At 71.0% G+C, this 52,393-nt stretch carries 63 protein-coding genes (2 of these 63 only partly in view); 19 read left to right on the forward strand and 44 right to left on the reverse strand.

Features of this window, described 5'->3' with window-relative positions; all coding sequences use genetic code 11:
- A protein-coding gene (locus ABLE88_RS08340) for a YqgE/AlgH family protein (protein ID WP_348830977.1) crosses the window boundary here: on the forward strand, positions 1-306 show its 3' portion. Its footprint begins 312 nt before the window's first position; the window shows 306 of its 618 coding nt (coding positions 313-618); its start codon lies off the left edge, out of view; the stop codon is at positions 304-306.
- Positions 307-332: 26 nt separating this feature from the next.
- On the opposite strand, the gene ABLE88_RS08345 is transcribed toward ABLE88_RS08340, so the two are convergent.
- Positions 333-3,239, reverse strand: coding sequence for an EAL domain-containing protein (locus ABLE88_RS08345; RefSeq protein ID WP_348830978.1), 2,907 nt, complete (start codon positions 3,237-3,239; stop codon positions 333-335).
- 587 nt (positions 3,240-3,826) lie between these two features.
- Between ABLE88_RS08345 and ABLE88_RS08350 the strand changes: the two genes are divergently transcribed.
- Both ABLE88_RS08350 and ABLE88_RS08355 read left to right on the forward strand, forming a co-directional pair.
- Positions 3,827-4,009: a DUF1192 domain-containing protein gene (locus ABLE88_RS08350; RefSeq protein ID WP_348830979.1), complete on the forward strand. Its 183-nt coding sequence runs from the start codon at positions 3,827-3,829 to the stop codon at positions 4,007-4,009.
- A 624-nt stretch (positions 4,010-4,633) separates the two neighbouring features.
- Positions 4,634-5,131, forward strand: a complete 498-nt coding sequence (locus tag ABLE88_RS08355) for a hypothetical protein (RefSeq protein WP_348830980.1) — start codon at positions 4,634-4,636, stop codon at positions 5,129-5,131.
- A gap of 116 nt (positions 5,132-5,247) precedes the next feature.
- Here ABLE88_RS08355 and rpmE read toward each other — a convergent pair whose 3' ends face one another.
- Positions 5,248-5,472: a 50S ribosomal protein L31 gene (rpmE, locus tag ABLE88_RS08360; protein ID WP_348830981.1), complete on the reverse strand. Its 225-nt coding sequence runs from the start codon at positions 5,470-5,472 to the stop codon at positions 5,248-5,250.
- Between the two features lie 92 nt (positions 5,473-5,564).
- On the opposite strand from rpmE, the gene ABLE88_RS08365 reads away from it, so the two are divergent.
- The gene (locus ABLE88_RS08365) at positions 5,565-7,373 is read left to right on the forward strand and encodes an ABC transporter transmembrane domain-containing protein (protein ID WP_510182863.1); all 1,809 of its coding nucleotides are present in this window, start codon (positions 5,565-5,567) and stop codon (positions 7,371-7,373) included.
- Positions 7,374-7,449: 76 nt separating this feature from the next.
- Here ABLE88_RS08365 and ABLE88_RS08370 read toward each other — a convergent pair whose 3' ends face one another.
- From ABLE88_RS08370 to ABLE88_RS08380, 3 genes are read right to left on the reverse strand one after another with little or no spacing between them, the layout of a single operon-like run.
- Positions 7,450-7,908 (reverse strand): GNAT family N-acetyltransferase, encoded by a 459-nt coding sequence (locus ABLE88_RS08370; RefSeq protein WP_348830982.1) that lies wholly within the window; start codon positions 7,906-7,908, stop codon positions 7,450-7,452.
- Between the two features lie 18 nt (positions 7,909-7,926).
- Positions 7,927-8,949, reverse strand: coding sequence for a peptidoglycan -binding protein (locus ABLE88_RS08375; protein ID WP_348830983.1), 1,023 nt, complete (start codon positions 8,947-8,949; stop codon positions 7,927-7,929).
- Between the two features lie 4 nt (positions 8,950-8,953).
- Positions 8,954-10,093 (reverse strand): flagellar motor protein MotA, encoded by a 1,140-nt coding sequence (locus tag ABLE88_RS08380; RefSeq protein WP_348830984.1) that lies wholly within the window; start codon positions 10,091-10,093, stop codon positions 8,954-8,956.
- Between the two features lie 1,001 nt (positions 10,094-11,094).
- Here ABLE88_RS08380 and ABLE88_RS08385 point away from each other — a divergent pair.
- The 6 genes from ABLE88_RS08385 (at position 11,095) to trxA (ending at position 23,168) form a co-directional block, all read left to right on the forward strand.
- Entirely contained in the window at positions 11,095-13,647 is a 2,553-nt protein-coding gene (locus ABLE88_RS08385; protein WP_348830985.1) for a PAS domain-containing sensor histidine kinase, read from the forward strand.
- On the forward strand, positions 13,644-15,242 hold the full coding sequence (tsaE, locus tag ABLE88_RS08390; RefSeq protein ID WP_348830986.1) for a tRNA (adenosine(37)-N6)-threonylcarbamoyltransferase complex ATPase subunit type 1 TsaE: 1,599 nt from the start codon (positions 13,644-13,646) through the stop codon (positions 15,240-15,242). Before ABLE88_RS08385 ends, tsaE begins: the two co-directional genes overlap by 4 nt.
- A 49-nt stretch (positions 15,243-15,291) precedes the next feature.
- Positions 15,292-15,993: a nucleotidyltransferase family protein gene (locus ABLE88_RS08395; RefSeq protein WP_348831120.1), complete on the forward strand. Its 702-nt coding sequence runs from the start codon at positions 15,292-15,294 to the stop codon at positions 15,991-15,993.
- Between the two features lie 198 nt (positions 15,994-16,191).
- Complete coding sequence (gene addB, locus ABLE88_RS08400) at positions 16,192-19,239, forward strand: double-strand break repair protein AddB (protein WP_348830987.1); 3,048 nt, start codon at positions 16,192-16,194, stop codon at positions 19,237-19,239.
- On the forward strand, positions 19,236-22,772 hold the full coding sequence (gene addA / locus ABLE88_RS08405) for a double-strand break repair helicase AddA (RefSeq protein WP_348830989.1): 3,537 nt from the start codon (positions 19,236-19,238) through the stop codon (positions 22,770-22,772). Before addB ends, addA begins: the two co-directional genes overlap by 4 nt.
- Before the next feature lie 75 nt (positions 22,773-22,847).
- A complete protein-coding gene (gene trxA, locus ABLE88_RS08410) occupies positions 22,848-23,168 on the forward strand; it encodes a thioredoxin (RefSeq protein ID WP_348830990.1) in 321 nt (106 codons plus the stop codon).
- Here the strand turns inward: trxA and ABLE88_RS08415 are convergent.
- From ABLE88_RS08415 to def, 4 genes are all read right to left on the reverse strand, one after another.
- Positions 23,152-23,520 (reverse strand): hypothetical protein, encoded by a 369-nt coding sequence (locus ABLE88_RS08415; RefSeq protein ID WP_348830991.1) that lies wholly within the window; start codon positions 23,518-23,520, stop codon positions 23,152-23,154. The genes trxA and ABLE88_RS08415 overlap by 17 nt on opposite strands.
- A gap of 121 nt (positions 23,521-23,641) precedes the next feature.
- Positions 23,642-24,403 carry a tRNA pseudouridine(38-40) synthase TruA gene (gene truA / locus ABLE88_RS08420; protein WP_348830992.1) on the reverse strand — a complete coding sequence of 254 codons (762 nt, stop codon included), beginning with the start codon at positions 24,401-24,403 and terminating at the stop codon, positions 23,642-23,644.
- Positions 24,404-24,433: 30 nt separating this feature from the next.
- Positions 24,434-25,357 (reverse strand): methionyl-tRNA formyltransferase, encoded by a 924-nt coding sequence (gene fmt, locus ABLE88_RS08425; RefSeq protein ID WP_348830993.1) that lies wholly within the window; start codon positions 25,355-25,357, stop codon positions 24,434-24,436.
- A 41-nt stretch (positions 25,358-25,398) separates the two neighbouring features.
- Positions 25,399-25,917 (reverse strand): peptide deformylase, encoded by a 519-nt coding sequence (def, locus tag ABLE88_RS08430; RefSeq protein ID WP_348830994.1) that lies wholly within the window; start codon positions 25,915-25,917, stop codon positions 25,399-25,401.
- An 81-nt stretch (positions 25,918-25,998) separates the two neighbouring features.
- Between def and ABLE88_RS08435 the strand changes: the two genes are divergently transcribed.
- Complete coding sequence (locus tag ABLE88_RS08435; protein ID WP_348830995.1) at positions 25,999-27,186, forward strand: DNA recombination protein RmuC; 1,188 nt, start codon at positions 25,999-26,001, stop codon at positions 27,184-27,186.
- 115 nt (positions 27,187-27,301) lie between these two features.
- Here ABLE88_RS08435 and ABLE88_RS08440 read toward each other — a convergent pair whose 3' ends face one another.
- Together ABLE88_RS08440 and ABLE88_RS08445 are read right to left on the reverse strand one after the other, a co-directional pair.
- On the reverse strand, positions 27,302-27,541 hold the full coding sequence (locus ABLE88_RS08440; protein WP_348830996.1) for a hypothetical protein: 240 nt from the start codon (positions 27,539-27,541) through the stop codon (positions 27,302-27,304).
- Between the two features lie 54 nt (positions 27,542-27,595).
- Positions 27,596-27,835, reverse strand: a complete 240-nt coding sequence (locus ABLE88_RS08445; RefSeq protein ID WP_348830997.1) for a hypothetical protein — start codon at positions 27,833-27,835, stop codon at positions 27,596-27,598.
- Positions 27,836-28,087: 252 nt separating this feature from the next.
- Between ABLE88_RS08445 and ABLE88_RS08450 the strand changes: the two genes are divergently transcribed.
- Positions 28,088-28,561 (forward strand): hypothetical protein, encoded by a 474-nt coding sequence (locus ABLE88_RS08450; protein WP_348830998.1) that lies wholly within the window; start codon positions 28,088-28,090, stop codon positions 28,559-28,561.
- Between the two features lie 15 nt (positions 28,562-28,576).
- Here the strand turns inward: ABLE88_RS08450 and ABLE88_RS08455 are convergent, their stop codons facing one another.
- The 5 genes from ABLE88_RS08455 to ABLE88_RS08475 form a co-directional block, all read right to left on the reverse strand.
- Entirely contained in the window at positions 28,577-28,909 is a 333-nt protein-coding gene (locus tag ABLE88_RS08455; protein WP_348830999.1) for a hypothetical protein, read from the reverse strand.
- Positions 28,910-29,065: 156 nt separating this feature from the next.
- A complete protein-coding gene (locus tag ABLE88_RS08460) occupies positions 29,066-29,761 on the reverse strand; it encodes a dienelactone hydrolase family protein (protein ID WP_348831000.1) in 696 nt (231 codons plus the stop codon).
- Positions 29,762-29,914: 153 nt separating this feature from the next.
- A complete protein-coding gene (locus ABLE88_RS08465; protein ID WP_348831001.1) occupies positions 29,915-30,256 on the reverse strand; it encodes an iron-sulfur cluster assembly protein in 342 nt (113 codons plus the stop codon).
- A 243-nt stretch (positions 30,257-30,499) separates the two neighbouring features.
- Entirely contained in the window at positions 30,500-31,009 is a 510-nt protein-coding gene (locus ABLE88_RS08470) for a hypothetical protein (protein ID WP_348831002.1), read from the reverse strand.
- Positions 31,006-31,872, reverse strand: coding sequence for a xanthine dehydrogenase (locus ABLE88_RS08475; RefSeq protein ID WP_348831003.1), 867 nt, complete (start codon positions 31,870-31,872; stop codon positions 31,006-31,008). Before ABLE88_RS08475 ends, ABLE88_RS08470 begins: the two co-directional genes overlap by 4 nt.
- A 294-nt stretch (positions 31,873-32,166) precedes the next feature.
- On the opposite strand from ABLE88_RS08475, the gene ABLE88_RS08480 reads away from it, so the two are divergent.
- Together ABLE88_RS08480 and grxD are read left to right on the forward strand one after the other, a co-directional pair.
- Positions 32,167-32,400, forward strand: coding sequence for a BolA/IbaG family iron-sulfur metabolism protein (locus tag ABLE88_RS08480; RefSeq protein ID WP_348831004.1), 234 nt, complete (start codon positions 32,167-32,169; stop codon positions 32,398-32,400).
- A 58-nt stretch (positions 32,401-32,458) separates the two neighbouring features.
- The gene (grxD, locus tag ABLE88_RS08485) at positions 32,459-32,791 is read left to right on the forward strand and encodes a Grx4 family monothiol glutaredoxin (protein ID WP_348831005.1); all 333 of its coding nucleotides are present in this window, start codon (positions 32,459-32,461) and stop codon (positions 32,789-32,791) included.
- Between the two features lie 53 nt (positions 32,792-32,844).
- Here the strand turns inward: grxD and ABLE88_RS08490 are convergent, their stop codons facing one another.
- Genes ABLE88_RS08490 through ABLE88_RS08505 form a run of 4 tightly spaced genes read right to left on the reverse strand, consistent with a single transcriptional unit; the run spans position 32,845 to position 34,282 of the window.
- The gene (locus ABLE88_RS08490) at positions 32,845-33,276 is read right to left on the reverse strand and encodes a group II truncated hemoglobin (RefSeq protein ID WP_348831006.1); all 432 of its coding nucleotides are present in this window, start codon (positions 33,274-33,276) and stop codon (positions 32,845-32,847) included.
- Between the two features lie 31 nt (positions 33,277-33,307).
- Positions 33,308-33,475: a hypothetical protein gene (locus tag ABLE88_RS08495; protein WP_348831007.1), complete on the reverse strand. Its 168-nt coding sequence runs from the start codon at positions 33,473-33,475 to the stop codon at positions 33,308-33,310.
- Positions 33,476-33,485: 10 nt separating this feature from the next.
- Positions 33,486-33,821: a DUF6156 family protein gene (locus ABLE88_RS08500; RefSeq protein WP_348831008.1), complete on the reverse strand. Its 336-nt coding sequence runs from the start codon at positions 33,819-33,821 to the stop codon at positions 33,486-33,488.
- 14 nt (positions 33,822-33,835) lie between these two features.
- Complete coding sequence (locus tag ABLE88_RS08505; RefSeq protein WP_348831009.1) at positions 33,836-34,282, reverse strand: Rieske (2Fe-2S) protein; 447 nt, start codon at positions 34,280-34,282, stop codon at positions 33,836-33,838.
- 191 nt (positions 34,283-34,473) lie between these two features.
- Between ABLE88_RS08505 and ABLE88_RS08510 the strand changes: the two genes are divergently transcribed.
- A complete protein-coding gene (locus tag ABLE88_RS08510; protein WP_348831121.1) occupies positions 34,474-35,133 on the forward strand; it encodes a glutathione S-transferase family protein in 660 nt (219 codons plus the stop codon).
- Positions 35,134-35,142: 9 nt separating this feature from the next.
- Here ABLE88_RS08510 and ABLE88_RS08515 read toward each other — a convergent pair whose 3' ends face one another.
- From ABLE88_RS08515 to ABLE88_RS08595, 17 genes are all read right to left on the reverse strand, one after another.
- A complete protein-coding gene (locus ABLE88_RS08515; protein WP_348831010.1) occupies positions 35,143-35,382 on the reverse strand; it encodes a hypothetical protein in 240 nt (79 codons plus the stop codon).
- Positions 35,383-35,441: 59 nt separating this feature from the next.
- On the reverse strand, positions 35,442-35,753 hold the full coding sequence (locus tag ABLE88_RS08520; RefSeq protein ID WP_348831011.1) for a ferredoxin: 312 nt from the start codon (positions 35,751-35,753) through the stop codon (positions 35,442-35,444).
- 73 nt (positions 35,754-35,826) lie between these two features.
- Positions 35,827-37,020 (reverse strand): DegT/DnrJ/EryC1/StrS family aminotransferase, encoded by a 1,194-nt coding sequence (locus ABLE88_RS08525; RefSeq protein WP_348831012.1) that lies wholly within the window; start codon positions 37,018-37,020, stop codon positions 35,827-35,829.
- Positions 37,017-37,286 carry a DUF6129 family protein gene (locus ABLE88_RS08530; RefSeq protein ID WP_348831013.1) on the reverse strand — a complete coding sequence of 90 codons (270 nt, stop codon included), beginning with the start codon at positions 37,284-37,286 and terminating at the stop codon, positions 37,017-37,019. The genes ABLE88_RS08525 and ABLE88_RS08530 overlap by 4 nt, the downstream gene beginning before the upstream one ends.
- A 37-nt stretch (positions 37,287-37,323) precedes the next feature.
- On the reverse strand, positions 37,324-37,680 hold the full coding sequence (locus tag ABLE88_RS08535) for a DUF3024 domain-containing protein (RefSeq protein WP_348831014.1): 357 nt from the start codon (positions 37,678-37,680) through the stop codon (positions 37,324-37,326).
- A 12-nt stretch (positions 37,681-37,692) separates the two neighbouring features.
- Positions 37,693-37,932: a nitrogen fixation protein NifZ gene (locus ABLE88_RS08540; RefSeq protein WP_348831122.1), complete on the reverse strand. Its 240-nt coding sequence runs from the start codon at positions 37,930-37,932 to the stop codon at positions 37,693-37,695.
- Complete coding sequence (locus tag ABLE88_RS08545; RefSeq protein ID WP_348831015.1) at positions 37,932-38,258, reverse strand: nitrogen fixation protein NifZ; 327 nt, start codon at positions 38,256-38,258, stop codon at positions 37,932-37,934. The genes ABLE88_RS08540 and ABLE88_RS08545 overlap by 1 nt, the downstream gene beginning before the upstream one ends.
- A complete protein-coding gene (locus ABLE88_RS08550) occupies positions 38,255-39,037 on the reverse strand; it encodes a 4Fe4S-binding leucine-rich repeat protein (RefSeq protein WP_348831016.1) in 783 nt (260 codons plus the stop codon). The genes ABLE88_RS08545 and ABLE88_RS08550 overlap by 4 nt, the downstream gene beginning before the upstream one ends.
- Positions 39,030-39,566, reverse strand: coding sequence for a tetratricopeptide repeat protein (locus tag ABLE88_RS08555; RefSeq protein WP_348831017.1), 537 nt, complete (start codon positions 39,564-39,566; stop codon positions 39,030-39,032). The genes ABLE88_RS08550 and ABLE88_RS08555 overlap by 8 nt, the downstream gene beginning before the upstream one ends.
- Before the next feature lie 13 nt (positions 39,567-39,579).
- Positions 39,580-39,912: a HesB/IscA family protein gene (locus ABLE88_RS08560; protein ID WP_348831018.1), complete on the reverse strand. Its 333-nt coding sequence runs from the start codon at positions 39,910-39,912 to the stop codon at positions 39,580-39,582.
- Between the two features lie 10 nt (positions 39,913-39,922).
- Positions 39,923-40,147, reverse strand: a complete 225-nt coding sequence (locus ABLE88_RS08565; RefSeq protein WP_348831019.1) for a 4Fe-4S binding protein — start codon at positions 40,145-40,147, stop codon at positions 39,923-39,925.
- Positions 40,148-40,170: 23 nt separating this feature from the next.
- The gene (gene nifB, locus ABLE88_RS08570; protein ID WP_348831020.1) at positions 40,171-41,733 is read right to left on the reverse strand and encodes a nitrogenase cofactor biosynthesis protein NifB; all 1,563 of its coding nucleotides are present in this window, start codon (positions 41,731-41,733) and stop codon (positions 40,171-40,173) included.
- A gap of 310 nt (positions 41,734-42,043) precedes the next feature.
- Positions 42,044-42,910 (reverse strand): SIR2 family NAD-dependent protein deacylase, encoded by an 867-nt coding sequence (locus ABLE88_RS08575; RefSeq protein WP_348831021.1) that lies wholly within the window; start codon positions 42,908-42,910, stop codon positions 42,044-42,046.
- 1 nt (position 42,911) lies between these two features.
- A complete protein-coding gene (gene nifT / locus ABLE88_RS08580; protein WP_348831022.1) occupies positions 42,912-43,130 on the reverse strand; it encodes a putative nitrogen fixation protein NifT in 219 nt (72 codons plus the stop codon).
- 69 nt (positions 43,131-43,199) lie between these two features.
- Positions 43,200-44,396: a cysteine desulfurase NifS gene (gene nifS, locus ABLE88_RS08585; protein ID WP_348831023.1), complete on the reverse strand. Its 1,197-nt coding sequence runs from the start codon at positions 44,394-44,396 to the stop codon at positions 43,200-43,202.
- A 38-nt stretch (positions 44,397-44,434) separates the two neighbouring features.
- Entirely contained in the window at positions 44,435-44,734 is a 300-nt protein-coding gene (locus tag ABLE88_RS08590; protein WP_348831024.1) for a NifU family protein, read from the reverse strand.
- A 41-nt stretch (positions 44,735-44,775) separates the two neighbouring features.
- Positions 44,776-45,096, reverse strand: a complete 321-nt coding sequence (locus ABLE88_RS08595; protein ID WP_348831025.1) for an iron-sulfur cluster assembly accessory protein — start codon at positions 45,094-45,096, stop codon at positions 44,776-44,778.
- Between the two features lie 418 nt (positions 45,097-45,514).
- Here ABLE88_RS08595 and ABLE88_RS08600 point away from each other — a divergent pair, with 418 nt between their 5' ends.
- Complete coding sequence (locus ABLE88_RS08600) at positions 45,515-46,105, forward strand: hypothetical protein (protein WP_348831026.1); 591 nt, start codon at positions 45,515-45,517, stop codon at positions 46,103-46,105.
- A 132-nt stretch (positions 46,106-46,237) separates the two neighbouring features.
- Here the strand turns inward: ABLE88_RS08600 and ABLE88_RS08605 are convergent, their stop codons facing one another.
- Together ABLE88_RS08605 and ABLE88_RS08610 are read right to left on the reverse strand one after the other, a co-directional pair.
- Positions 46,238-46,651, reverse strand: a complete 414-nt coding sequence (locus ABLE88_RS08605; RefSeq protein ID WP_348831027.1) for a Rieske (2Fe-2S) protein — start codon at positions 46,649-46,651, stop codon at positions 46,238-46,240.
- Positions 46,652-46,662: 11 nt separating this feature from the next.
- The gene (locus tag ABLE88_RS08610; protein WP_348831028.1) at positions 46,663-48,282 is read right to left on the reverse strand and encodes a flavin monoamine oxidase family protein; all 1,620 of its coding nucleotides are present in this window, start codon (positions 48,280-48,282) and stop codon (positions 46,663-46,665) included.
- Between the two features lie 212 nt (positions 48,283-48,494).
- Between ABLE88_RS08610 and ABLE88_RS08615 the strand changes: the two genes are divergently transcribed.
- The 3 genes from ABLE88_RS08615 (at position 48,495) to ABLE88_RS08625 (ending at position 50,233) form a co-directional block, all read left to right on the forward strand.
- A complete protein-coding gene (locus tag ABLE88_RS08615; RefSeq protein ID WP_348831029.1) occupies positions 48,495-48,953 on the forward strand; it encodes a hypothetical protein in 459 nt (152 codons plus the stop codon).
- An 89-nt stretch (positions 48,954-49,042) separates the two neighbouring features.
- Positions 49,043-49,891, forward strand: coding sequence for a sulfurtransferase (locus tag ABLE88_RS08620; protein ID WP_348831030.1), 849 nt, complete (start codon positions 49,043-49,045; stop codon positions 49,889-49,891).
- A gap of 27 nt (positions 49,892-49,918) precedes the next feature.
- Entirely contained in the window at positions 49,919-50,233 is a 315-nt protein-coding gene (locus tag ABLE88_RS08625; protein ID WP_348831031.1) for a hypothetical protein, read from the forward strand.
- Positions 50,234-50,279: 46 nt separating this feature from the next.
- On the opposite strand, the gene ABLE88_RS08630 is transcribed toward ABLE88_RS08625, so the two are convergent.
- From ABLE88_RS08630 to nifX, 5 genes are all read right to left on the reverse strand, one after another.
- Positions 50,280-50,927, reverse strand: a complete 648-nt coding sequence (locus tag ABLE88_RS08630; RefSeq protein WP_348831032.1) for a nitrogen fixation protein NifQ — start codon at positions 50,925-50,927, stop codon at positions 50,280-50,282.
- A 10-nt stretch (positions 50,928-50,937) separates the two neighbouring features.
- Positions 50,938-51,234, reverse strand: a complete 297-nt coding sequence (gene fdxB, locus ABLE88_RS08635; RefSeq protein ID WP_348831033.1) for a ferredoxin III, nif-specific — start codon at positions 51,232-51,234, stop codon at positions 50,938-50,940.
- 125 nt (positions 51,235-51,359) lie between these two features.
- Positions 51,360-51,560: a CCE_0567 family metalloprotein gene (locus ABLE88_RS08640; protein ID WP_348831034.1), complete on the reverse strand. Its 201-nt coding sequence runs from the start codon at positions 51,558-51,560 to the stop codon at positions 51,360-51,362.
- A gap of 41 nt (positions 51,561-51,601) precedes the next feature.
- A complete protein-coding gene (locus ABLE88_RS08645) occupies positions 51,602-52,093 on the reverse strand; it encodes a NifX-associated nitrogen fixation protein (RefSeq protein WP_348831035.1) in 492 nt (163 codons plus the stop codon).
- A gap of 10 nt (positions 52,094-52,103) precedes the next feature.
- Positions 52,104-52,393 carry the 3' portion of a nitrogen fixation protein NifX gene (gene nifX, locus ABLE88_RS08650; protein WP_348831036.1) on the reverse strand. 109 nt of this gene lie beyond the right edge of the window, so 290 of the gene's 399 nt are visible here — the last part of the coding sequence; the start codon falls outside the window, past its right edge; its stop codon occupies positions 52,104-52,106.

Consider the following 52,393-nt stretch of genomic DNA (forward strand, 5'->3'; position numbering starts at 1 on the left):
TCGGCGGACTATTTCATCGAGAATTCCACATTGCCGATCGACGACGACATCTGCCTGACGGCGACGCTCGACATCCTCAAGGCGATCGCCGGCGGCCGGGGGCCGAAGAGCGCGGTGCTGGCGCTCGGCTATGCCGGCTGGGCGCCGGGCCAGCTGGAGATGGAGATCCAGGCCAATGGCTGGCTGCATTGCGCCGCCGATTTCGACCTGGTGTTCGGCGGCAGCACGCAATCGAAATACGACCTCGCCTTGCGCAAGCTCGGCATCGATCCCGGCATGCTCTCCTCCGAGGCCGGCCACGCCTGAGCGCAGCGGCCGCGCGCGCCCCGCCCCTACTCCGCCGCGGCGCGCCGCTTCTTGGCCTCCACCGGCGCCGGCTCGATCAAGGCGCGGCATTCCTCGGCCGTGAAGGGCTCGCCGAACACCAGGCCCTGGGCGTATTCGCAGCCGAGCTGCGTCATCTCCTCCGCCTCCTGCTCGCGCTCGAGGCCCGAGGCGATCACGTCCATGCCGAGGTCGTGGGCGAGGTCCACCAGCGACCCGAGGATCACCGGCCGGGCCGCGCGCGCCGGCCCCTTGGCGCTGTCGCGCACGAAGCTCTGGTCGATCTTGATGGCGTCCACCGGGAAGCGCTGGAGATAGGGCAGGCAGGAATAGCCGGCGCCGAAGTCGGACAGGCACAGGCCGGCCCCGAGCTCGCGCATGCGCGCCAGCACCACCGCGGCATATTCCGGATTTTCCATCACCAGGCTCTCGGCCACCTCGAGCTTCAGCGAGCCCGCCGCCACCACGTTGCGGGCGAGCACGCTCTTCAGGTCCTGGATCAGATCGTGGCGCAGCAGCTGGCGCGAGGAGACGTTGACGTGCATGAACAATGGCGGGTCGACGCGCAGCATGCGCTGCCACTGGCCGAGCTGGCGCGTCGCCCGGTCGAGCACGAACAGGCCGAGGTCGAGCACCAGGCCGGTCTCCTCCGCGAGGCGCCAGAATTCCGAGGCGGCGAGCTCGCCGAGCCGCGGATGGTTCCAGCGGATGAAGGCCTCGAAGCCGCCGATCGCCCGGTCCTCGAGCCGCACCACGGGCTGGTAGCGCACCGCGATCTCATTGTTGCCGAGCGCCTGCCTGAGCTCGGCCTCCAGCACCACGCGGTCGATCTTCTGCTGGCGCATGGCCGGGCGGAACACCTCGATGCGGTCGCCGCCGATGCGCTTGGCATAGTACATGGCGAGCTCGGCGTCCTTGAGCACCTCGTCGCGCTTGCCCACGTCCGGGCCCGAGAGCACGAGGCCGACGGAGGCGGTCACGAACACCTCCTTGTCGGCGAAGGTGATGGGGGCGCGCAGCGAGCGGCGCAGCGTGTCGGCGAAGGTGGTGATGCGCTCGGGGTCGCGCTCGGACATCAAGATCAGGCCGAACTGGTCGCCGGCCATGCGGGCGAGCGTGTCCTGCGGCTTCATCAGCCGCATCAGGCGGCGCGCCACGGTGAGCAGGATGGAATCGGCCATCGCCATGCCGACCTTGACGTTGATCTCCTTGAACCGGTCGAGGTCGATCACCATCACCGTGGGCTTCACCTTCTCGTCCAGCCTGGCGAAGGTGAGCGCCTGCTCCAGCCGGTCGAGGAACAGTTCGCCATTGGGCAGGCCGGTGAGATTGTCGCGCACCGCGTCGTGCAGCAGGCGCTCGGCGGCGATGCGCTCGCCGGTGACGTCGGTCAGCGTGCCGATGCAGCGCACCACCTCGCCGTCCGCGCCCACCACCGGGCGGGCCTTGAGGTTGAAGGTGAGATAATGGCCGTCAATGGCCCGGAGGCGGAAGTCCTGGTCGATGCGCCCGCGCCGCTGGTCGATGATGCCGTCGAGCGTCGCGCGGAAGCGGTCGCGGTCGGCGGGGTGGAGCACCTCGAGCCAGCCGGCCGCCTCGGTCTCCAGCGAATGGCGCTTGAGACCGAGCGCCTCCTCGGCCTCCGGCGAGGTGTAGATGCGGTCCGTGTCCACGTCCCAGTCCCACACCATGAGGCCCGATCCGGCGAGCGCCAGCGCCCGGCGCTCCAATTCCGAGGCCGAGCCCTGCACCCCGCCGATGCCGGCGAAGGCGTGCTGCATCACCGTGAAGCCGATCAGCATGACGATCAGCACCAGGCCGCCCGAGAGCGCCGCCGCGGCGAGGTCGTTGGTGACGAGGCCGGCCACGGTGAGGCCCGCCATCAGCACCCACACCACCAGCAAGGACCAGGTGGGAATGATCAGCACCGCGCGGTCGTAGCCGTGCTGGGAGAGCCAGATCACCACGGCGAGTCCCGCCACCGCCACCGCCAGCAGCGACAGGCGGGCGATGCCGGCGGCCACCGGCGCGTCGAGGATGGCGAGCACCACCAGCGCCGCGAGGAAGGTGAGCCAGCCCGCTGCCACGTGCACGTAGCGCACGTGCCAGCGGTTGAGGTTGAGATAGGCGAACAGGAACACCAGCAAGGTGGCGGTCAGGATCGCCTCGCCCGCCGCGCGCCAGAACTGCTCGGCGATGGGCGACAGGCCGAACACCTTGGACCAGAAGGCGAAATCGAGGCCGATATAGCCCAGCACCGCCCAGGCGAGCGCGGCGGCCGCCGGGAACATCACCGAGCCCTTCACCACGAACAGGATGGTGAGGAACAAAGCCAGGAGGCCGGCGATGCCGATGACGATGCCGTGATAGAGCGTGAAGGCGTTGACCCGGTCCTTATAGGCGTCGGGCTTCCACATATAGAGCTGCGGCAGGTTCGGTCCGCCGAGCTCGGCGATGAAGGTGACCGTGGAGCCGGGGTCGAGCGTCACCAGGAACACGTCGGCGTCCGGCGAGGCCTGCCGCTCCGGCTTGAAGCCCTGGCTTGGGGTCAAGGACACCAGCCGGCGGTTGCCGAGGTCGGGCCAGAACAGGCCCGAGCCCACCATGCGGTAATAGGGCGCGACGATCAGCCGGTCGACCTGCTCGTCGGTGTTGTTGGAGAGCGCGAAGGCGATCCAGTCCACATGATTGCGCCCATCGGCGCTGCGCACCTCGATGCGGCGCACCACCCCCTCCGCGTCGGGCGCGGTGGACAGCTGGATGCGGTCGCTGTCGGTGGTCTGGCGCTGGACCGCGGGCAGGAGGTCGATGACGTTCGCGTCGAGGCGAACGGCAACGGCATCCACGGCCCGGGCGTCGCCGGGCGCGGCGAAAAGGGCGGCAATGGCGAGTATGACGACGAGGAAAACCTGCAAATCCGGGCCTCCGCACCCGCCGTCCGGACGGGCCGGACCAGTCCTGAAGCGCATGGCCTGCCGCCTTTGGGGCGCTCGGACACGGCGACTTCCACCTTTTGCGCGGCCATCCGCCGTAACGGGCCTGGGCCCGGTCGAGGGATGGAGACGCGGCCGGAGGCGCGAGGATGCGCCCTTTCGGCCGGCCGAAGCGTGTGCTCTATCCACGCCGTTGGACCGAAGCAAGGCAACCGGCCGCTGCAGGCCCGGTCCGCCTTGTCCGATGACGCGCACCGCCCTCCCGTGAGGCAAGGAGCGGCAGGCGCCCGGAGCCCGCCCCATCCCCTAAGACGGGTTCGATCCAAATGGACCCGGCTCCGGACCGGCACCTTAAGCGGGACGGACGGCGGCGGAAATCCCTTTTTCGCCTTTCCCATGGGCAGTGCCGCGCCGTGGCCGCCAGATGGGCAGTGTTCGATCACGAAATCGTGAGTGGGGTCGGCCCGGCCGGTGGCCCTGGGGCTGCCCAAGCCTGCGAAGGCAGTTCCTTAGCCAGAGCCGGCACGGCACAATGCGGCGTCGCGCGCGCCCAGCCGAAGGAGGCGTCCATGGAGGAAGACCGTCCCGTCCCGCCCCCCGAGCCCCTGGCGGGCGCCGATCTCTCCCGCCTGTCGGTGGCGGAGATCGAGGTGCGGATCGGCATGCTCAAGGCCGAGATCGTCCGCCTCGAGGAGGCGCTGGCCAGGAAGAGGGCCTCGCTCGACGCCGCGAACGCGGCCTTCAGGCTCTGAGCGCCCGTTTGGAAATTGCCGCAGGCCGGCGCGCGCCTGCGCCAGCTCTTTTCGGCGTCATGGCCGGGCCTGTCCCGGAAATCGGCTGTTGCCGACTTCCGGCCCTGAGAACGGAACTCGCAAACATGCGGGTTCCGGCCATCCACGCAAATCGACCGGGAAAAGCCTTCCGACGGAAGCCCAAGCGGTTCGGCGGGGATGCCCGGCACAAGGCCGGCCATGACGCGGGAACGCGGCGCCGCCAACGCCAGAATTTCCAGGCCGGTTCAAAGGGTCGGCGCGACGCGCCCGGCGGCAGCGTGGTACGGCAGCCCGGCAGGGGGGGCGGGGTTTTTATCCCCAAGCCGTTAATCTCCCGTTAATTTTCGCGTCCCATAATCGCTTTGTCCGATGACGTGATTCTCCCGGACATCTGGCAACTCTCCCTGTCAGACTGAGAGCCGCCGCAAGGCGGCTCTTCTTTGCGGCGAAGGCCCGCTTTGCGCGGCCGATCCCCGACCCGGCCTCGCCACCCCCGCAATCCCCGCTATTTCCCCGCTTGGCGCCTTTACCGGCGCCACACCAAGGCGCATCTGTGCCCATGCCGCCCGCGCGAGAGCGGGCGAAACGGATCGGCGACGGGTGATGGGACGCTTCAGGCAGCCGGAGGACGCGGACCTTGTGGCGCGGCTCGTCGCGGACGTGCTGGACGCCGCGGCGTGCGCGCGGCACCTGCTTTCGGCGCCATGCGACGCCATCGGGCCAGGCAAAGACGGCGCCCGCGCGCCCGACGCCGCAGCCCGCGCCGCGCTCGCGCGCTTCATCGAGGAGACCGCGCTCGCCGCTGTGCTGCTGCGGGCGGCCCGCGAGGGCGACCTCGATCCGGAAGCGGCGCGGCGCGAGACGGAACGCCTCGGCCCCTGCCCCGATCTGGCCGGCCCTTGGCCGACGCCACTCCTGGCGCAGGCCGAACGCCTCGCCGGCCTTCGGCGCGCGCTCGCGGCCCAAGCCGCCGCAGATGCCGCCGCAGATTCCGCCGACCTTGCCGGCGCGCACGCCGGCAGGCCGGACCAACGCATGAAGCCGCGGCGGCGGCCTTGCGGCCGCCCGCGGCTCCGACTGGTCGAGAGCGAGGGGCTTTGAAGCGGGATCGCGCGCCGATCGAGCCGTGCGACCGGCGCATCCGCCTTGCGGGCGTCAGCGGGAACGGGCGGCCTGCGACTTGCGCGCGCAGGGCGCGCGCGCCGCTGCCGCAGCGATCACTTCTTGAGCAGCGCGCCGAACTTGTTCTTGAAGCGCGAGACGCGGCCGCCGCGATCCATGATCTGCTGGCTGCCACCGGTCCAGGCCGGGTGGGTGCGCGGGTCGATGTCGAGCTGGAGGGTGTCACCCGCCTTGCCGTAGGTCGAGCGGGTCGTGTACTCCGTGCCGTCCGTCATCACCACCTTGATGAAGTGATAGTCGGGATGGATGTCGCTCTTCATGGGTTCAATCCTTTTCGCCGCGCCGTGCCCCTTCACAGGGCGCCGCGACGCTCAATTTCGGTTCCTGCCGGAAGTGGCGGGTCTATAGCCGAGTGCATCCATTGACACAAGACGGGCTCACGACCGATCTTTCCGCCGCCCCCACCCCCAAGGCGCGGCGCGACCTGAAGCCGCTCGCCGGGCTCTGGCCCTATCTGTCGCGCTGCCGCGGCCGCCTCGGCGCGGCGCTCGCCGCGATCCTGGTGGCGACGCTCGCCACGCTGGCGCTGCCGGTGGCGGTGCGGCGCATGATCGATTTCGGCTTCGCCGCCGACCATCAGGGGCTGATCGACCGCTATTTCGCGGTGCTGGTGGCGGTGGTGGCGGTGCTCGCCGCCGCCTCGGCCGCCCGCTATTACCTCGTCACGACGCTGGGCGAGCGGGTGGTCGCGGACCTGCGCACCGCGGTGTTCGCGCGCCTCGTGACGCTGGATGGCGCCTTCTACGACCAGTCGCGCGCGGGCGAATTGACCTCGCGCCTGTCCGCCGACACCACGCAGATCAAGTCCGCGGTCGGCGCCTCGGCCTCCACCGCCTTGCGCAACCTGCTGCTGTGCCTCGGCGCGGTGGTGATGATGACGGTCACCAGCCCGCGCCTGTCCGGCCTGGTGCTGGTGGCGATCCCGGTCATCGTGCTGCCTCTGGTGGCCTCGGGGCGCAAGGTGCGCCGGCTCTCGCGCCAGTCCCAGGACACGCTCGCCGACGCCGCCGCCTATGCCTCCGAGGCGGTGGGCGCCATGCGGGCGCTGCAATCCGCCTGCGCCGAGGACACCGCGCGCGCCCGCTTCGACGGCGCCGTGGAGCGTGCCTTCGACGCCGCCCGCGACGCGTCGCGGGCCCGGGCGCTGCTCACCGCGGTCGCCATCTTCCTGATCTCCGCCAGCATCGTCGCGGTGCTGTGGGCGGGCGCCCAGTCGGTGCTGTCCGGCACCATGACCTCGGGCGAGCTGTCCCAGTTCGTGCTCTATGCGGTGCTCGCCGCCGCCTCGCTCGGCAACCTGTCGGAGACCTGGGGCGAGGTCTCGGCCGCCGCCGGCGCCGCCGAGCGCATCGGCGAGCTGCTCAAGGCCGAGCCGCAGGTGAAGGCCCCGGCGCGCCCGCACGCGCTGCCGGCGCGCGTTACCGGCGCCATCCGCTTCGACGAGGTGAGCTTTGCCTACCCCACCCGGCCCGATGCGCGGGCGCTCCATGGCGTGTCGTTCGAGATCCGTCCGGGCGAGCGGGTGGCGCTGGTCGGCCCCTCGGGCGGCGGCAAGAGCACGGTGTTCCAGCTGCTGGAGCGTTTCTACGATCCCCAGGGCGGGCGCATCCTGCTCGGCGAGGACGACATCCGCGCCTGCGACCCGCGCGCGGTGCGCCGCCAGATGGCGCTGGTGCCGCAGGAGGCGGTGATCTTCGCCGACACGGTGCGCGCCAACATCCGCCTCGGCCGGCCCGAGGCCACCGACGCCGAGGTGGAGGCGGCCGGCCGCGCGGCGCTGGTGGACGAGTTCGCGCAGAAGCTGCCGCGCGGCTGGGATACGCAGGTGGGCGAGCGCGGCGTCACGCTCTCCGGTGGCCAGCGCCAGCGCATCGTCATCGCCCGCGCGATCCTGCGGCAGGCGCCGATCCTGCTGCTCGACGAGGCGACGAGCGCGCTCGACGCGGAGAGCGAGAAGTTCGTGCAGACCGCGCTCGAGCATTCCATGGCCGGGCGCACCAGCCTGGTCATCGCCCACCGGCTCGCCACCGTCTTGTCCGCCGACCGCATCCTGGTGATGGAGGACGGGCGCATCGCCGACGAGGGCACCCATGCCGAGCTGGTGGCCAAAGGCGGGCTCTATGCCCGCCTCGCCACGCTCCAGTTCGACCAGGGCAATTGAGGCCGGCTCAGCCCGGCCGCCATGCCATGCGGCACGCGGCCGGCCACGGCCGCCACTCCATGCGGCACGCGGCCGCTTACGGCCGCCACTCCATGCGGAAGGTGCGCCGGCCGGAGCGCGGGTTCTCGCCCTCGGCGACGATGGCAAGGCCGATCTTCTGGTAGAAGCGCACGGCGCGCGGATTGTCCTGGTTCACGTCGAGCGCGATGAGGCTAGGGGAAATCGCCCGCGCCGCATCCATCAGCGCCTCGGCGGCGCCCCGGCCCCAGGCGTTTGGCCCCACCACCAATTGGTCGAGATAGCCGGTCTCGGGGTGGATCACGACGAAGCCGGCGAGCGCGCCCGTCGCCGCCTCCCGCGCGAGGCGGGTGCGCGCCCCGCCTGCGGCGAGCGCGGCGAGGTGCTCCACGATCCACGGCCGGCGCGCCTCGAAGTCGATCTGCGGCATGGCCTTGGCCCAGCTCGCCACCCACAGGTCGATCATCTGCGGCAAATCGTGCGGGCCGGCGTCGGCGATGGCGTAGGGCATCTTCATCCGCGATTCAGGGATAGCTCACCGCTCGGTCAGCTTCAGCTCGATGCGGCGGTTGCGGGCGCGGGCCTCGTCGGAGGTTCCGGTGTCGAGCGGCTGGAACTCGCCGAAGCCGGCGGCGATCAGGTGGCGCGGGCTGACGCCGCGGCCGATCAGATACTGCACCACCGCGATGGCGCGCGCCGCCGAGAGCTCCCAGTTGGAGGGGAATTGCGCGGTGGCGATCGGCCGGTTGTCGGTGTGCCCGTCGATGCGCAGCGCCCAGTCGATGTCGGGCGGGATGTTCTTCTCGAGCTCCAGGATGGCCGAGGCGAGCTTGTCGAGCTGGGGCAGCGCCTCGGGCTTGGGCACCGCCGAGCCGGGATCGAAGAACACCTCGGACTGGAACACGAAGCGGTCGCCCACCACGCGGATGTCCGGCCGGTTGCCGAGGATGTCGCGCAGGCGGCCGAAGAATTCCGAGCGGAACCGGGTCAGCTCCTGCACCCTCTGGGCGAGCGCCACGTTGAGGCGCCGGCCGAGGTCGGCGATGCGCGCCTGGCTCTCCTGGTCGCGCTTCTCGGAGGCGCCGAGCGCCTCCTCGAGCGCCGCCATCTGCCGGCGCAGGGCGCTGATCTGCTGGTTGAGCAGCGCGATCTGGTCGGCGGCGCGGGCGGCGGCGTCGAGCCCGGCGTCGCGCTCGCGGCGCAGCGCCTGCTCGCGGCCGGCATCGGGCGCGGCCGGCGCGCTCGCCTGCGCCCGCTGCAGCGCGTCGCGCTCGGCCTGGGTCGATTCCAGGCCCGCGCGCAAGGCCGACAATTCGCCCTCGAGGTTCTGCCCGCTCGCCCGCTCCAGCGACAACAGCTCGGTCAGCTGGCGGATCTGCGCCTGCAGGCGCTGCATCACATTGTCCTTGCCCGACATCTCCTGGGTCAGGAAGAACTGGGTGAGCATGAACACCGACAGCAGGAACACGAACACCAGCAGCAAGGTGGACAGCGCGTCCACGAAGCCGGGCCAGTAGTCGATGGCGCGCTCGCGCGCGCCGCGCCGTCCGAGGGCCATGGCGTCAATTCCTCCGCCGCGCTTCGGCCGAAGCCTCGTCGATGCGCTGGACCAGGCGGCGCAATTCATCCTGCTGGCCGCCCTGGGATTCGATCATCTGCTTCAGCAGCGCCTGCTCGGCGCGCATGTGGGTGACGAGGCCCTGGAGGCTCTCGGCGAGCTGCGCCATGGCGGTGGTCACCCGCTGCGAGCCGGCCTCGGTCATGGTCTTCTCCAGCCGGCCCATGGCGGCGATCAGCGGGTCGAGGTCGATGGGCGCGGGCGGCGGCAGCAGCGCGAAGGGCGGCGGCGACGGCGGGCTCTGGGCCGCCCGCTCCGAAGCCGCGCGCTCCGCCGCCGCGCGTTCGGCGGCGCCACGCTCGGCGGCGCGCTCGGGCAGCCGCTCCGGCGCGCGTCCGCCCTCGCGGAGCGCGGCGGGCGCCTGGTCGAGATCGCGCACGGTGGTGGAGAGCCAGTCCTCGAGATCGGTGTAGAAGCGGTTCTGCGCCTGGCCCGCCTGCAGATCCAGGAAGCCCAGCACCAGCGAGCCCGACAGGCCGAACAGCGAGGACGAGAACGCGATCCCCATGCCGCCGAGCGGCGCGGCAAGGCCGGTCTTCATGTCCTCGAACACCGAGCCGGCATCGGGACCGACCTGGAGCGCGCCGATCACCGTGCCGATGGAGGAGACGGTCTCCAGCAGGCCCCAGAAGGTGCCGAGCAAACCGAGGAACACCAACAGGCCGGTCAGATAGCGCCCGAGCTCGCGGCTCTCGTCGAGCCGGATGCCGATGGAATCGAGGATCGAGCGCATGGTGACCTGGGAGATGCTCATGCGGCCGATGCGGTCGCCCAACAGCGCCGCCATGGGCGCGAGCAGCGCCGGCGGGCGCGAGACCGCAAGGCCGGGGTCGGCGAGGCGGAACGAGTTCACCCAGTCGACCTCGGGAAACAGCCGCGCCACCTGCCGGATGGCGTGCACGACGCCCACGGCGAGCACCCCGAAGATCACCCCGTTGAGCCCGGGATTGTTCATGAAGGCATCGATGATCTGGCGGTGGAGAACCGCTGCCAGCGCCGCGCACAAGAGCAGGAAGACGATGATCCGCACGAGGAAGATGCGGGGCGACGACACCTTCAGGAATGGATCCACCACGCGCGCCATGGGCCGTCCCCGCTTTCCCTGGAGTGCGATCCTCACCAAATCGAGCCGAGCTGCCCGGTGATTCGCGGTTCTGAACTGAAGTCGGCGCCGACTATGGCACAGCGTGCCCCAAATGGAACCGCGCGGGGCGACAGGACCATGACGATGAGGCCTGCCGAGGGCGGTGCCGAGGGCATGGCCTGCTGCGCTGGCTTTTCCCCTGGACCCCGGCGCGGCGCTCCGGCGGCGCCGGCGCTTGGCGGGGGAACGGGCGGCTCCGGCGTCGTCGGGCCCGGAAGGACAGGCGCCGCCCGCGTGCCCCGGCCGAGTGGAACGGCGCGCAGCGCCGTGGACGGAGAGCCGGGGCCTAGCGCAAGGGTTCGCCGCAGGCGGCATCGCTTTCCCTTTGCGCAACCCGCGCCATTGGGAGCCCCTCCCCCTTGTGGGGAGGGGCAGGGGTGGGGGTGCCGGACCCGCTTGCCAAGAGGGGGGGCGTTGCCATTTGCCCTATGCCGCCGAGATGGCCGACGGGGCGTCTCTCATCCTCTGCCAATACCCCTGCCCTCCTTACACCCCCACCCCCTCACCCCTCCCCACAAGGGGGAGGGGAGTACTCCGCGAGGAGGGCACCGCCCGCGTGCCCCGGCCGACGGGATCGGCGGGCAGCGCCGTGGACGGAGAGCCGGGGCCCAGCGCAAGGACCCACGCCGCAGGCGGCCTCTCCGCCGCCTGCGGCGGCTTGCGTGCGGCCGGGAGCGAGGGTCGGGGCGGGTGCAGAGGGATTGCCCGCTGCGCGGGAGTCCTGCGCTGGACCGCGGCGCGGCGCTCCAGCTGTGCTGTCGCTTGGCCGGGGAACCAAAGCGCCGGCGGCGCGGTCGCCGGGCCGGGGAACGGCGGCGCCATCCGCAGCCGCCCACTTCAATGCCGGCGGGGGCTCCGGTACAGTCGGACGATGATTCGCGAACGGTAACGCGCGCGGCGCCACGGCGCGCCCCGCCGTTGAGGAAAGGACACCGGGTCTGATGGCGGCGCGCGTCCGGCAACGTCGCATCCGGAATGCCGGCTCGGGCGCCGAGCCGTCCGGCCGTGCCGCCGCTCGATCCGCACGCGCGCCGGCCGCGCTGCCGGGTCCAAAGCCGGCCGGTGCCACCGCCGCCCGCCTGCGGGCGAAGCGCCTCGCCGGCCCGGCCCTCGCCGCCTTCGTGTCCGCCCCCGCGCTCGCGCTCCTGGCCGCCGGCCCGGCCGAGGCCGCGCCCCAAGGCCTGCCGCCGGATCTCCTCTCCTTGTGGGTGCCGCTGTTCGCGGCGGGCGCGCTCACGCTCGCCGGCCTCGGCGCCATGCGCCTGCACCGGCGCGCGCGGCGCGCCGAGGCGCTGGCGCGCGCGGACGGCCAGGCCGCGGCGCGCGCCCGCGCCCAGCTGCGCACCCTGAAGGCCCTGCTGGTGCGGGACGCGCCCCATGCACTGGCCTGGTCGGCGCCGGACGAGGCGCCCGAGCCCATCGGGCTGCCGGAGGCGTCCTTCTCGCCCCTGCTCGGCGCCGCGGCGGCGGAGCAGGCGCAGGCCGCGCTCGTCGCGCTGCGCGCGAGCGCCGGCGAGGCGCACGTCGCGCGGTCGCTCACCGGCGCCGACGGGCGCCACTTCGCGCTCGAAGGCCATGCCCTCGGCGGCGCCGGCATCGTGCTGCTGCGCGCGCTGGCGCAGGCGGACGCCGCGCCGCACGACCAGGGGCTGAAGGCGCTGCTCGACGCGCTGCCGGCGCCGGTCTGGCAGCGCCGCGCCGACGGCGCCCTCGCTTATGCCAATGCCGCTTTTCTGCGGGTGGTGGGCGCCGCCTCCCTCGACCAGGCCCGCACCGGCGGGCTCGATCTGCTCGACGCCAAGGCGCGCGCCGCCGCCGGCGATCCCGCCCGGCAGGCCGGCCCGTTTCGCGGCCGCCTGAAGGCGGTGGCCGAAGGCCGGCGCTGCCAGTTCGACGTGGTGGAGGTCGCCGGCCCGTTCGGCTCCGCCGGCTGCGCCATCGACGTGACCGAGGCCGAGAGCGCCCGCGCCGAGACCGCGCGCACCGTCGCCGCCCACCGCCGCACGCTGGACCAGCTCACCACCGCGGTCGCCATCTTCGGCGCCGACGCGCGGCTCGTGTTCCACAACGCCGCCTATGAACGGCTGTTCGACCTGCCCCCCGCCTTCCTCGACCAGCACCCTTCGGACGGCGAGATCCTGGAGGATCTCAGGGTGCGCCGGAAGCTGCCCGAGCAGGCCAATTTCGGCGCCTGGCGCACGGCGCTGAAGGAAGCCTACCGCGCCATCGAGCCGGTGAACGACTTCTGGCATCTGCCCGGCGGGCAGATGCTGCGCGTCGTCATCACCCCCAATGCCGAGGGCGGCGTCACCTATCTGTTCGACGACCTTTCCGAGCACATGGCGCTGGAGAGCCGCTACAACAGCCTGATCCGGATCCAGGGCGAAACCCTGGACGGTCTCGCCGAGGCGGTGGCGGTGTTCGGCTCGGACGGGCGGCTCGACCTCTACAACGAGGCCTTCCTCGCGCTCTGGTCGCTCGACGCGCAGGCGCTGGGCGAGAAGCCCCACATCGACGCCGTGGCCGCCATGTGCCGGCCGCTGCACGGGGAGAGCTCGGCCTTCTCGCGCATCCGCGGCGTGGTCACCGCCATCGAGCGGCGCGAGCCGCAGGAGTTCCGCATCGAGCGCCCCGACGCGCGGGTGCTGGACGGCACCGCCCAGCCGCTGCCCGACGGCGGCACCATGGTGACCTTCCGGGACGTGACCGACAGCGCCCAGATCGAGCGCGCCCGCGCCGAGCGCGAGCGCGCGCTGGTGGAGCGCAACGAGGCGCTGGAGGCGGCGGACAAGCTGAAGAACGCCTTCGTCGGCCACGTCTCCTACCATCTGCGCACCCCGCTCAACACGCTGGTGGGCTATGCCGACATGCTGCGCGAGGGCATCGCCGGTCCGCTCAGCGCGCGCCAGCGCGAGTATCTCGACCACATGCGCCAGTCCTCCGACGCGCTGCGCGCGCTGATCGACGATCTGATCGACCTCGCCGCCATCGATGCCGGGGCCATGGAGCTCGATCTGTCGGAGGTGGACGTGGCCGAGGCGCTCGCCGGCGCCGCCGACGCGGCGCGGGACCTGGTGGAGGCGGCGAAGGTGCGCCTCGAGGTGACGGTGGCGCCCGGCGCCGGCAGCTTCATCGCCGATCCGCGGCGGGTGCGGCAGATCCTGTTCAACCTGCTCGCCAACGCGATCTCGGTCTCGCCCGAGGGCGCGCGCGTCACCCTCTCCGCCGAGCGGCGGCCGGACGGCCTCGCGCTCGCCGTGCGCGACGAGGGGCCGGGCGTGCCGCCCGAGGTGGCGCAGAGCCTGTTCGAGCGCTTCGAGAGCCGCAGCGCCGGCCCGCGCCACCGCGGCGTAGGCCTCGGTCTGTCCATCGTGCGCTCGTTCGTGGAGCTGCACGGCGGCACCGTGAGCGTGAAGGCGGCGGGAGGGCGCGGCAGCCTCGCCACCTGCCTGTTCCCCGCCACCGGCGCCGCCCGGCACGAGGCGGCGGAATGAGCCATCTGTTCCAGCGCGTCCCCGGCCGGCCCAACGCGTTCGCGGTCGACCTGCCCGACCTGCCCGCCGTCACCCGGCTGGGCCAGATCCTCGCCGCCTGGTTCGGCGCGCGGGACACCATCACGCTCTCCGGCGACCTCGGCGCCGGCAAGACCGAGATGGCGCGCGCCATCGTGCGCGCCTATGCCGGCGAGCGCTACATGGAGGTGCCGAGCCCGACCTTTCCGATCGTGCTCGGCTACGATGTGCCGCGCGGGCGCGTGGTCCATGCCGACCTCTACCGCATCGTCTCGCAGGAGGAGCTGGACGAGATCGGCTGGGACGAGATGGGCGACGACGCCTTCCTGCTGGTGGAATGGGCCGACCGCGCCGCCGGCCGGCTCGCCCCGGACCATCTCGACATCGCGCTCGGCCCGGCCCCCGACCTCGGCCCGGAGGCGCGGCGGGCGCTGCTCACCGGCTACGGCGCGGTCGGCGCCCGCCTCCAGCGCCTCGCCCTGGCCGAGGATCTAATCGCGGCCAGCGGCTTCGGCGACGCCGAGCGGCGCTTCCTGCAGGGCGACGCCTCGGCGCGCTCCTACACCCGGCTGATCCTGCCCGGGCGCAGCGCCATCCTCATGAACGCCCCACCCCAGCCGGACGGTCCGCCGGTGGCGCGCGGCCTGCCCTACAGCCGGCTGGTGCACCTCGCCGAGGACATCCGGCCGTTCGTCGCCATGGACCGGGCGCTGATCGCCCAGGGCCTGTCGGCGCCGCTGATCGAGGCCGCGGACCTCGATGCCGGCCTGCTGGTGATCGAGGATCTCGGCAATGTCGGCGTGGCGGAGGGCAATCCGCCCGCCCCGGTCAGGGAACGCTACGAGCTCGCGGTCGAGCTGCTGGCCGAGCTGCACGGGCGCGTGCTGCCGGGCCTGCTGCCGGTGGTGCCGCGCGTCGACCACGCGCTGGCGCGCTACGACAAGGACGCCTTCCTGGCCGAGCTCGATCTGATGCTCGACTGGTATCTGCCGGCCCGCGAGCGGCCGGTGGACGCGGTGGTGCGCGAGGAATACCGCCTGCTCTGGCGCGGCGCGCTGGTGCCGGTGCTGGCCGAGCCGAAAACCTGGGTGCTGCGCGACTTCCACTCGCCCAATCTGATCTGGCTCGAAGCGCGCGAGGGCCTGCGGAAGGTGGGGCTGATCGACTTCCAGGACGCGGTGCTGGGCCCGGCCGCCTACGATCTCGTCTCGCTCACCCAGGACGCGCGCGTCGACGTGCCCGAGGCGCTGGAGCTGCACCTCGTCAGCCACTACGTGAAGGCGCGCCGCGCCCAGGACCCGGCCTTCGACACCCGCGCCTTCGCCCGCTCCTACGCCACCATGGGCGCGCAGCGGGCGAGCAAGATCCTCGGCATCTTCACGAGGCTTGATCGGCGCGACGGGAAGCCCCATTACCTGAAGCACCTGCCGCGGATCCGGCGCCATCTGGCGCGCAGCCTCGGCCATCCGGACCTGCGGGCGCTGAAGACCTGGTACGAGGCCGTGCTGCCGCCCAAGGACCTCGTCCAGGACCTCGTCCAGGACCCCGCAAGGGACGCCGCAAGAGACAGTGCCTGAGACCCGACCCAGTGAGGGACCTTCCCCCGTGACGCGCATCGATACCGCCATGGTGCTCGCCGCCGGCCTCGGCACGCGGATGCGCCCTTTGACCGACACCGTGCCGAAGCCGCTCCTGAAGGTGGACGGGCGCACGTTGCTCGACCGCGTGCTGGACCGCGTCGCCGAGGCCGGCATCGGCACCGCCATCGTCAACGTGCACCACCATGCCGACCTCATGGAGGCGCACCTCGCGCGCCGCCAGGGGTCGCCGCGCATCCTCGTCTCGGACGAGCGCGACCTGCTGCTGGAGACCGGCGGCGGGGTGGTGCGGGCGCTGCCGCGCCTCGGCGGCAAGCCGTTCCTGGCGATCAATTCCGACACCATCTGGATCGAGGGCCTCAGGGCCAACATCCCGCGCCTGTGCGAGACCTTCGACCCGGCGCGCATGGACGCGCTCTTGCTGGTGGCGGCGAGCGCGCTCTCCATCGGCTATGACGGGCTCGGCGACTTCACCATGGACACCGAGGGCCGCCTGGAGCGGCGCGGCGAGCGCCACGTCGCGCCGTTCGTCTATGCCGGCGCCGCGGTGCTCGCGCCGGCGCTGTTCGCGGGCATGGACGAGGCGCCGTTCTCGCTCAACCGGGTGTTCGACCGGGCGGCCGGCGCCGGGCGGCTCCACGGCATCCGCCTCGAGGGCATCTGGATGCACGTGGGCACGCCGGATGCCATCCCCCGCGCCGAGGACGCGATCCGGCGCTCCAGCGACTAGAGCGCGATCCGATCAAACGCACGCAATTTGATCGGTGAATCGCCCTCGAAAATCGATAAAAGGGAACGCGTCGTCCGATCAGCTTGCGGTGCAGGCTGATCGGCGCGCGCTCTACTCATTGAATAGAGACGGAGTCACCGCCCATACTGAATCGCCGGACGATTCAGTATGGGCGGATCCGGCTCTCGCGGAGGCCCCATGCCCCGGGTGCTGACCCTGCCGGCCTCCACCGCCTTCCTGCCCGCGCTGGCGCAGGGGCTGCTCGACGGCGCGGTGGTGGAGGGCTTCGCGCCGCGCGGCGACCCGCTGGCGCTCGCCCGCGCCACCGTGTTCCTGCCCACCCGGCGCGCCTGCCGCGCCTTCGCCGAGGCGCTGCTCGACGCCGCCGGCGGGACGGCGCTGCTCTTGCCGAAGATCGTGCCGCTCGGCGACGTGGACGAGGACGCCCTCGCTTTCTCCGAGGACGCCCCGCTGCTCGCCGCGCCCCACGCCATGAGCCCGACGGCGCGGCGCATCGCGCTCGCGGCGCTGGTGGCGCGCTGGCGCGCGGCGCTCGCCGAAGGCACCGGCGCGGCGGCGGTGGCGGCGGGGCCGGCCGCCACCTTCGCCCTCGCCGACGCGCTGGCGCACCTGTTCGACGACCTCACCACCGCCGGCGTCGGCCTCGACCGCCTCGCCACCCTCGTGCCGCGCGAGCACGACCCCTATTTCGAGCTCAGCCTCGACTTCCTGCGCATCGCCCGCGCCGGCCTTTCCGCCCACCTCGCAGAGACCGGCCGGGTGGAACCGGCGGTGCGGCGCGACGCGCTGGTGGCGGCGGAGGCCCAGCGCCTCGCCGCGCTCGGCGCCGAAGCGGGGCCGGTGATCGCCGCCGGCTCCACCGGCTCGCTGCCCGCCACCGCGCGCCTGCTCAAGGCGATCTCGCGCCTGCCGCTCGGCGCCGTGGTGCTGCCCGGCCTCGACCTGATGGCCGAGGACGCCGCCTTCGACCGCCTGGCAGAGCCCGACGACGGCGCCCCCGACCATCCGCAATACGGCCTCGCCCGCCTGATCGGCTTCCTCGAGGTGGCGCGGCGCGACGTGGTCCCGCTCGCCGCCCCGGCGCGCCCCGCGCGCGATCTGCTCGCCAGCGAGGCGCTGCGGCAGGCGGAGACCTCGGACGCCTGGGCCCGGCTCGACGCGCGCCTGCCGCCCGCCGCGCGCGCCGGGGCCATGGCCGGCATCACCGTGGTGGAGGCGGAAGACCCGCGCGAGGAGGCGCTCGCGCTCGCTTTGCTCATGCGCGACAGCCTGGAGCGGCCGGGCGAGACCTGCGCCCTCGTGACCCCGGACCGCGACCTCGCCCGGCGCGTCGCCGCCGAGCTGGAGCGGTTCGCCGTCAAGGTGGACGATTCCGCCGGCACGCCGCTGGCCGAGACCGCCATGGGCCGGCTCGCCCGCCTGGTGGCCTCCGCCGCCGCCGCCGATCTCGCGCCGGTGCCGCTGTTCGCCCTGCTCTGCCATCCGCGCGCGCACCTCGGCCTTGCCGCGGCGGACAAGACCGAGGCGCTGGCGGCGCTGGAATTGGCGGTGCTGCGCGGCCCGCGCCCGAGCCCCGGCGCCGGCGGGCTCCGCGCCGCCCTCGATGGCTTCGACGCCGCCGCCTTGCACCCGCGCGACCCGCGCCGCCGCGTCGGCGCGGCCGCGCTTGCCGCCGCCCGCGACCTCGCCCGCCGCCTCGCCGAGGCGATGGCGCCTCTGCTCGCGCTGGCCGGCCGCACGCCGCGGCCGTTCGCCGACCTCGTCGCCGCCCACCGCGCCGCGGTGGAGGCGGTGGCCGGGCCGCTCGACCCGGAGGCGGACGATCCCGCCGAGGCCGCGCTCGCCACCGCGTTCCTCGAGATCGCCGCCGGCGCGGCGGACGGGCCCGACCTTTCCCTGTCCGACTATGCGGACGCCGCCGTCACCCTGCTGTGCGACGCCATGGTGCGCCCGCGCGCCGCGGAACCGGGAGCCGCGCGCCTGCGCATCCTCGGGCCGCTGGAGGCGCGCCTGCTTGCCTTCGACCGCGTGATCCTCGGCGGCCTGGTGGACGGCACCTGGCCGGCTTTGCCCGAGACCGACCCCTGGCTCAGCCGCCCCATGCGCGCGGAACTCGGGCTCGATCTGCCGGAGCGGCGCATCGGCCTTTCGGCCCACGACTTCGCGCAGGGCTTCGCGGCGCCCGAGGTGGTGCTCTCCTTCGCGGCCAAGGTCGGCGGGGCGCAAAGCGTGCCCTCGCGCTTCGTGCAGCGTCTGCGCACCGTGGCGGGCGCCGCGCTCTGGCAGGAGGCGGCCGCGCGCGGCGCGCTCTGGCGCAAGATCGCCGCCGGCCTCGATAGCGCCCCGCCGGTGCCGCGCCTCGCCCGCCCCGCCCCGGCGCCGCCGCTGGCGCTGCGCCCGCGCCGCCTGACGGTGACCGAGATCGAGACCCTGCTGCGCGATCCCTATTCCATCTTCGCCCGCCACGTGCTCGGCCTCGCCGTGCTCGACCCGCTGGACGCGCCGCCCGGCGGCGCCGAGCGCGGCAGCGCGCTGCACGCGGCGGTGGGCGCCTTCGCCCGCGACTTCCCGCGCGAGCTGCCGCCCGACGCCCTCGCTTGGCTGCTGGAGGCGGGACGCGCGGCGTTCCGCCCGCTGGAGGCGTTCGGCGCCGAGCATGCGCTGTGGTGGGCGCGCTTCGAGCGGGCGGCGGCCTTCCTCGTCGCCTTCGAGCGCGAACGCCGCCCCGCCCTCGAGCGGGTGGCGGCGGAGATCTCCGGCAGCACCCTGATCGACCTTCCCGCCGGCCCGTTCGAGCTCGCCGCCCGCGCCGACCGCATCGAGCTGCGCACCGACCAGCGGGTCTCCATCCTCGACTTCAAGACCGGCACCGCCCCGAGCGCCAAGCAGGCGGCCGCGCTCTCGCCCCAGCTGCCGCTGGAGGCGGCCATGGCGCGGCGCGGCGGCTTCCGCGACCTGCCCGCCGCCGAGGTGGCGGACCTGTCCTATGTGGAGCTGAAGGGCGGCGCGGCGGGCGGCGAGGTGAAGCCCATCACCGGCAAGAAGAGCGCCGGGGAGCTGGCGGAGGACGCCCTTTCCGGCCTCACCATGCTGCTCACCGCGTTCGACGATCCGGCGCAGGGCTATCGCTCGCTCTCCGCGCCCCAGTGGCGCGGGCGGTTCGGCGACTACGATCATCTCGCCCGCGTGCGCGAATGGGCGCTGAGCGGGGAGGAGGACGAATGAGCCCGCCCGCCCCCGATCCCGCCGCGCGCGGCCCCTTCGCGGAAGCGACGCGCCGGCAGGAGCTGGCCTCGCGGCCGGAGCATTCCGCCTGGGTCTCGGCCAATGCCGGCTCGGGCAAGACCCACGTTCTGGCGCGCCGGGTGGTCCGCCTGCTGCTCGCCGGCACGCCGCCGGGGCGCATCTTGTGCCTCACTTATACCAAGGCCGCCGCCGCCAACATGGCGAACCGGGTGCTGAAGACGCTCAGTGATTGGGTCGGCCTCGATGACGCCGCGCTCGACGCCGCCATCGCCGCCGCCCATGGCGGGCCGGTGACGCCCGGCCTGCGCGCCCGCGCCCGGCGCCTGTTCGCGGCGGCGCTGGAGACGCCGGGCGGGCTGAAGATCCAGACCATCCACGCGTTCTGCGGCGCGCTGCTGCACCGCTTCCCGTTCGAGGCGCAGGTCGCCGCCGGGTTCCGCGAGCTGGACGATGCCGGCCGCGCCGAGATCATGGCGCGCCTGCGCGCCGACCTCGTGGTGGAGGCGGCGCGCGAGCCGCAGGGCCGGCTCGGGCGGGCTCTGTTCCGCCTGCTGGAGGAAATGTCCGATCCGGGCCTCACCGCCATGCTCGAGGCGGCGGTGGCCCAGCGCGCCGGTATCGAGGCGCTGGGGCCGGACGAGGCCGCGCGCCGGGACGCGCTCGCCGGCGTGCTCGACCTGCCGCCGCAGGCCACCAGCGCCGGCGTGCGCGCGGCGATGCTCGACAGCCCCCATCTGCCGCGCGGCGCCTGGCAAGGCGCGGCCGACGCCATCGCCGCGGCCGGCAGCGCCAACGACCAGAAGCGCGCCGCGGCGCTGCGCGCGGCGGCGCAGGCGGAGAGCGACGGCGAGGCGCTCGCCGCTTTTCTCGACGTGTTCTTCACCGACAAGAACGAGCCGCGCGCCGCGCTCCTCACCAAAGGCGCGGCGGCGGCCGAGCCGGGCCTTGCCGCCCAATTGCTCGCCGAGCAGGCGCGCCTTGCCGCGCTCCAGGAAGAGCTGCGCGGCGCGCTGGTGCTGGAGCGCACGCTCGCCGCCCACACGCTCGGCGCCGAGATCTGCGCCCGCTACCGCGCGGCGAAGGCGGCGCGCGGGCTGCTCGACTTCGACGATCTGGTGCTGAAGGCGTCGGAGCTGCTCAATGCGGTGCCCGCCTCCTTCGTCCATTTCAAGCTCGACCAGGGCATCGACCACGTTCTGGTGGACGAGGCGCAGGACACGAGCCCGGCCCAATGGAAGGTGGTGGAGGGCCTCACCTCCGACTTCTTCTCCGGCGCCGGCGCGCGCGAGGGCGTGACCCGCACGGTGTTCGTGGTGGGCGACGAGAAGCAGTCCATCTTCTCGTTCCAGGGCGCCGAGCCGGCGGCCTTCGGCGGCATGCGCGCCGCCTTCGCCGGCAAGGCCGGCGCGGCGCGCTTCGCGCGGGTGGAGCTGCCCCATTCGTTCCGCTCCGCGCCGGGGGTGCTGGAGGCGGTGGACGCGGTGTTCAAGGCGCCCTCCGCCCATGCCGGACTGACGCTGGAGAACATCGCCCCGGCCCACGCGCCGATCCGCGCCGACGCGCCGGCCCTGGTGGAGCTGTGGCCCACCACCGCGCCCGAGCCGAAGCCCGAGCCCGCCGACGGCGCGCGCGAGGCGGACGACTGGCGCCGGCCGCTCGACGCGGTGCCGACCGACGACCCGGTGAGCGCCCTCGCCGCCCGCATCGCCCGCTTCGTCCGGGCGGCGGTGGCGCAGGGCCTCACCGTGCCCTCGCGCGGCGGGCGGGCGCTGAAGGCGGGCGACGTGCTGATCCTGGTGCGCCGGCGCGGCCGGATCTTCGAGGCGGTGATCCGGGCGCTAAAAGAGCTCGGCGACCCGCGCGTCGGCGTCGCCGGCGCGGACCGCCTCGTGGTGGCCCAGCACATCGCCGCCATGGACCTGATGGCGCTCGCCGACGCGCTGCTCTCGCCCGACGACGACCTCGCTCTGGCCACGGTGCTCAAGAGCCCGCTGTTCGGCTTTTCCGACGACGATCTGACCGCCTGGTGCCCCGGCCGGCCGGGCCGCCTTGCGCACGCGCTGGAAGCGCGCGCCGGCACCGACGCGCGCCTGGCCGACGCGCTTGCCCGGCTGGCGCGCTGGCGCGCGGCGGCGCTGGTGCTGCGGCCGTTCGACTTTTTTGCCGGCGTGCTCGGCCGCGACGGCGGCCGGCGCGCCTTCCTCGCCCGGCTCGGCCCGGAGGCGGCGGACGCGCTCTCGGAATTCATGACGCTTGCCCGCACCTACGAGCAGTGGGAGCCGGCGAGCCTGCCGGGCTTCCTCGCCTTCCTGCGCCGCGGCGGCGCTGAGGTGAAGCGCGACATGGAGGGCGAGCGCGACGAGGTGCGCGTCATGACCGTCCACGGCGCCAAGGGGCTCGAGGCGCCGCTCGTCATCCTCGCCGACACGGTGGACCTGCCGAAGCCGCGCACCGAGGGCGGCTTTCTGAAGGTCGCGTCCGGCGCCGGCGCGGCCATACCCGTGCTCGCGCCGCGCAAGAGCGAGGATAGCCGCGTCATCGGCGCGGCAAGAGCGCGGGAAGCGGCGCGCGAGCAGGAGGAATATCGCCGCCTCCTCTATGTGGCGCTGACCCGCGCCGAGGACGCGCTGGTGGTGTGCGGCGCCGAGACCCGCCAGCCCGGCAAGGGCAAGGCCCACGCCCGGCCGGAGGGCTGCTGGTACGATCTGGTGCGCGACGCCCTCGCGGAAGAATCCGTTGAAGGCCAGGCCCTTGGCTTCGACGGCCCGGTGCTGCGCTGGCGCCGGGGGCCCGGCCTCGGCTTCGCCTCCGGGGCACCGGAGGCCGCCCCGCAGACGCCGCCCGCGGGCGCGCCCGCCGGCTTCGGACCGCTGCCGCCGGAGCCTGCCTTGCGCCTCCTCCGCCCCTCGCGGACCGGCCCGCCCCGCTTGCCGGAAGCTGTTGGAAAGGCGAGCGAATCACCTTCCCTTTCGGCGCTGGTGCGGGGCGATCTCGTGCACCGCCTGCTCGCCGCCCTGCCGGCAATCCCCGACCCGGAGCGCGACGCCGCCGGCCTGCGCTTCCTCGCCCATGCCGCCCCGGGCCTTGCGGCCGCGGATCAGGATAGCCTCCTCGCCGAGGCGCTCGGGGTGCTGCGCCATGCGCCGCTCGCGGACCTGTTCGGCGCCGACAGCTTGGCGGAAGTGCCTGTGATCGGGTGGCTTTCCGGTCCGGACGGGGAGCGGTACGCGGTCAACGGGCGGCTCGACCGGCTGGTGGTGAGCGAGGCGATGGTGCTGCTCGCCGACTTCAAGACCGACCGCAATCCGCCGGAAACCCTTGCCGCGGTGGACGGGGCCCACCTCGCCCAGCTCGCCGCCTATGCCGCCTTGCTCGCCCGCGCGCTGCCCGGCCGGCCGATCGCGGCGCGCCTCGTCTACACCGCCCGCCCGGCCGTGGTGGCGGTGCCGCAATCCGCCCTCGATGCCGCACTGTCCCGCCTTTTGGGCTCACCTCGGCGTGACGCGCCTTGACGGGATGGGGAGTGGCTTCCTACGTTCGGCAACAACATCGGGTATTTTACCCTCTTCGCCCCTACGAGGTGTGCCATGGCCGTGGAAAAGGTTTCCGATCAGAGCTTCGACGAGGACGTGCTGAAGTCGTCCGCGCCGGTGATTGTCGACTTCTGGGCGGAGTGGTGCGGTCCCTGCCGCATGGTGGCGCCGATCCTGGACGAGGTGTCCGGCGAGCTCGGCGAGAAGATCCGGATCGTCAAGCTGAACGTGGACGAGAACCCCCATACCGCCTCCAAGTACGGCATCATGTCGATTCCCACTTTGCTGCTGTTCAAGGACGGCAAGATCGCCTCGCGCCAGGTGGGCGCCGCCCCGAAGGCGAAGCTGGTGCAGTGGATCAACGCCGCCATCTGAGCGCCCGCGGCGGGGCGGCGGATTCGCCCGGCCGCCCCGCCTGCGCATGCTCGCCTGCGAAGACCTCCCCGGGGACCGGCTTCCACGGCCGGTCGAAGCAGGGGCTGTGATCGTTGAGCCGGTCGGCCGCCGCCTCCGCCTCTGCGAACCCGTCATAAAACAGCCCCTCGGCGGGAAAGAGCGAGCCCCCGGGCAGGATCAGGGACACCTCCTCACCCTCGCAGTGATGCTCGTTGCCGTCGAAGAAGATCCACCCGCACGGCGCGGCGGAGGCGGGGTGCGCGACTAAGAACATGCTCGGCCGGAGGCCCTTGGGCCTGCAGGTCATTCTGAAGCTGAACGCAAGGCCCATCGCTTCGCTCCCGGTGCGTCGGCGCTCCCCGTCCATAGGCAATGCCCCAGGCGGGCAGACGTTCCCCCAGGGGAGCGGCGATGGTTGACGAGAGATTGACCGGCCGCAGCAGGGCTTTCGCTCAGGGCGCGCCGGCGCCCTCGCCGCCGTAGCTCACGCCCACCAGATAGAGCCCGCAGGCCGGCGCCATGGGCCCGCAGCGCGTGCGGTCGGCGGCCTTGAGCGCGGCTTCGAGGTCGTCCGGGCTCCAGACCCCCTCGCCGACCCGCACCAGCGAGCCCACCATGGAACGCACCTGGTGGTGCAGGAACGAGCGCGCCGAGGTGACGATGCGGATCTCGTCGCCCTGCCGCGTCACGTCCAGCTGGTCGAGCGTCTTCACCGGCGAGGCGGCCTGGCATTCGGCGGCGCGGAAGGTGGAGAAATCGTGCCGGCCGAGGAGCCGCTGCGCGGCCGCGTGCATGCGCGCGGCGTCGAGCCGCTTCGGCACCCGCCACGCCCGGTCTCGGTCGAGCGCGAGGTCGGGGCGCCGGTTCACCAGGCGGTAGAGATAGTGCCGCTTCACCGCCGAGAAGCGCGCGTCGAAACCCTCGGGCACCAGCTCCGCCGCCAGCACCGCCACGGGATGGGGGCGCAGCTGCGCGGTCATGGCATCGCGCACCTGGTCGGGCCGCCAGGCCTTCGCGAGGTCCACATGCGCCACCTGCCCGGTGGCGTGGACGCCGGCATCGGTGCGCCCGGCGCCGGCGACCGTGACCTCCTCCCCGCAGAAGCGCGCGAACGCCTCGGTCAGCACCCCCTGCACGGTGGGCAGGCCGGCCTGAACCTGCCAGCCGCAGAACGGGGTGCCGTCATATTCGATGGTGAGCTTGTAGCGGGGCATCGGCGATGAGCGCGCGGGCGGGGCGCGCCGTCAAGCGAGCCGGGTTCCCGGCGGCACCTTGGTGCCGGCGAGGAACGCCTGCGCGCCCACCGGCTGCTTGCCGGCCTTCTGCACCTCCACGAGCCGCACCGCGCCCGTGCCGCAGGCGATCGTGAGCTGCTCGTCGAGCACCGTGCCTGGGGCGCCCGCGCCGTCCGCCAGCGTCGCGCGCAGCACCTTGACCCGCGCCTCATCGGCCCCGAGCGGGAACCAGGCGCCGGGAAACGGCGAGAGCCCGCGGATGCAATCGTGGACCTCGCCCGCCGGGCGCGACCAGTCGATGCGCGTCTCCGCCTTCTCGATCTTGGCGGCGTAGGCGACGCCCTCCGCCGGCTGCGGCGTGAAGCCGAGCGCGCCGCGCTCCAGCGCCGCGAGCGCGCGGGCCATGAGGTCGGCGCCGAGGACCATCATGCGGTCGTGCAGATCGCCCGCCGTCATGTCGGGGCCGATGGGGATGCGCTCCATGAGGCCCACCGGCCCGGTGTCGAGCCCCGCCTCCATGCGCATGACGGCGATCCCGGTCTCCTTGTCCCCGGCCATGATGGCGCGCTGGATCGGCGCCGCCCCGCGCCAGCGCGGCAGCAGCGAGCCGTGCAGGTTCAGGCAGCCGTGCTCGGGCACGTCGAGGATCGGCTGCGGCAGGATCAGGCCGTAGGCCACCACCACGGCCACCTCCGGCGCCAGCGCGCGGAGGGCGTCGAGCTCCTCCGGCGGGCGCAGGGTGCGCGGGGTGCGCACCGGAATGCCGAAGCCCTCGGCCAGCCGATGGACGGGCGAGGGCGTGAGGTCGAGCCCGCGCCGGCCCGCGGGCGCCGGCGCGCGGGTATAGACCGCCGCGACTTCGTGGCCGCGCGCGACGATCTCGGTGAGGGTGGGCACGGCGAACTCCGGCGTGCCCATGAAGACGATGCGCATGTTGGTCTCGTCCGCTGCGGCGCGGCGACGGGCACCGGCCGTCAGCCTTCGGCTTCGCGCTTGGCCTGCTTGGTGAATTTCTTGATCACGCGGTCGCGCTTGAGCCTGGAGAGGTGATCGATGAACAGCACGCCGTTCAGGTGGTCGATCTCGTGCTGGACGCAGGTGGCGAGCAGGCCGTCCGCCTCCACCTCGCGGACCTTGCCCTCGAGATCCATGAAGCGCACCGCGACGCGGGCCGGGCGCTCCACCTCCTCGTAGAAGTCGGGGATGGACAGGCAGCCCTCGCTATATACCGACAGTTCGTCCGAGGCGGCGATGATTTCGGGATTGATCAGGGCGATGGGCTTGCTGTCCTCGCCGTCGCGCGCGGTATCGATGGTGACGACGCGCTTTTCCACGCCCACCTGGATCGCCGCGAGGCCGATGCCGGGCGCGTCGTACATGGTTTCGAACATGTCCTCGACCAGCTTGCGGATCTCGCCGTCGATCTTCTCGACCGGCCGGGAGATGGCGCGCAGCTTGGGCTCGGGGATGATGAGGATGGGCCGGATGGACATTTCTGCGAGATAAGCGATGCCGTGCGCGCGGTCAATATGTTCACACTTTGTTCCGAGCTGGAATCGCGCTAGAACAACACCATGTCCGAGGTGCTCTTCATCCTGGGCGGCCGGCCCGTGACCTTGGCCGAAGCCCTCGCAGCCGCGAGCGTGGCCGTGGCCGGCCTCCTGCTGGCACTGCTCCTCGCCGCATGGCGGCAGTCCCGCGCCCGCGCCGTGGCCGACGCGCAGGAGGCCATGCGGGCGCAGGAGCTGGAACGGCGGCTGCGCGATCTGGCGCGCATCCAGGCGGAGACGTCGGGGCGCGTGCAGTCCATGGGCGAGGTGCTGGCCCACCGCCAGGGCGAGCTCGCCCGCGCGGTGGCGGAGCGGCTCGACGCCACCTCCCACCGGCTCGGCGAGAGCATGAGCAGCGCCGCCCGCGCCACCCACGAGAGCCTCGCCCGGCTCGCCGAACGCCTCGCCATGGTGGAGCAGGCGGAGAAGAGCCTGTCCGACCTGTCCTCCCAGGTGATCTCGCTGCGCCAGACGCTCGCCAACAAGCAGGCGCGCGGCGCCTTCGGGCAGGCGCGCATGGAGGCCATCGTCTCCGACGGCCTGCCGCGCGACAGCTTCGCCTTCCAGTACACGCTCGCCGGCGGACGCCGGCCGGACTGCGCCGTGTTCCTGCCGGGGGACCCGCGCCCGCTGCTGATCGACGCCAAGTTCCCGCTGGAGAGCGTCACCTTGTTCCGCGAGGCGACGACGGCCGAGGTGCGAAAGACCGCCGGCCAGCGTCTGCGCGCCGACCTGCTGAAGCATGTGGGGGACGTGGCCGAGCGCTATCTGGTGCCGGGGGAGACCCAGGACATCGCCCTCGTCTTCGTGCCCTCCGAATCCGTCTTCGGCGAGATCCACGAGCATTTCGACGCGGTGGTGCAGGAGGCGTTCCGCCGCCGGGTGGTGCTGGTCTCGCCCTCGCTGCTGATGCTGGCGATCCAGGTGGTTCAGGCCATCGCCAAGGATGCGCGCATGCGCGCGCAGGCCGACCGCATCCGCGCCGAGGTGGGGGCGCTGGTGGAGGACGTGGCGCGCCTGCGCGAGCGGGTCGGCGACCTCGGCCGGCATTTCGCCCAGGCCGGCGACGACGTGGCCAAGGTGCTGGTCTCCGCCGACAAGATCGCCCGGCGCGGCACGCGGCTGGAGCAGCTGGAGTTCGAGGCGATCCCGCCGGCCGAGCCCCCCACCCCTCCCGCGCCCGCGAACGACGAGCGGCCCGCGGCCGAGTGAGCCCGACGCCGGCATCCTGCCGCCAAAGGGCCGGAAGCGATGCCGACGCCCTTTCGGGCCGATCCCCTTGGGGCCTCCGAAACCGCGACGCGGTTCCAAAGGATTGCATCGCGCGCTAAAGCGGCACGCCGAAGAAATCCTCGTCCGCGCCGCCCCACGCCTGGTGCAAAGCGAGGGCGCTGCGCCATCGGACGAGTTCCTCCTCGGTCGCCTGGCGGTGGGTGATGCTGCCGTCCGGCCGTCCCGCGAGCAGATAGCCCCGCCCATTGCGCAGGAATCGGTTCAACGCCTTCGGGTCGTTGGGGCGCACCACGCAGCAGGGCGCCTCGTCCACGAGGATGGTGGTGGGGAGCATGGTCCTTATCTCCTTCCGCCGATCGCCTTGCGCAGTGCGGGCCGCGATGCCCCCTCAGAAGCCGTCCGCCTTGCGGCCCCACGGGTGCGAGCCGGGCACCAGGGTGGCCCTGATGCCGGCCTTCTCGATGTCGGCGAGGCTGCGATAGCAGGTCGCCTCGTGCACCAGCGTGCCGGTCGGGGTGGTGATCGCCACATAGCGCGCCACCATGTCGGCCTCGCACAGATAGCCGCCGCCCGGATCCTCGACGCTGCGCACGTTGCCATCCCAATCCACGAAATAGCCCGCCGTCATGCCGCGCCTCCCCGGGCGCGGAGCCTCTTCCCCCGCCCGTCCGCCCCGACGCAGCAAGGAGCTTGCCAAAGTACCGGCCGCGCACGCGTCTTCATCTTGCGGCTGGCCCGCGTCGCGAATGCCACACGGCGCGCGCCGCGCGCGTCGATTTCCGGACACCACCGCAGGATTATTTGAAGACTATCCGACGTTGCCCGACCAGTCACGCAGGAATACAATAGATTTATTGTTCATCCCATTGTCGAGGCCACCATGAGCGCCGCACCGCCTTCTGTCGCCACCCTCGGCGACATGCCCCGCATCTGGACCTTCGTGCGCGACGCCGCCGGTCAGATCCCGTTCGCGCTGGAAAGCGAGCGCGAGCAGGAGGCCGTGCTTTCCGAGCTGATGGCCTCGCTCTCGTCCGGCTTCACCCAGGTGGCGTTCGACGCGGGGGGCGCCGTGCAGGGCGCGCTCCTGGCGCGGCGCGACACCTTCGAGTGGGGCTTCCGCAACAGCCCCGCGCTGCACGTCACCTATGCCGCGCTGGCGCCGGAGGCCGCGGCGGCGGACCTCGTGCCCGCATTGCTCGCGCCGCTCAAGGAGGGGCGCGCGCCGATCTATTTCAGCGTGCGCGCCGGCAACGCCCTCGACCTCGCCGCCTTGCTGCCGAGCCTCGGCTTCGAGCACCTGGCGAAGAGCCCGTGGGGCGACCTCTATCTCTGGGAGCCGCGCAAGCCCCACTGAGCCGCGCGAGGCCCCTCAGGGAGCGCCGTCATCCTCGGCATCGGCGCAGAGCGCGGCGAGCGCCTGCTCCACCGCGGCGTGGCAGGCCTTGAGGCGGGCATATTCGCCCGCATCCACCACCACCGTGGCGCCGGGCGCTTTGGCCGCCCCGGCGTCCGGCCGTCCCGCGAGCGCCGCCTCGAACAATGCGCGCTCCAGCTGAAAGATGCGCTCGCTGGCGCGTTCGAGATAGGGCAGCGGATTGGCCCGCACATTCTGCTCGTGCAGAGCGTCGAGGCCGAGCAGGGAACGGAAGCGCCGTACCTTGCGGCGTTTTTCGGCGCCGAAATCGTGCTCGATCACGCTCATTCCAACGGCCTCCGCGCTGCGGCGCTGCCCCTCCGGCCGGCCCTCAGGCGCCAAGCAAGACAAGGAAAGGAAGCACGGCGCCGGGCGAACGCCGCGGCCGGAACGACGGGATGCGGCCGGCGCGGTCGAAGCCTGCGCCGGCATCGCGCCGCCCCGTCAATCCAGGGGCGGACCCATGTCGGCGTCCTTCTTCTTGGCCTTCTTGTCCACCTTCGCGAGCGCATAGGCGCCGGCATTCTTCATCGCCACCGGCGGCTGGCCCTGCAGATATTGCGAGATCCAGGTCAGCGTACGCGCCTGCGCCTTGTCCGCCACCTCGGCGTCGAAGCCGGCCGCGCCTTCCGTCGCGAAGCCGTGGCCGGCGCCGGGATAGGTGAAGGCGCTGACGTCCGGCCGCACGAAACGGAACTGGGTCACCTCGGCGAGCGGGATCACGTCGTCCGCCTCGCCGAAATGCATCAGGGTCGGCACCTTGCACTTGCCGCGCTGAACGCTCGCGACGCCGTCGCCGTAATAGCCGATGGCGCAGGCGATGCCGTCGACCGCATTGGCGGCGAGAAAGGCGAGGTAGCCGCCCCGGTCATAGCCCACCACCGCCACCTTGCCGGCGCCCTTCACCGCATCCACCGTCGCCTGGACGGCGGACAGCGTCCATTCGGTGTCGGCCTCGGCGGCGAGTGCCGGGGCCACCGCCACATAGCCCTCCGCCGCGAAGCCGTCGGCGATCTTGCGGACACCCTCGCCAAGGTCCAGCGCCTCGGGCAGGATCACAACGGCGCCCTTGGGGGCCGCGGGCGGGTCGGCCCGATAGGCGGAGAAGGTCTGGGCGTCGCTCGCAGTCAGTTCGATCATGGCAGCCCTCATGGGTTGGCGTTCGCCCGGCGCCGTCGCGCGCCGCTTGGGCGAACACCGCACTCATGCATGTAAAGTGCCAGCACCCGCAGTATTTCGCGAAATACAACACCGGACAGACCAAATATTCATCTGCCATGACGCGGGGCTCCATCAGAGCAGGCCGAGCTCCAACTGCACCTCCTCGGACATGCGGCTGCGGTCCCACGGGGGATCGAACACGAGGTTCACCTTGACCTCGGCGATCTCGGGCAGGGTGCGCACCGCCTCCTCCACCCAGGCGAGCATCTGGCCGGCCACCGGGCAGCCGGGGGCGGTGAGCGTCATGTCGATCTCCACCGAGCTGGGAGTCAGCCAGTCCACGCGATAGATGAGGCCGAGGTCGTAGATGTTCACCGGGATCTCGGGGTCGTGGACCGTGCGCAGGGCCGCGACGACGCGCTCGGTCATGGCCTCGGCATCGAACGCCACCGTGGCGATGTCGTGTTCCGTCATGTCCTTCCCGCCTTTCTGGCGCCGGCCGCCCGGCCGCTCGCGCGACGCCGGGCCCGCCGGAAGCAGCCCGCGTGCGGGCCGTCGGTTTTCGCCGGAGCGGCCTCGGCCTTTCCCGAGATGGGGCAAAGTATTGCCCCGCCTCGGACCTGCCGCTCCTGTCTCGTGTGAAAGACTTTGCAAGCGCGGTGCCACAGGGCCCGGCCTGGACGGGATGACGCAGGCAAGCGCCCGGGCTGCCGCGCCTCAGCGCAGGCCTGCGGCCAATTCCGCCACCACCGGCCAGCCGACCGCGCCCGACGGGTCGAGCACCCGCAGGGCGTCGAGCATCTCGCCGGCCTGCGCCGGCTCCTCGCGCCGCAGATGGATGAACGCCAGCGCCTTCAGCGTATAGAGCGCGAAGCGCGCGGCCCCGTCCGCGGCCGGCGGCTCGGGCGCCCAGGCGCGCCAGTCGGCGGGCCAGCCCGCCTGGCGCGCCGCCTCCGCGAGGCCGCGCCGGGCGACGCTCAGGGCCTCGTCCAGATTGCCCTGATAGGTGTGGATCTTGTAGAGGCAGAAATACACCGGCAGCGCCTGCGGCGCCGCTGCCAGCGCCTTGCGGAACAGGGCGTCGGCGGCCGCCCGGTCCTTGCGGTAGGCGACCACGCCCTGCTGCAGCAGCTCATCGATCTCCTCCGGCAGGTCGCCGAAATTGATGGTGTCCGGGGCAAAGCGCAGCTCGATCAAGGGCTGCCCGGCGGCATCAGTCCCGGTCATTTGATGAGGTGCACCTGTGGACCCGGGGTGGGCTGCTCCGCCGCCTGGCGGGCCAAAGCGCGAATGACGCCCTTGGCGATGGCGCCGGCGCGCTTGTCGATTCCGGTCCAGCAGGCCGCGCGGCCCCGCGGGTCGATCTCCAGGAGCTTCACGCCTTGGGGCACCTCGATGCCGTCGCGCGCGACGCCGCGCACGATGCCGTCGAACGGCGCACGCACCGGCGCCGCGCCGAGATAGCCGATGATGAAGTCCTTGTAGACCCGGGTGCCGATCTCGATGGCCGTGTGCCAGCGGCCGGCGACCTCGGCGCGGGCGAAGCGCGCCGCCTGCTGGCCGCCGAGGCTCGACGGCACGCCGTCCGGCGGCGCGGTGGCGCCGCCGGTGATCACCCGGCCGGCGATGCCGGGCCGGGTCTCCACCGCCACGTCGCAATTGACGTCGCTGGAAAAGCCGGGCCCCAGGCCGACCGCGAGGCGGCCCAGGCGCCGCAGATCGGGCGTCACCTGGTATTTGTTCATGCGCCCATCGACCAGGATGTCGATGGCGCCGATGACGATGAGATCGAGCAGACCGAGCTCGGTGACCAGGACCCCGGCGCCGGCGGCCAGTCGCTCGCGGATCTCGACGCTGGACTCGACGCGCGCCGCCACCACCCCGGCGACGCTGGCCGCATCGTCGTAGAGCGCGTCATGGAACGCCATGCGCCGGCGGATGACCGGCGGCATCGGGTCGTGGGACATCACCACCCCAAAGCCGGCCCAGAACAGGTGAACCGCCACGGCGGACGCGATTTCGTTGGTGCCGAGGATGACGGCGAAGGGCGGGAGGGACCCGCGCCGGCTCCTCTGTCTCATGTCGCTCATGTGCGCTCCTCGACTGGGCTGGCGACGCGAAGCAAGAGCCGGGCCGTTTGTCCATCTCGCCCGCCCAGCGCCACAGGGGCGCTGTTTCCGACGGTAGCCAACGCCGCGCCGGATCGCGTCGCATCCCCAACAGGCCCCGCCCGGCCTGTCGCATGTGCGACACCCGCCGCCCCCTTGGGCCCGCCGCACCTGCCCGGCACAGCGGCACCGGGGCGCCGGGACAGGCCCGCGGCCCGCGCCGGCGGTTGGATTCGCCCTTGCATGAGACGGTGCGATTGTGAGGGAGACCAAACGATGGCGATGGCAGCAGCCGACATCGAGCAGCTCGTGAAGGCGGCGTTCCCGGACGCCGAGGTGGTGATCGTGGATCTCGCCGGCGACGGCGACCACTATGCCGCACGCATCACCTCGCAGGCCTTCGTGGGCAAGAGCCGGGTGCAGCAGCACCAGATGGTCTATGCGGCGCTGAAGGGCAATATGGGCGGCGTGCTCCACGCCCTCGCCTTGGAGACGCTCACCCCCGAATGAGGTCGCTCGCGCGGCGTTCGAACCTGTTTCTCATCCCACATTCTTCGAGGAGATTGCCATGGGCAGCACCAGTGACCGCATCAAGTCCATCATCGACGGCGCCGACGTGGTGCTGTTCATGAAGGGCGCACCCGCCGCGCCCCAGTGCGGCTTCTCCGGCGCCGTGGTCCAGGTGCTGGCGCAGGTCGGCGTGCCGTTCGCGAGCTTCGACGTGCTCTCCGATCCCTATGTCCGGGAGGGCATCAAGGAATTCTCGAACTGGCCGACCATCCCCCAGCTCTACGTGAAGGGGGAGTTCGTCGGCGGCTGCGACATCGTGCGCGAGATGCACAAGAGCGGCGAGCTGCAGGCGCTGTTCGCCGAGAAGGGCATCCTGTCTCCGGCGCAGTGAACGCGCGGCGCGGATCGAGCCCCGGCGGCCAACGCCGCCGGCTCGCCTTGCCTTCAGCTGCCGAGGCGGTGGCCGGCGTCGTGGGGATTGCCGGCGGTGTTGCGCATCCAGTCGGCGAGCTTGGCGAGGGTGGCGTACATCGCCTCGCGCGCCGCCGCGTCGCCCACCGTCTCGTCGAGCGCGCCGCGCATGCACAGGAGCCACGCGTCGCGCTCGGCATCGCCGATGGGAAAGCCCATGTGGCGCTGGCGCAGGCGCGGATGGCCCTTCTGCGGCGTGTAGAGCTGCGGGCCGCCGGTCCATTCGGTGAGATAGCGCTTCAGCACCTGCTTGATCGGGCCGAGATCGTCCGGGTGCATGGCGCGGATGCCTTCCGCCTCCGGCAGCGTGTCCATGCGCAGGTAGAACGCCTCCACCAGGCGGTCGATGACCGTGACGCCGCCCAGGCGCTCGAACATGCTGATCTGCTCACTCGCCTCGCTCATCTTCGTCCTTCCCGCGCCGCCCGAAGCGCCGCTATTCCTCCATGTTCGGCAGGAGGATCACCTCCGCCGGCGCGCCCGGCCCCTGGGCCGCGACGAAATCGAGGGCGCTCACCAGCGAGAGCCCGCCGCCATTCTCCATCAGAACCACCGCCTCGGGCGGCATCCCGGCGAGCGCTTCCAGCAATTGGGCAACCGTCATCCCCGCCCCCTCAGCCGCCGCCGACGAGGCGTCCCGCCTCGTCGTACAGCAGCTCGGACGGCTCCTCGTCCAGCATCGCCACCACGGCGCGCCGCAGCGCGCCGGTGTCGTGATAGAGGTAGCTGTGGGTCAGCTCCACCTCGCCATAGACCACCTTCTCGAACCCCGACAGCCGGCCGGCCGCGTCGTAATAGGCGCGGATGAAGGTGTTGCGGTGGCCGAGCCCGTCCGCGGGGATGGGCCCCACCAGGTTGAAGGGCAGCTTCACGCCGGAATAGGACAGGAAGTAGCGACAGTCGGCGCGCTCGGCGGCCTCGATCGCGGCAGTGCTCGAAGAAGCAGACATAAGAGCCATTCGCCTCAGCCCGGATGGATCATGATTTCCATGGTCTCGTCGTGCTCGTCATAGCCGCGCCCGTCCTCGTCCTCCACGAGCGGGATGCCGCACACACACACGTCCGCCCCCATGAGGGCGAGCGGGATGGGCTCCAGACTCGCCCCCGCGCACGGCCCCTCCACGCACAGGCCGCTGGCAATGTCGAACCGCGCCCCGTGCCGCCCGCATCTCAGCTGGGACTTGTCCTGCGTGAAGAAGGTGCCGTCGCCGATGTTGAGCCACACCTTGCCGTGCGGGCAGGAATTGACGTAGCCGACGAACTGCCGCGGGCGGACGCGCACCACCACGATGCGGAACGGGCGCGCCTCGCCGTCGGCCATCAGCCGCGACAGGCTGAAGGCCTTCGCGCCGCCAGGCGGGATGCTCTCCGCTTCGCAGATGGCGAAGACCGCGATGTCGGACGCCGACATAGGCTGCATTCCCTCAGGCTCCCGGGCGTCCTCTTTCGCCCACCGCCGGCGCGGGTCCTGTCGCGAATGCGACGGTCGCGGCGTGGCTCGCGTGCGCGGCAGGGCGAAAGCGTCCGTTGCGCCGATATTTGCATGAAGCGTGCCGGGCCGGCCCGAACCGGGCGGCCCGCGCGGAGGCTCCCATGGCGGCGATGAAATTCTACATGACCCCCGGATCGTGCTCGACCGGCATCCACATCCTCCTCGAGGAGCTGGACGAGATCTTCGAGGCGCACGTCGTCAACCTCCCGGCGGGCGACAATTTCAAGCCGGACTACCTGGCCATCAACCCCAAGGGCACCATCCCGGCCTTGGTGCGGCCGGACGGCAGCGCGCTCACCGAGCTGGTGGCCATCGCCCATTGGCTCGGGCGGACCCGCGCGCGCGGGCGGCTGTGGCCGCAGGACATGGAGGGGGAGACGCGGGCGATCGAGGTGATGAGCCACGTGGCGGGAACCATCCACGGCCACGGCTTCGCGCGCATCTTCACGACGCAAGCCTTCTCGCGCGCGCAGTCCGAGCAGGAGAGCGTGCGGGCGCTGGGCCAGCTGATCGTCGAGAAGAACTTCGCCGTGCTCGCCCGCCAGATGGAGGGCCGCGACTTCGTCACCGGTGTCTACAGCGTCGCCGACCCGGTGCTGTTCTACGTGGAATTCTGGGCCGACAAGACCGGCATCGCCTTGCCGCCGCCGCTGCTCGCCCACTACCGGCGGCTCCTGGCCCGCCCGGCCGTGATCCGCGTGCTGAAGGAGGAGGGATACGATCCCTCCCGCCTCGGCGGCGCAACGCCCGAGCCGGCGCCGGCCGGCTGAGCGCCGCCCTCAGGCGGCGTTGGCGCCGACCGACGCCTTGAGCGTGTCGAACTCCGCGCGGGGAATGCGGAACACGCCGCGCCCGCCGGACAGCGCCTGGAAATAGGAGGCGTCCGAATGTTCCCGCAGGAAGAAGAACCACTCCTGCGGCGTCAGCCCGGACGGGCGCTCGCCGATCTCCACCACGGAGCCGTCGGGCGCGAAGCGGGCGTGAACGAGAACCTTGGCGTCCAAACTGTTGGCGTCCATCACTCAACTCCATCGGATGCGCGGGAGCGGCGCCGCGCGCCGCCCCGCAGGGAAAGGCTTCAGAAGCCTGAGAATTCGCCGAGCAGCTCCACCTTGACGTCCTCGGTTCCCAGCACCTGCGCGAAGCAGGCGATGCGGGACTTGGACCCGACGCCCACGATCGTGTCGAGCTTCTCGTTCTCTTCGCGCGTGGTCTTGGAGATGCCCTTGCGGCCCTCCAGCACGAAGATGTGGGCGGCGTCGCCGCAATTCTCGGGGCTCTGCTCGGGCAAGGTCGGCACGACCTCGCGAATGGCCGCCCAGAGATTGGTGCCCTCGGGCACCTCGATGCTCTTGCTGGAGGGGAGGACTGTGAGTGTTACCGTGGACATTGCCTGCTCCGTCTGTATCGGCTCTTGCCGTGATCTTGGCTTGAAGTGCTTTTTGGTCCGCTGTGTCTTGCCCTCAGTAGATGGCGGCGCCCGCCCCCACGTTCACCGAGGCATCCTTCATCGTCGCGACGATGAACTCGATCTCGTCCTCGGACAGGTGCGCGTGGAACGGCAGGGCCACCGCCCGGTCGGCCACCTTCTCGGTGACACGCAGGTCGCCCTTGCGATATCCGAGGTCGAGATAATGCCGCTGCAAATGCAGCGGGCTGGCATAGGCCGCCGCCTGCACGCGCTCGACGCCCAAGTCCTCGACGATGGCGTCGCGGCTCGATTTGGAAAAGCGCGTGCCGAGATGCACCAGATAGAGGAACCAGTGCACCTCGGTGACGTCCGGCGCCACATAGGGATCCTTGATGCCCTCGAAGGACTGGACGTACTGGTAATAGAGCTGCTCGGTGAGGCGGCGGCGCTCCAGGATCTCGTCGATCCGCTCCAGCTGGGCGAGGCCGAGGGCGGCGGTGAGGTCGCTCATCGGCGCCTGATAGGCGGCGCTCATGGTGACCACGACCGAGGCGCGCTCCGCGAGCCGGTGGGACCGCAGCCGGCGCATGGCCATGGCGAGGTCCACGTCGTCGGTCACCACCATGCCGCCCTCGCCGCACACCAGCGGGCCGGGCTGGGAGAAGTCGAACACTGCGACGTCGCCGAAGGAGCCGACGGGGCGGCCCTTGTAGCGCGAGCCGATCGCCTCGGTGGAATCCTCGATCAGGATCAGCCCGCGCGCCTCGGCGAGCGCGCGCAGCGGGTCCCACGGCGCGGGATGGCCGTTGGTGTTGGCGGCGACGATCGCCTTGGTGCGGCCGGTGATCTGCGCCTCGGCCTTTTCGGGCACCAGCGTGCCGGCCCAATAGTCGATGTCGGCGAACACCGGCCGCGCGCCGGCAAGGCTCACCGCGTGGGTGGTCTCGCGGAACGAATAGGCCGAGCACACCACCTCGTCGCCGGCGCCGATGCCATACGCCTTCAGCGCCAGCAGCAGGCCGAGCGTGCCCGAGGGCACCGCCAGCGCATAGGCGCGGCCGGCATAGGCGGCGAAGGCGGCCTCGAACGCCTCCGTCGCCGGCCCGCTGGACAGGCGCGGGCTGCGGATCACCGCGTCGATCGCCGCGAGCTCGGCCGTCGTCACGTCAGGGTCGGACAGGGGGATGAAGCGCCCCTCGGCGAGCGCGGGGGCGGCATCGGCGTCCGCCAGAGCGGGCTCGGTCATGACACATCGCTCCTCTTGGCGAGGACGATGCCGGTGGCGCGGGCGGGATCGTCGGTCAGCTGCACGCAGTGGTCGCGGCCGTCCATGAGGTGGACGTCGTAGCCGCCGAAGCTGCCGAATGGCGCCTCCACCACGTCGGAGGCGTCGCAGCGGGTGAAGGAAAGCGCGGGAAAGCGCGCGCGAAGAGCCGCAAAGAGCTGCCCGTCCGCGGGCGGCGCCGCCAGCATGCCGGCGATCGCGCCGAGATCCTCTTCGTTCAGCGCCATGTTCTCCCACTCCCCTATGACGCCCGCCGGGGCGGGCTCACTGCCAGAACTTGCGATGCTCGTCGAAGGTCAGGACGTCGAGCAAAGCGGAGAGCCGCCGGTGCCGGCTTTCCCATTCCCACAGCCCCTTGCCGTGGTCCTTGCGGAACAGGTCCCATTCGCCCTCCGCCTCGTCGAACAGCAGCAACGCGATGTCGACGATGCCGCCCTCCGGATCGATGTTGCGCGAGCAGCAGGCGCTCTCGATGCGGTAGCCGCCGGGCACCGCCAGCACCGCCGGCGCCACGTAGCGATAGCGGCGCCGCGTCTTCAGCGCCCGCTCCACCCGGCGCTTGTCGAGGTCGTTGGGCTGGGCCTTGCCGCCCGCCGGCATGCCGAGCACCCTTGCGGTCATCGCATGCCCCCATCACACCGGCTCGATCTCTTCCTCGAGGCAGCCGACCACCAGCCGCTCGGTGAATTCGACGATATAGATCGGCGTGTTGCTGTCGGTGTGCATGCCCACCTGGACGATCTCGCCGGTTGCGCCCTCGGCCGCCAGCACCGCGTCCTCCGGCACGTCCGGATAGCCGCCGTCGTTGCGCAGCTCGGTCAGCGTCTTGACCTTCTGCCCCCACTGATACCTGGGGGTCCGGGGTTCGAACATCATCGCGACAGTCCTCCGACGCTCGGCAGCGGCAGGTCGATGTCCTCGTCGCGGGAAACAACGGGATCGAGCTCCTTCTTCTTCATCCCCACACGGTTGCCGCTTTCCATGAATTCGACCCCGTAGATGTAGAATTGCTGAAGGAATGTGCCGATGGAGACGACGTATCCCTCCTCGCCCTTCTTCGCGAGGATTTCGCCGATCTCCTTGCCCGCATAGGTGCCGTCATTGCGGATCGTGCGCTTGGCCTTCACCTTCTCGCCGAAGGAGAAGTACGGCGGCTCGCTGATCTCGACCACGTCGCTGTCGCGGACGATGTTGCTCATCTCGGCATCTCCCTCACGAGTTCTCCAGCCTCTGGACGAACGCCGCCGCGCGAGCGGGCCATCTCCCGCACCATCACGTCCTTGTCCTCGGCCAGGGCGCCGAGCTGCGCCGGCGAAAGGCGGCTCGCCACCTCGTAGCGCACGCGCCAGTCGGGGTCGTCCTTCAGCCGCGCGAGCAGGTCCGGCGCGAGGCGCCGCGCCGCCTCCAGGCGCACGCTCGCCGCCGGGTCCTGCGCCATGCGCAGCAGCCATTCCGCCGGCAGGCGCTGCGCCACCACGCGGCGCACCTCCACCTCCTCGTCCTCCATGAGGCGGGACAGCAGCGGCGGGGCGACCCGGCGCGCGACCACCATGCGCACGTAGTAATCGGGGTCGCTCAGCATCGGCACGAGCTCGGCATCGTCCAGGAGCGAGGCGATGCGGATGCGCACCTCCCGGTGCGGGTCCTGCCTGAGGCGCAGGATCAGCCGCTTGGGCAGGCGCCGTGCCGCGTTCCATCGCACCGTCTCTTCCGGATCGTCGAGCAGCGGAGGAAGCTGGAACACGTCCGCGTGCTTGGCCGCGATGGCGCGCACCTCGAAATGCTCGTGGTGGATGTAAGTATTCGCCAGTTCCGGATTCCAGTTGAAGAAGCGGTCGATGCGCCGGGCGTAGCGGTCGTTGACGCAGGCGTGCTTCAGCCGGCAGCGGCCCTCCGCGCGCAAGGCGTCGTGGACGCAGGCGCCGCACGCGATCTCGGCCCCGCGCCAGTCGATGGCCTCGTCGATCGCGTCAGTCATCGTCCGCGCCCGCCCGGTTCAGAACGTCGATGAGGACCCTCGCGCCGATCTTGTCGGAGGGGTCGAGCTGAAGCAGCTTCTCGGCCGCCGCGCGGCCCTCCGAAAGGTTGCCGAGGCGCAGGTTGAGATAGGCGTAGCCCTTGAGCGTGAAGAGGAAGAAGCGCGGCATCAGCTCCTCGTAGCGGCCGAACAGCGCGTCCTCCGGCGCCACGTCGCGCCAGTCCGCGGGCAGGTTGGTCTCGCGCTGCGCCTTGGCGAGGCAGATGCGCGCCACCTCCAGGCACTCGGCGAGCCGGCCCTTGTAAAAATAGAACCGGTAGAGGCCGATGAGCACCGCGGCATGGCCGGGCGCGATGGCCTCGGCCTGCCGCAGATGCGCCTCCGCCACCTCGCCCAGATGGTAGGACAAGCCTGCCTGCCACAAGTGCCAGTTGGCCTCCTCCGGCAAGCCGCCGCCCAGCAACGCGTTCGCGAGCAGGCCGTCCTCCGCGAAGGCGGACGGTTCGTTCTGCATCGCGAACGCTGACATGGGTCGCCCCTGCTCAAAGGCCCGCCGGCACGGCGTGGCTGTGGGAACTGCACGCCGTGGCCTTGGGGTCATGGAAGACGAGGCCGGTCTTGGCGGCGGTGTCGGTGAAATCCACCGTCACCCCCTCCAGCAGGAGGCGGCTCTCGGCCGGCAGGAACAGCTTGACCGCGCCCTTCTGCACCACCGCGTCGCCGGGCAAGGGCCCCGCCAGCACGCTGATGTCGGCATTGAGGCCCGAGCATCCGCCCGGGGAGACCGCGAGGCGGAAGCCCGCCCCCGGCCCGCCGTCGGACATCACCATGAGCCGCATGAACTTCTCGGCCTTGGGGGTGATGGTGAAGTTCATCGTCTCCTCCTCAGGCCGGGAGCTGATAGCGCGGGAACGCGTTGTCGATGACGCAGGTATTGTCCACCGGGCAGACGGCGGCGCACTGCGGCTCGTCGAAGTGGCCGAGGCATTCGGTGCACTTCTTCGGGTCGATGACGAAGGTGCCATTCTTCTCGGAGATGGCGACGTTCGGGCACTCCGGCTCGCAAGCCGAGCAGGAGGTGCACTGGGAGGCGATGATCTTGAGGGTCATGGGTTCCGTCCTTGCCTCTCGCCTCAGGCCGCGCTGATGAGCGCGCCCTGGCGGATCTCCGCATCGCCGCGCACTTCATGCTCGATCTCGCCGCTCTTCACCTTGGCGAGATAATCCTTGAACCAGGTGATGGCGCTCTTCTCGATGAACTCGTGGGCATATTGGTCCACGGGGTCGATGCCGGCCTTGGCGAGGTCCGCCTTCGGGCAGCCGCCGATCTTGGCGACGAACACCGCGTGGCAGTCGTTGATGGCGCGGATCACGGTCTCGAGGCTGTCCTCGTCGCCGTAGCCGCCCTGGCAGTAGAGGTCGACCCGGCGGTGGCCGACGAACTTCGCGCCCGCGGTGGACAGCTCGTAGACCTGGAACTCCTTGGCGTGGCCGAAGTGCTCGTTGATGAGGCCCGAGCCTTTCGTGGCCACGGCGATGAGAAGCTTGATGTCGCTCTGCTCGCCGGCGAGCGTCTGAAGCTCCTCCTGCTTCGCCGCCACCTTGGCGACGCGCTCCTCCTCCACCATGGCCTGGTAGGCCTTGCGGCCTTCCATGTCGTAGTTCACGTCCATGGCCATGATCTTGTCGGTGGTGAACTCGGCGGAGCGATCCTCGCCCAGGAGGCCGACGGCGTCTGCGCGGCACTGGCGGCAGTGGCGCATCATGTTCATCTCGCCCTCGCAGCTGTCCTGCAGGGCTTTGAGTTCCTGCGCCGAGGGGCCGCGCTGGCCGGTGAGGCCGAACACCGTGCCGTGCTCCGGTGAGGAGATCAGCGGCATGATATTGTGCAGGAACGCACCACGCGATTTCACCGCCTTGTTCACTTCGACCAGATGTTGATCGTTGATGCCGGGGATCATCACCGAGTTGATCTTGCACAGGATGCCGCGCTCGGTGAGCATCTCCAGGCCCTGGAGCTGGCGATCGGTGAGGATCTTGGCCGCCTCGTAGCCGGTGTAGCGCTTGTGCTTCCAGAAGATCCACGGATAGATCTTCGCGCCCACCTCCGGGTCCACCATGTTGATGGTGATGGTGACGTGGTCGACGTTGTAGCTCGCGATGGTGTCCACGTGGTCGGGCAGCGCCAGGCCGTTGGTGGACAGGCAGAGCTTGATGTCGGGGGCGGTCTTCGAGATCAGCTCGAAAGTCTTGAAGGTCTTCTCGGGGTTGGCCAGCGGGTCGCCGGGGCCGGCGATGCCGAGCACGGTCATCTGCGGGATGGTGGAGGCCACGGCCAGCACCTTCTTCGCCGCCTGCTCGGGGGTCAGCTTCTCGGAGACCACGCCCGGCCGGCTCTCATTGGCGCAGTCATACTTGCGATTGCAGTAATTGCACTGGATGTTGCAGGCCGGCGCCACCGCCACGTGCATGCGCGCATAGTGGTGGTGCGCCTCCTCGGAATAGCAGGGATGGTTCTTCACCTTCTCCCAGATCTCGGTCGGCAGGTCGTTCGCGCCCGCGCCCGTGCCGCAACTCGCCTTGCCCGAGCCGCCCGACGTGCCGCAGCCCTTGTGCTCGGCCATCGTCTGCATCAGGGCGTCCATGTCGACGGCGGTCCCGACGGCGTCCCCCACATGCTCAGTCGTCGCGTCCATGTTTGGTGCTCCTCGTCTCGAGCAGGATCCAGTCATCCTGAGAAGACGTGAGCAACCGGCGTGCCACCCGCGTGAAATGAATTTATATGTTCAATATCATATACTTGAGAAACATGGCGCGCTGTCGTGTTGCGCACATGGGACATATGGGGACGGCGCCGGCATGTTGGAAAGGTTACATGTTCGCGGCCACGGAACCTGGCTTTCTGCTCCACCTTTGATGCCGGTCAATGCGGCGCTCCGAATCCAAACGCCGGCAGCCTCCAGGGGAGGCCGCCGGCGCTGGGAAGGCGCGATGGGGGCGGGGCGGTCAGGCCGCTGTCAGGATCTCCACCGCCCGGGCGAGCGGCACCGCGACCGGGATGATGCCGTGGCCGAACAGGAAGCGCAGTTCGTTGCGGGTCAGAACCTCAGGGTCCACCACCGCATAATTCGGACCGCCGGACCGCTTGATGATCTGCCGCGCATAATTGCGCAGGAGCTGGTCGTGGAACCGGCAGCCGAGGAACAGGAAGCCCCGCTCGGTGCGGCGGTCCTTCACGATGTCCGGAATCGGCGTCTGGATGTCGATCTCGGTCAGCACCTCCACATAATCGGCGTCCGAGATGAGGAAGTTCTTCGCCGGCACCACGGAGCCGTGCGGCTTGTAGAGCACCGTGGCCCAGCCGGGCGCGGCGGCCTTGTCGGTTTCGGCGCCGGCGGCGTCGTAGAAGCGGTACCAGCGGTCCTCGCCGATGCCGGCGCGGGTGATGCCCTGCACCTCGCCCCAGTCGGAGCGCGCCGCGAGCGCCGCGCGCATGGCGCCGTCATACCAGGTGTCGACGATCATCGGCAGCCTGAGGCCGGCGAGATAAGCGTGGAGCGCGGTCGGCGCCACGGGGGTGGAGAAGGCGTCGCCCATGAGGGCGGAGACCGTGTTGCGGTGCTTGGTGCTCTCGATGTGCTGGGCCGCGGCCCACGCATTGCCCTTGGCGCGCTTGGGCAGCGCCACCTTGGTGCCGAAGAACGCCGCGAGGTCCTCCGGCGTCATGGGCACGCCCGTCGACCCGAGCGCGGCGACGCCGGGGCCCAGATAGGGCACCATGCTGCCCGCCTTGAGCGCCGCACCCGCTCTGGCGACGAGCGCGTCCGCGTCCGCGAGCTTGACGATATCCGCGGTGGAGACCGGGGCGTTCATCTCACTCCTCCTCGCTGCCGCGCTTCTTGGCGTTGACGGTGATGGGCAGGCTGGTGCCCGGCGCCATCTGCGGCAGGTCGAGCACCCAGCCGTTGGCGATCTTGATCCAGCCGCCCCACAAGGTCTCGTGCTCGAACTCCACGATCGGCTCCTCCAGGTCCTTCTTGGGGACGTAGATGGAAAGGCCGGTCTCGGGAGAGCGGCGTATCATGACTTTCATAAGGGGCTCCTGGGTGAAGGGACGGGCGGCCGGCTGCCGCGGCCGGCGCGGGGTCGTGCGGGTGTCGGGTCAGCCATGGGGCGCGGCCTCGGGCTGGCGGTTCGCCCAAGCCGGCGACATCTGCCGCAGCGCGGCGACGATGCCGGGCAACTCCTCGATCACCCGATCCACGTCGTCGCTGGAATTCTCGCGCGACAAGGACAGGCGCAGCGCGCCGTGCAGCGCCCGGGCCGGCAGGTTCATCGCCTTCAGCACATGGGAGGGCTCGGTGGAGCCGGAGGTGCAGGCCGAGCCCGTGGACGCGGCGATGCCGACCCGGTCGAGCCGGTTCAGGATCGCCTCGCCGTCCAGATAGTCGAAGGCGAGGTTGGCGGTGTTGGGCAGGCGGTTGGCGCCATCGCCGTTCACCCGGCAGCCCTCGATGCGCTGGACGATGCCCTGCTCCAGCCGATCCCTGAGGCCGCGCACCCGCGTGCCCTCGTCGGCGAGGTGAGCGAGCGCCAGCTCCGCCGCCTTGCCGAGGCCGACGATGCCGGGCACGTTCTCCGTGCCCCCGCGCCGGCCGCGCTCCTGGTGCCCGCCGCGGATCAGCGGCTTGAACTTGACGCCCTTGCGCACATAAAGCGCGCCGATGCCCTTCGGGCCGTGCAGCTTGTGGCCGGAGAGCGAGAGCATGTCGATCTTGGTGGCCGCCACCTCGATCGGCACCTTGCCCACCGCCTGCACCGCATCGGTGTGGAACAGGGCCCCGGCGGCGTGCGCCAGTTCGGCGAGCGCGGCGACGGGGAACAGGGTGCCGGTCTCGTTGTTCGCCCACATCACCGAGACGAGCGCGGTGCGCGGGCCGAGCGCCGCCTTGTAGGCCTCGAGATCCAGGCGCCCGGCGGCGTCGACGCCCACATAATGGACCTTCACCCCCCGGCTCTTTTCCAGGTGGGCCGCGAGCGCGAGGACGGCCTGATGCTCGACCCGGGTGGTGACGATCTCGCTGCGCCCCTCCCCCTCCATGGCCTCGAGCGCGGACAGCAAAGCGGCGTTGTCGGATTCGGTGCCGCCGGAGGTGAAGACCACCTCGTGGTCGAAGGCCGCGCCGAGCAGAGCTGCGAGCGCCTTGCGCGCGCCCTTCACGGCCTCGGCCACGTCGGCGCCGAAGGCGTGGGTGGAGGAGGCGTTGCCGAACTGGTCGCAGAAATAGGGCAGCATGGCCGCCACCACTTCCGGATCGGTGCGCGTCGTCGCGTTGTTGTCGAGATAGACCGGCCGCACGGGACGACGCCCCCCTGTTGAGGCCCGAAGGCCTGCCGCTACTGAGCGACCTTGATCGGCGCCGAGGGGCCGGCCACCGGCACGAGGCGGACGAACTCGCCGAGCCGCTCGATGAGCTTGGCCTGGATGCCCTCCATGGTGGCGCTCGCGAGCTTGCAGAACACGCACGCCCCGGTGAGCTTCACGAATATCTTCGAGCCATCGACGCTGACCAGCACGCAGTCGCCGCCGTCGCGCTTGAGGTTGGGGCGGACCTCCTCGATCACCTCCTGGATCAGCGCCAGGCGGTCGGTCTCGGCGCGGGCGACGGGCGCGAGCTGTTCGGTTTCCTGCAGCATCTCGGTCCTCTCTGTCATCTTGGGGTGGGGCCGAAAGGCCGTCAGCCGAACGACTTGCCGCAGGAGCAGCTCGACGTGGCGTTGGGGTTTTCGAAGGTGAAGCCCGATCCCTCGAGCGCGACCACGAAGTCGATCACGGTGCCGGCGAGCAGCTCGTGGCTCTTGTTGTCCACAAACACCTTCACGCCGTCGCGCTCGATCACGGTGTCATCCGGGTCGGCGTCGTTCACGAGACCCATCATGTATTTGTAGCCGGCGCATCCGCCGGCCTCGACCATGATGCGCAGTCCGTCCACGGGCTTGTCGGCTCCGGAGATGGCGCTGCGAACGGCGTTCAAGGCGCTGTCCGTCAGATTGATCATCGTTCGACCTTCCCTGAAGAAAACGGATCGACGACGACCTCGCAAGACCCATGCCAGGACGTAATGTATTAAGATGTAAGGACTTTTAGCCGCGCTGATGTTGCGTTTGCGACGCGTGTCCGGTTTCGGACAGGGCCGGGCGCGACGCCCGCGGGCCGGCGCGTCCTGCCGCTCCGGGCGCCACGGCGCGCCAGCGGCACCGGCCGAGGCCGGCGAGCACGAGGCCAACAACCATCTCAATCCGCTCAGCTTTTTCCGCGCGGCGGCGGCCCGCGCGGCGGCGTCGTGCGGGAAAAGCCCGCGTCGCCGCAGGCGCGGCGTCCTGTCCGACCGGCGCGCCGGCGAACCGGCAGGTCATTTGCATGATGCGCCGAGCGGCGCCCCCGGGCGCGGCACGGCGCAATTCCGGAGACCCCCTATGACGACGATCGAGAAGACCGCCCTGGGCAAGCTGGACCAGGAGGGTCGCCTTCTCAACGCGGTTCTGAAGAGCCCGACGACCAAGAGCGAGCGCTTCGGCTTTCGCGGTGACATCGCCCTGAAGTTCCAGACCCAGCTCGCCGACGAGAAGCGCCCGCCAGAATATTGCATGGAGCAGGTCCTGACGATCGCGCCGGAGGGGACCGGGACCATTCCGGTCATTGCCGGCTACCTGCACAATTTCGCCTATCTCGACGACGTGACCAAGGTGCTCGGCCCGCTCCTCGGGGTGGACGGCAAGTATTTCATGTTCTGCAACAACATCGATATCCTGGCAAAATACAAGGTGACGCATGGCGGCGTGACCTTCTATGTCCTGCCATGCGACGAGTCGACCGTGTGGAAGGAGATGCTCGACCTCATGGGCATCGACAAGAACGACATCAAGAAGCTCGACACGGCCGGCAAGCTGGACTTCGTGCTCGACACCGCGCTGGACTGGAGCGCGGACTTCGAGCCCATCAGCTTCGAGAAGGGCGTGTCGGTGATGGAGCCGGTGAAGAACCGCAACGAGAACCGGCCCGTCTGACCCGCGGCGGCGACCGGCGGAGGGGCGCGACGAGCCCCGCGCCGCCGCGCTTGTCCAGCCGGACGCCAAGATGGTATCGCCCCGGTCGCGGTTCCGGCGCGCCCCGCGCGCTCCGATCCCGCGCTCCCGGCCTCAGGCCTCCTCGTCGTCGCAGAAGGACGGGGGCGGCGCGTCCTCCGCGAGCATGACCCCCGTCACGCAGATGTCGCCGTCCAGCACTTCGAGCGCCACCGGGGCGAGTGCGCGGCCTTTGCAGGGGCCGTCCAGGCACATGCCGGTGCCGAGCTCGAACAGCGCGCCGTGCTTGCCGCACATGATGCGGATGCCGTTGGGGTCCAGGAACTGGTTGCGCTCCCAGTCCAGATTGACCCCGTCGTGCGGGCACCGGTTCACGTAGCCGAACACCTGGCGCCCCCAGCGCACCACGAAGATGTTCCAGGGCACTTCCTTGCCCGCCTCGTCGAGGCGCACGAGCTGGAAGCCGCGCGCCTTCTGGCTCGGAATGTCGCTCATGGCGCAGATGGCATAGGCGATGTCGGCGTCCATATGATCCTCGTTCATATCTGCCCCGCGCGGGCCTGGAATTCGCGCGCGGCGCCCGCCATCCGCGCCAGCAGGCCGCGATTGGCGGCGAGCAGGAATTCGCGCCACGCCGCAGCGATGTCCCTCAGGATCGCCTGCTCATACGCCTTCGACAAATGGTGCTCGTCCGGAAAATTGGACAGCGCGCAGGAGGTCCGGTTGAACGCCGCCACGTCGTCCATGAAGCGCCGCAGGAGCTCGCCGAATGGCGCCTGGACCTCGTCCATGAGCCCGGCGCGTCCGGCCCGCACCGGCACGCCGGCGAGATCGAGGACGGCGCCTTCGAGCCGCGCCAGCGCGCGCCGGAACAGGTCCTCCATGGCGCCGAGCGCGGCCCATTGGGTAAGCTGGTCGCGCTCCTGGGCCGAAAGGGCGCGCACCAGGCGCGCGCGGTAGTCGTCGAAGGCGGCCTCGCTTTGCCCCGCCACCCAGGCCGCGAAGGCGGCGAGACTGGCGCCGTTGAGGGCGGCGCCGGACAGGCCGTCCGCAGGGGCGGGCTCAGCCTCCAGTCCGGCGCGCGCCAGGGCGCGTTCCACCCGGCGGGCGGCGTCGAGCGCGCCTTCCAGGTAGCCGGCGGCGGTGGCCGCCGTCTCGGAGCCGCCGAAATGCAGCTTGCCCGCCATCATCGGCCGACGCAGCAAGGGATGGGAGACCGCAATGTGCTCGGCTTGGGGCTCGGCGCGGTCGCGGGCGGTGGCGGTGAAGGGCGCGCGCGCCCAATCCTGGTAATGGGGCTCGCCCGCCTCCAGCGGCAAACCGAACACCTGCGTCATCTGGCTCGAGATCAGCATGGGCAGCCCGGCCTCGAAGGTCTCGCGGGTCTGCGGACCGAGGGCGAGGAAGCCGGCGAGCGCCGCCGGCGTGCCGCCCTCCCCGCTGGCGTCGTAGATCTCCCCCAGCACCGCCTGTTCATGGGTCACGAAGGCGTTGCCCGAGAGGCCCGCCGCGCGCCAGGGGGCGTCCGCGTAGCCGATCGCCACCTTCGCCTGCGCGGCCATCCAGGTGGCGGTGTTCTCCATGGCATCGACGGTCTCCGGGTCCAGCGCCGGCTCGAAGGCGACGCCGGCGGCGAGCAGGCGCGGCGGCAGGCAGAGCACCGCGCGGCGCGCGGCAACCTCGACCTCCTCTTCGCCGACGCCGAAGGTCAGCACCAGATGGTCGCCCGCGTCCCGCAGCCGCATCAGCACATGCCCGAGGACGAGCGCCTCGCTCCCGACCTCGCGGGCGAGCCCCTCGACCAGCCCCGCCATGCCGCCGGCGAGCCGGAACGCACCGTCATGGAAGGTCTGGCCCTCGATGCGCCGCGCGGTCTTGTCCGCCTCGCTCAAATGCAGCGTGACCCCACCGTCGCTCTGGGCAACGCGCGCCAGGGCGAGATCCGACACCAGACGGGCCATCAGAGGTTGGGTGTCGGGCCAGAACCAGGTGGGACCGAGGTCCAGCATCGCCCCGGTGGTGGCGCAGCGCGCGGTGAGGATGCGCCCGCCGAGGCGCGGTCTCGCTTCGAACAGGCGGAACGGCTGGGCCCGCCGCGTGAGACTGCACGCAAGCGCCAGCCCCGACAGCCCGCCGCCGATGATGGCCGTCTCCAGCATGGCTCGTCCCCGAAAGGCGATTGGTTCCAGACCAGCCCATGCAAGAATCGCGCGAATTGGGTTTTGGTGGCGCCGACTTTCTCGCACGCCCCGCCGCAATCGATGCTGCCGCAGGGTTTGCGGGCCCGCCCGCTTTCTTCTCCGGGCGGCGCGGATCATTGGCACGATTTTTGTTCCTCCCTGTCCGAGAGCCGGTCCCATAGGAGTTTGAAATGAACGTGACGTCGGAATTCGCCCAATCCTCGCTGGACGAGATCAAGGCGCTGCTCGACGGTGGCACCCTCACCATCTATTCGGTGGCGCGCCCGATCTCCGCCGACCATGCGGTGGACCGCAGCGCCGTGCTCGCCACCCTCACCTTCGCCACGCCCGCCTTCGGACCCGCGGCGGATGGGTTCGAGACCCCGTCCTTCGTCGCCAATCCGGTGGCCGCCAACAGCGTCGGCACGCCGGGTTTTGCCCGCGCCCGCAAGGCGGACGGGACCACCGTGGCGGACTTTTCCGTCGGCCCCGGCCCGCGCGAGATCAAGCTCGCCGAGGTCTCCTGCTCGCCGGGCGTGCCGGCCCGCGTGGTGAGCTTCAAGATCGACCTTGAAGGCGGCTGGCCGGAGCGGCCGGACTATTACGACGCCCATCCGCGCCCCGGCTTCTCTTTGCCCAAGACCTTCTGAGGACGCCCTTTCCCGAACCGGAGCGGCCGCTGGGGCCGAAAGTGCCCGGCGCGAACGAGATGTCGGACATTCTACAGGAGATCCCGCGCATGACCTCAGCGGACCTCGGCACCCTGGTGAGCACGGACTGGCTTGCCGACCACCTCTCCGACCCCGCCGTGAAGATCCTGGACTGCACCTGGCACCACGCCTCCACCAACCTCGACGGCCGCACCCAGTATCGCGGGCGCCACCTGCCGGGCTCGGTGCATTTCGACATCGACAACGTCGCCGACAAGTCGAGCCCTTTGCCCCACATGCTGCCGAGCCCGGTGGATTTCGGGAAGAAAGTCGGCCTGCTCGGCATAGCCAATTCGGACCGCGTGATCGTCTACGACCGCCTGTTCGGCGGCTCGGCGGCGGCGCGGGTGTGGTGGATGTTCAAGGTGTTCGGCCACGACAACGTGGCGCTGCTGGATGGCGGCTACGCCAAGTGGCAGGCCGAGAAGCGGCCGGCCGAGATGGCGCCGGTGCGGCCCGACCCCGCCACCTTCGAGGCGGGCTTCCGGCCCGAACTGGTGCGCGCGCTCGCCGACATGAAGGCGAACCTCGCCTCCGGCGCCGAGCAGGTGGTGGACGCGCGCGGGCCGGCCAAGTTCGACGGCAGCCAGGAGGACGTGTTCCCGGTCAAGAGAGCGGGCCACATTCCCAATGCCATCAACGTGCCGTGGGGCGACTTCGTCACCGAGACCGGAACCTTCGCCGCCCCGGATGCCATTGCCGCCCGCTTCTCGGCCGCCGGTGTCGACCTCGACCGGCCGATCGTCGCCACCTGCGCGTCAGGGACCATTTCCTGCGTGCTGGCGCTGGCGCTTCATCTCATCGGCCGGCAGGCGGCGGTCTATGACGGCTCGTTCGCCGAATGGGGCCTTGCCGACGACACGCCGATCGCCGCCTGAACGACCGCCGATCCGAGGAAGCAAGCCATGCCGACGCTCGTGAAGACCACCCAAGACGGCCGAAAGCTCGAAGTGGCCGGCCTCGCCATTTTGCTGGACGGCCAGCTCGAGGCGTTCGAGCTGATCGAGGTGAAACTCCACCCCAACCGCCGCAGGATTTGGGAGGCGATGCCGGAGGCGACCCATATGGCCGGCCGGGTGCCGCTGACAAAGGAGGAGGCCGAGCGGGTCCTCGACGCCTTCAAGGCCGCGGAGGCGGAGATCCTGAAGAGCCCCGCCGCCATCAACGAGCGCTTCCGCATCGCCGCCATGTGGAAGGCGCGCGAGCAGGGGATCGAATAGAAGACTGGCATCCGATTGATATCGAAGATTTATTCAGCGCCGGCGGTCACCGCTCGGAGGCGGGGACGAGCTCGGGCGTCGCCCGGCCGAAATTGCGGGCGAGGGCGAGGCGCGATTCCCCGTCTTCGGCGCCGAAGCAGGTGTGGAAGTCGTCGCATTCGGCGCACACCGGGGCGGTGCAGAGCGTGAAGCCGGCGGCGCCGCAGACCATGCGGTAGAGGAACTTCTTCCACTTCATGTCATTGGAATTCTTGCGCTTCAGCGGCGCGAAGTGGCGCGCCATGAGCGCCGACAGCTCGTCCCGATCGCGCAGACCGAGGTCCTGCCACAGATGATGCGGCGCCTTGGCGCGGCGGGCGATGAGGGCGACCAGCGCCCGCTCCAGAAGCCCCGCCCCGCTCGCATACATGGCGAGAATGTCTCTGACGTTCCGCTCTTCTTCGTCCACCTCCACCGGAGAATCCGGCACCATTCGCGCGATATATCCGACCTGCTCGGGAAACAGCGCGCCGGCGAGCGCCAGAAGCGCCTCGCGGCCGAGCCCGAGGCGGTCGGCCGGCGGCGCGCCGGCGGCCTCCGCCTCGGAAAGGCCGAGCGCCAGGATGGCGGCCACCACGTGCCGGTCGAAGGGATCGCACGCCGAGGCGGTCGGCGTGGCCATCAGGACCCCATAGACCTCGGCGGCGGCGGGCATGGCGTCCTCCTCAGGCGGCGGCGCGGTCGGGTCCGTGGATCTGGCAGCTGGCCGGGCAGACGCGAGCGCAGGCGCCGCAGCCGATGCAGGCGCCGCTGTCGTTCATCGCCATGACCTTCTTCTCGATCTCATCGTCCTCGTCGTCGTCGAGCATGACGAGGTCGCCCTCGTCGTTGATCCCCTTCAGGATCATCACGTCGCGGCCGCAGACCTTGTAGCAGCGGCCGCAGCCGATGCACTTGTTCTTGTCGATGTCGAGCAGGTAATCGGGCTGCCAGGCGCGCCCGTCGCGGGTTTCGTTAGACATGGCTTCGAGCCCTTTCCAATGCTCCGCCTTCGGCGGTCCGGTCCAGTTCGGACCGCCGTGGGTATTTGCGTTCAGGCTTCGGACGCTCGAGCGTGCGACCTTCCGCGCCGGGGGCGCGGGGAAGGTCAGGCCGCTTCCAGGCTCTTCAGCTCGGCGCGCTTCTGCTCCAGCATGGCGAAGGCGTCATGGGCCTTCTTGGCCACGTCCATGATCTGCTCCCAGTTGATCGGCAGTTCCTCGGACAGATCATGCAGATCCATCTTGGACTGCGTCGCCTTGGCGGAGAGCTTCTTCAGTTCCGCCTTCAGGGCTTCCACATCGCTCATGGGGCACCTTTTTCCTTGGACAGATCAGCAACTGGGACAGGTCAGTAATTGGCGACGGCCGGGAACTTCTCGATCATCTCGATCCCGGACTTGACGAACTTGTCGCCCTCCTCGGCGAGCTTGCCGAGATTGTCGAAGCCGAAGCGGTGCACGTCGCGCAGCTGCTTGTTGACGACGATCAGGCGGCCGCCGATGAGCACCATGCGGCCGAAGCCCTCGTGGCTCATCTTCAGCATCGGCGAGATCATCACGCCGGTGGCCTTCTCGATCATCAGGCACACGGCGTTGAAGAACAGCTCCATGCGCCAGATGGTGTCGGGATCGGGATCGCCGATGATGGGCAAAGCGCGGCGCGCCTCCTTGTCGAGGATGTAGGGCTCGATCAGCTCGAGGTCGGGCTTACCCTCCCAGGCGCCGTGCGAATCCTGCGCGCGCCAGACCTTGATCAGCTCCTTGACGAAGGGATGATCCTTGGCGGCCTCAATCGCCGCCTCCCGGGCGGCGTCCTTGTCGATTACGGGCGCGTCGGACATTGTTTGTTCCTCATTCCTCGTCGAAGTCGAAGCGGCGTTCCTGGCCCTTGCCCATGACCTTGCGCAGCCAGGGCGGCGGATTTCCCTTGAGCACGCCTTCCAGCTTGACGATGAGATCGGAAATCTCCTCGGGCTGGCTGACCTTCATGGGATGGATGTTGTTGGCCACCACGCGGGCGGCGCCCGAGCCGCCGATGGCGGCCACGTAGAGGATGGCGCAGTCCTTGATCGCCTCGATCTTCGGGGCGAGCTTGTCCTCGTTGCCGTCCTCCTTGAGGTCGCCGTCGAACTCGATGGCCT

Origin of the sequence: Xanthobacter luteus, assembly GCF_040049235.1 — a bacterium.
Taxonomy (GTDB): domain Bacteria; phylum Pseudomonadota; class Alphaproteobacteria; order Rhizobiales; family Xanthobacteraceae; genus Xanthobacter.

Coding starts and splice junctions, on each gene's coding strand:
- ABLE88_RS08505 (WP_348831009.1), bottom strand. CDS start 34,282: ATGTCGGCGTCCGACATCGCGGTCTTCGCCATCTGCGAAGCGGAGAGC.
- ABLE88_RS08490 (WP_348831006.1), bottom strand. CDS start 33,276: ATGAGCGAGGCGAGTGAGCAGATCAGCATGTTCGAGCGCCTGGGCGGC.
- ABLE88_RS08625 (WP_348831031.1), top strand. CDS start 49,919: ATGCCGACGCTCGTGAAGACCACCCAAGACGGCCGAAAGCTCGAAGTG.
- ABLE88_RS08495 (WP_348831007.1), bottom strand. CDS start 33,475: ATGACGGTTGCCCAATTGCTGGAAGCGCTCGCCGGGATGCCGCCCGAG.
- ABLE88_RS08475 (WP_348831003.1), bottom strand. CDS start 31,872: ATGAGCGACATGAGACAGAGGAGCCGGCGCGGGTCCCTCCCGCCCTTC.
- ABLE88_RS08395 (WP_348831120.1), top strand. CDS start 15,292: ATGGTGCTCGCCGCCGGCCTCGGCACGCGGATGCGCCCTTTGACCGAC.
- ABLE88_RS08455 (WP_348830999.1), bottom strand. CDS start 28,909: ATGAGCGTGATCGAGCACGATTTCGGCGCCGAAAAACGCCGCAAGGTA.
- ABLE88_RS08440 (WP_348830996.1), bottom strand. CDS start 27,541: ATGCTCCCCACCACCATCCTCGTGGACGAGGCGCCCTGCTGCGTGGTG.
- tsaE (WP_348830986.1), top strand. CDS start 13,644: ATGAGCCATCTGTTCCAGCGCGTCCCCGGCCGGCCCAACGCGTTCGCG.
- ABLE88_RS08550 (WP_348831016.1), bottom strand. CDS start 39,037: ATGACTGACGCGATCGACGAGGCCATCGACTGGCGCGGGGCCGAGATC.
- ABLE88_RS08355 (WP_348830980.1), top strand. CDS start 4,634: ATGGGACGCTTCAGGCAGCCGGAGGACGCGGACCTTGTGGCGCGGCTC.
- nifB (WP_348831020.1), bottom strand. CDS start 41,733: ATGGACGCGACGACTGAGCATGTGGGGGACGCCGTCGGGACCGCCGTC.
- grxD (WP_348831005.1), top strand. CDS start 32,459: ATGGGCAGCACCAGTGACCGCATCAAGTCCATCATCGACGGCGCCGAC.
- ABLE88_RS08350 (WP_348830979.1), top strand. CDS start 3,827: ATGGAGGAAGACCGTCCCGTCCCGCCCCCCGAGCCCCTGGCGGGCGCC.
- ABLE88_RS08590 (WP_348831024.1), bottom strand. CDS start 44,734: ATGCTGCAGGAAACCGAACAGCTCGCGCCCGTCGCCCGCGCCGAGACC.
- ABLE88_RS08460 (WP_348831000.1), bottom strand. CDS start 29,761: ATGATCGAACTGACTGCGAGCGACGCCCAGACCTTCTCCGCCTATCGG.
- ABLE88_RS08520 (WP_348831011.1), bottom strand. CDS start 35,753: ATGTCCACGGTAACACTCACAGTCCTCCCCTCCAGCAAGAGCATCGAG.
- ABLE88_RS08415 (WP_348830991.1), bottom strand. CDS start 23,520: ATGGGCCTTGCGTTCAGCTTCAGAATGACCTGCAGGCCCAAGGGCCTC.
- fmt (WP_348830993.1), bottom strand. CDS start 25,357: ATGCGCATCGTCTTCATGGGCACGCCGGAGTTCGCCGTGCCCACCCTC.
- ABLE88_RS08465 (WP_348831001.1), bottom strand. CDS start 30,256: ATGACGGAACACGACATCGCCACGGTGGCGTTCGATGCCGAGGCCATG.
- ABLE88_RS08545 (WP_348831015.1), bottom strand. CDS start 38,258: ATGAGCAACATCGTCCGCGACAGCGACGTGGTCGAGATCAGCGAGCCG.
- ABLE88_RS08600 (WP_348831026.1), top strand. CDS start 45,515: ATGACGACGATCGAGAAGACCGCCCTGGGCAAGCTGGACCAGGAGGGT.
- ABLE88_RS08560 (WP_348831018.1), bottom strand. CDS start 39,912: ATGAACTTCACCATCACCCCCAAGGCCGAGAAGTTCATGCGGCTCATG.
- fdxB (WP_348831033.1), bottom strand. CDS start 51,234: ATGTCTAACGAAACCCGCGACGGGCGCGCCTGGCAGCCCGATTACCTG.
- def (WP_348830994.1), bottom strand. CDS start 25,917: ATGTCCATCCGGCCCATCCTCATCATCCCCGAGCCCAAGCTGCGCGCC.
- addA (WP_348830989.1), top strand. CDS start 19,236: ATGAGCCCGCCCGCCCCCGATCCCGCCGCGCGCGGCCCCTTCGCGGAA.
- ABLE88_RS08375 (WP_348830983.1), bottom strand. CDS start 8,949: ATGGCCCTCGGACGGCGCGGCGCGCGCGAGCGCGCCATCGACTACTGG.
- addB (WP_348830987.1), top strand. CDS start 16,192: ATGCCCCGGGTGCTGACCCTGCCGGCCTCCACCGCCTTCCTGCCCGCG.
- ABLE88_RS08470 (WP_348831002.1), bottom strand. CDS start 31,009: ATGACCGGGACTGATGCCGCCGGGCAGCCCTTGATCGAGCTGCGCTTT.
- ABLE88_RS08595 (WP_348831025.1), bottom strand. CDS start 45,096: ATGATCAATCTGACGGACAGCGCCTTGAACGCCGTTCGCAGCGCCATC.
- ABLE88_RS08535 (WP_348831014.1), bottom strand. CDS start 37,680: ATGACCGCAAGGGTGCTCGGCATGCCGGCGGGCGGCAAGGCCCAGCCC.
- ABLE88_RS08555 (WP_348831017.1), bottom strand. CDS start 39,566: ATGTCAGCGTTCGCGATGCAGAACGAACCGTCCGCCTTCGCGGAGGAC.
- rpmE (WP_348830981.1), bottom strand. CDS start 5,472: ATGAAGAGCGACATCCATCCCGACTATCACTTCATCAAGGTGGTGATG.
- ABLE88_RS08510 (WP_348831121.1), top strand. CDS start 34,474: ATGAAATTCTACATGACCCCCGGATCGTGCTCGACCGGCATCCACATC.
- ABLE88_RS08435 (WP_348830995.1), top strand. CDS start 25,999: ATGTCCGAGGTGCTCTTCATCCTGGGCGGCCGGCCCGTGACCTTGGCC.
- ABLE88_RS08565 (WP_348831019.1), bottom strand. CDS start 40,147: ATGACCCTCAAGATCATCGCCTCCCAGTGCACCTCCTGCTCGGCTTGC.
- ABLE88_RS08480 (WP_348831004.1), top strand. CDS start 32,167: ATGGCGATGGCAGCAGCCGACATCGAGCAGCTCGTGAAGGCGGCGTTC.
- ABLE88_RS08605 (WP_348831027.1), bottom strand. CDS start 46,651: ATGGACGCCGACATCGCCTATGCCATCTGCGCCATGAGCGACATTCCG.
- ABLE88_RS08575 (WP_348831021.1), bottom strand. CDS start 42,910: ATGAACGCCCCGGTCTCCACCGCGGATATCGTCAAGCTCGCGGACGCG.
- ABLE88_RS08450 (WP_348830998.1), top strand. CDS start 28,088: ATGAGCGCCGCACCGCCTTCTGTCGCCACCCTCGGCGACATGCCCCGC.
- ABLE88_RS08500 (WP_348831008.1), bottom strand. CDS start 33,821: ATGTCTGCTTCTTCGAGCACTGCCGCGATCGAGGCCGCCGAGCGCGCC.
- ABLE88_RS08640 (WP_348831034.1), bottom strand. CDS start 51,560: ATGAGCGATGTGGAAGCCCTGAAGGCGGAACTGAAGAAGCTCTCCGCC.
- trxA (WP_348830990.1), top strand. CDS start 22,848: ATGGCCGTGGAAAAGGTTTCCGATCAGAGCTTCGACGAGGACGTGCTG.
- ABLE88_RS08525 (WP_348831012.1), bottom strand. CDS start 37,020: ATGACCGAGCCCGCTCTGGCGGACGCCGATGCCGCCCCCGCGCTCGCC.
- ABLE88_RS08645 (WP_348831035.1), bottom strand. CDS start 52,093: ATGTCCGACGCGCCCGTAATCGACAAGGACGCCGCCCGGGAGGCGGCG.
- ABLE88_RS08385 (WP_348830985.1), top strand. CDS start 11,095: ATGGCGGCGCGCGTCCGGCAACGTCGCATCCGGAATGCCGGCTCGGGC.
- ABLE88_RS08370 (WP_348830982.1), bottom strand. CDS start 7,908: ATGAAGATGCCCTACGCCATCGCCGACGCCGGCCCGCACGATTTGCCG.
- ABLE88_RS08630 (WP_348831032.1), bottom strand. CDS start 50,927: ATGCCCGCCGCCGCCGAGGTCTATGGGGTCCTGATGGCCACGCCGACC.
- ABLE88_RS08445 (WP_348830997.1), bottom strand. CDS start 27,835: ATGACGGCGGGCTATTTCGTGGATTGGGATGGCAACGTGCGCAGCGTC.
- ABLE88_RS08530 (WP_348831013.1), bottom strand. CDS start 37,286: ATGGCGCTGAACGAAGAGGATCTCGGCGCGATCGCCGGCATGCTGGCG.
- nifT (WP_348831022.1), bottom strand. CDS start 43,130: ATGAAAGTCATGATACGCCGCTCTCCCGAGACCGGCCTTTCCATCTAC.
- ABLE88_RS08610 (WP_348831028.1), bottom strand. CDS start 48,282: ATGCTGGAGACGGCCATCATCGGCGGCGGGCTGTCGGGGCTGGCGCTT.
- ABLE88_RS08620 (WP_348831030.1), top strand. CDS start 49,043: ATGACCTCAGCGGACCTCGGCACCCTGGTGAGCACGGACTGGCTTGCC.
- ABLE88_RS08380 (WP_348830984.1), bottom strand. CDS start 10,093: ATGGCGCGCGTGGTGGATCCATTCCTGAAGGTGTCGTCGCCCCGCATC.
- ABLE88_RS08615 (WP_348831029.1), top strand. CDS start 48,495: ATGAACGTGACGTCGGAATTCGCCCAATCCTCGCTGGACGAGATCAAG.
- truA (WP_348830992.1), bottom strand. CDS start 24,403: ATGCCCCGCTACAAGCTCACCATCGAATATGACGGCACCCCGTTCTGC.
- ABLE88_RS08540 (WP_348831122.1), bottom strand. CDS start 37,932: ATGTTCGAACCCCGGACCCCCAGGTATCAGTGGGGGCAGAAGGTCAAG.
- ABLE88_RS08515 (WP_348831010.1), bottom strand. CDS start 35,382: ATGGACGCCAACAGTTTGGACGCCAAGGTTCTCGTTCACGCCCGCTTC.